This window comes from Allopusillimonas soli (assembly GCF_004153445.1).
In the GTDB taxonomy this organism is placed as follows: Bacteria; Pseudomonadota; Gammaproteobacteria; order Burkholderiales; family Burkholderiaceae_B; genus Allopusillimonas; species Allopusillimonas soli.
In genome coordinates this window covers 1-57,286 of record NZ_SDQC01000001.1, presented here as the reverse complement: position 1 = coordinate 57,286, position 57,286 = coordinate 1, and the positions used below count along the sequence as shown (strand labels likewise).

Here is a 57,286-nt window from a genome sequence, read left to right as displayed (position 1 = left end):
CGCCACCGTGGAGCAACTGCAGGCAGTGCGCGGCATCGGTCCGCGCATGGCGCAAATCATCGTGCAGGAGCGGCGCCGCGCGGGGCCTTATCTGTCTATGGAGGACCTCTCCGATCGTGTCCGGGGCATAGGGCCCCGCAAGGCCAAGGCGCTGGCCCAGTCGGGTTTGCGCGTCGGCGCGGCACGAGGCGGCCAATCTGCGCATCCCGCACCGGCATGGGCACGGCGCGACTAGGAAATTTCCTTCCAGGCCGGCGCGGCGCCATCCGGAAATTCAGATGGGTGTATGATTTTCCCCATGAAAAAATATCCCACTATCGAAGACACCATCGGCGCCACGCCCTTGGTCCGCTTGCAACGCATCCCAGGAGAGTTCGGCGAACCGCGCGGCAATGTCATTCTCGCCAAGCTCGAAGGTAACAATCCTGCCGGTTCCGTCAAGGACAGGGCCGCCAGTTCCATGATACGCTGCGCCGAGGAACGCGGCGAGATCAAGCCCGGCGATACGCTCATCGAAGCCACCAGCGGCAACACGGGCATTGCACTGGCCATGACCGCAGCCATACGTGGCTACAAGATGGTGCTCATCATGCCCGACAACCTTTCAGTCGAGCGCCGCGCTTCCATGACGGCCTACGGCGCGGAACTCATTCTTACGCCCGCCAAGCAAGGCGGCATGGAGTACGCGCGCGACCTGGCCATGAAGATGCAGTCCGAAGGCAAGGGCAGGGTGCTCGATCAATTCGCCAACGCCGACAACCCGCGCGCCCATGTCGAAACCACCGGCCCAGAGCTTTGGGCGCAAACGGATGGCGCCATCACGCATTTCGTCAGCGCCATGGGCACGACCGGCACCATCATGGGCGTGGGCACCTATCTGCGCGGACGCAACAAGAATATTCGTGTGGTGGGCGCTCAGCCGGCCGAAGGCTCCCAGATTCCGGGCATACGCAAATGGCCCGAAGCCTATCAGCCAAGCATCTATCATCCCGACCAGGTCGATGAGTTCGAACTGATCGAGCAATCGCAGGCCGAGGACATGGCACGCCGCCTGGCGGCCGAAGAGGGCATATTCGGCGGCATCTCGTCGGCGGGTGCGCTGGTTGCCGCCACCCGCGTGGCGCAGCGTGTCGAAAACGCCACGATCGCCTTCATTGTGTGCGATCGCGGCGACCGCTATCTGTCCACAGGCGTGTTCAACTGACAGGCGCCTGGTCCATGGGGGCCGGCGCGCCCGTGATGCAGCCCGGCCCCGCCTTCGGACGAAAACCCTTGATCACCGCAGCGCTGGTGCGCGGTCAGGGCCATCCATAGCCCATGTTGTCGGCAAGAATGCGTGCCAGATCTGCAACCGAAGTGGCATAGAAATAGCTGTGGTTGTACTGCGTGATGGCAAAGAAATTCGGCGTGCCCAGGCGATATTCCGCCTGGTTGCGTGATTCGTCCACCAAGTCCACCACACCCAGCTTGTAGGCAGTCCAGGCCGTATTGCCGGCATGGGGCGAGATGACCGCACCGTGCGACTGTAGCGTTGCCCAGCTCAGGGTGGGCTGCAGCCCACCGTCCACCAAGCCGGCGGGGTCGCGCGGCAACGTGGCCGGTGCAAATACCGGCAGGCCGGGTACCCATCCATGCACGCGCAGGAAGCGGGCCACGGAAGCGATCGCATCGCGCGTGCTGTTGAGCACATCGATGTGGCCGTCTCCATCGCCATCGGCGGCGAAACGCATCAGACTCCCCGGCATGAATTGGGGCAGGCCCATGGCGCCGGCATAAGAACCTGTTGCCTGCATGGCATCCACCTTGCCTTCGTAATCGAGCTGGATCAGGTCCGCCAGTTGATCGCGGAACATCTGGCTGCGTTCCGGGCGGGATGCGTCGGGATAGCGAAAACCCAGGGTGGCCAGCGCATCGAGCACGCGGAAGTTGCCCGTGATGCGTCCATAGATGGTTTCCACGCCGATGATGGCGACGATGATGGAGGGTGGCACGCCATACTGCTGCGACGTGGCATCCAGAAATGCCTTGTTTTCCGACCAGAAGCGCTGCCCGGCCTCGATGCGCACGGGTTCGATGAAACGCTTGCGATAGACCGTCCAACTGCGCCGGATGCGGCGCTTGCTGGGTTTCATGAGGCGCACCGCCGTTGCGTTGTAGCTAACGGACTGCAGCAGTTTTTCGACATGCGCCAGGGGCACGCCGCGCGTCCGGGCTACGCCGCGCGCAAAGGCCTCGAGCTCGGGAGACAGCGTTCCGCCCGGCTGCAACAGCGGCCCGCCATTGGCAAACGACTGACCGGCCTGGACGGACGGCGGCTCGGGTGGCGCCGTCAGCGACAGCGCGCCGCTTGTCTGAGGCTGGGCAGGCTGTGCGGGCGCCGTGTCCGACAGCGTGGTGTGGGGTTGGGAGGCGCAGCCCGCCAGCACGAGAAAAACAGAGGCCGCTTGCGCAATACGAACGGGTGTGAACATAATCATCCTTTATGGAGACACTCTATATTACCCACCCGGCATGCAAGCTGCATGAAATGGGCGATTGGCACCCGGAATGCCCGGCGCGCCTCGATGCCATCCACGACCAGTTGGTGGCCAGCGGCTTGCTCGATTTCCTGGACGAGGCCGAAGCGCCCGTGGCCGCCGAGGCCGATCTGTTGCGTGTACACACTGCAGCGCATCTGGATTATCTACGCTCACACGCGCCCAAACAGGGATATTTTCCCATCGATGCGGACACCATCATGAATCCGCATACGCTGGAAGCGGCCGCTGTGGCGGCGGGCGCCGGCATTGCCGCGGTGGACGCGGTCCTGGGAGGCTCACACCAGACCGCCTTCTGCGCCGTTCGTCCGCCCGGGCATCATGCGCGTCCGGCGCAAGCCATGGGTTTCTGCTTCTACAACAATCTGGCGGTCGCTGCGGCGTACGCCCTGGACAGTCACGGGCTGTCGCGCGTTGCCATCGTCGATTTCGACGTGCATCACGGCAACGGCACGGAAGATATGTTCGCGGGAGACGACCGGGTGCTCATGTGCAGTTTTTTTCAGAATTCCATCTTTCCGGGCACCTGGCGCCGACCCTGCCCGGAAAATATGGTAAACATACCCGTCGACGCCTATACACGGGGCGATGAGCTGCGGCAGGTGGTCAGCGATCTCTGGATGCCGCGTCTTCGGGCATTCAGCCCTGAACTTGTGCTTATCTCCGCGGGTTTCGATGGTCATCGTGAAGACGACATGGGCCAGCTTGGCTTGGTGGAAGCCGATTTTTCCTGGATTACGCAGCAGGTTGTGGCCCTGGCCGGACAAACCGCCGGCGGGCGCGTCGTCAGCTTTCTGGAAGGTGGCTATGCGCTGTCCGCCCTGGGCCGCAGCGCGGTCGCCCATATCAGGGCGCTCGCCTCGTTGTAGAATCAAGGGTTTGTGATTTAGCCATTTCTTAAAATCTCCGCGGAGGAAGCTCGATGAAGGTGCTGGTACCCGTCAAGCGCGTGGTTGACTACAACGTCAAGGTGCGCGTGAAATCAGATCAAAGTGGCGTGGACATCGCCAATGTGAAAATGTCCATGAATCCCTTTGACGAAATTGCCGTCGAGGAAGCCACCCGTCTCAAGGAAAAGGGTGCCGTCACCGAGGTCGTCGCTGTCTCCTGCGGCGTGACCCAATGCCAGGAAACCTTGCGCACAGCCATGGCCATCGGCGCCGATCGCGCCATCCTGGTCCAGACAGACGCCGAGCTGCAGCCGCTGGCCGTGGCCAAGCTGCTCAAGGCAGTGGTGGACAAAGAACAGCCTGAGCTGGTCATTCTGGGCAAGCAGGCCATCGATGACGACGCCAACCAGACCGGCCAGATGCTGGCTGCGCTGCTGGGTTGGGGCCAGGCCACCTTCGCCAGCAAGCTCGACGTTGCCGACGGCAAGGCCACTGTCACCCGCGAGGTCGACGGCGGCCTGGAAACGGTTGCGCTCAAGCTGCCGGCCATCGTCACGACCGACCTGCGCCTGAACGAGCCGCGCTATGTCACCTTGCCCAACATCATGAAGGCCAAGAAAAAGCAATTGGACACCTTTACGCCCGACGACCTGGGCGTGGATGTCGCACCGCGCCTGAAGACGCTCAAGGTTGCGGAGCCGCCCGCGCGCTCGGCGGGCATCATCGTTCCCGATGTTGCCACGCTGGTCGACAAACTCAAGAATGAAGCGAAGGTGATCTAAATGACGATATTGGTAATTGCTGAACACGACAATGCCGAGCTGAAGGGCGCCACGTTCAACACCATCGCGGCTGCTCAGAAGATCGGCGGCGATATCCATGTGCTGGTGGCGGGCAGTGGCGCAGACACCGTGGCGGAGCAGGCCGCCAAGGCCGCCGGCGTGGCCAAGGTGCTGCTGGCCGATGGCGCGCAACTGGGCGACAGCCTGGCGGAAAATATTGCCGCCCAGGTGCTGGCTGTGGCCAAGGATTACTCCCATATCCTTTTCCCGGCCACTGCCTCGGGCAAGAATGTTGCGCCGCGCGTGGCAGCCACGCTTGATGTCGCCCAGATTTCCGACATCATCGGCGTCGAGTCGGCCGACACCTTCGAGCGGCCCATCTATGCGGGCAATGCCATCGCGACGGTCCAGTCATCGGACGCGATCAAGGTCATCACAGTGCGCACGACAGCGTTTGATGCGGTGGCGGCCGAAGGCGGCAGTGCCGCAATCGACAAGGCCGAAGCCGTTGCCGACTCCGGCCTGTCGTCTTTTGTGGGCCGTGAAGTCGCCAAGAGCGACCGCCCCGAGCTGGCTGGTGCAGCGGTGGTTGTATCCGGCGGGCGTGGTATGGGCAGCGCCGAGAACTTCAAGCTGCTTGACCCCTTGGCGGACAAGCTGGGCGCGGCCCTGGGCGCTTCGCGCGCGGCTGTCGATGCGGGCTATGCGCCCAACGACTGGCAGGTAGGCCAGACGGGCAAGATTGTTGCGCCCCAGCTATACGTGGCGATCGGTATTTCGGGCGCCATCCAGCATCTGGCCGGCATGAAAGACTCCAAGGTCATTGTCGCCATCAACAAGGACGCCGAGGCGCCCATCTTCGGCGTGGCCGACTACGGCCTGGTGGCTGATCTGTTCCAGGCTGTGCCGGAACTCGTCCAGGCGCTGTAGCACGCGCTGGCGGTGCCTGCGGGCGCCGCGCCATCCCGGCCCGCCGGCTTGATGCCCGCGGGCCTTTTCGTTGGCGAAAGCGGGTTAAAGGCTGTCGCCGGTCATGGCACTTGCGCAGCACGAGGCGTCACAGACCGCGAGGTGCGAGGGCGTGACAGGCGCGGAGCGATGCGTCCGCCGTCATGCCTGCCGCGGCCTTCGCCGCCCATGCAGCCTGCGCCGTTTTCGTGTGGCAAAATGCATGGACGGCATGCCGTGGCGGCCCGGCCGCAACGGCAGGCGTGGGCGCCCGCGCACCACAAAACGACAATTACATGGAGCAATCGTGAACTATCGCGTACCCCTGCAGGATATCCGCTTTGTCATGAACGAACTGGCCGGCCTGGAAGCACTTTTGCAGTTGCCGGGCTTCGAAGAGCTGTCTCCCGACCTGGTTGAGGCCGTGCTGGAGGAGAATGCCCGTTTCGTGGAGCAGGCCATTGCCCCGCTCAACCGTGTGGGCGATACACAGCCGGCCCAATGGGCCGATGGCGCAGTCAAGACCTCGCCGGGCTTCAAGGCGGCCTTTGGCGAGTTTGCCAATGGCGGCTGGCAAGGCTTGCTGCACGAACAGTCCATAGGCGGGCAAGGGTTGCCCAAGCTTGTGGGCGCCAGTGCCGGCGAAAACCTCAATGCTGCCAACCTCGCCTTCGCGCTGTGCCCCCTGCTCACGGATGGCGTCATCGAGGCGCTTACTGCCGTGGGTACCGAGGCCCAGCAGCAACGCTATATTCCGCCCATGCTCCAGGGGCGCTGGACGGGCACCATGAATCTGACCGAGCCGCAGGCCGGTTCTGATCTGGCCCAGGTGGCTACGCGCGCGGTACGCCAAGACGACGGCAGCTATCGCCTGTCCGGCCAGAAAATATTCATTACCTACGGCGAACACGACATGGCGGAGAACATCGTTCATCTGGTGTTGGCGCGCACGCCTGACGCACCTAAGGGCGTCAAGGGTATCTCCCTTTTCATTGTGCCCAAGTTTCTTGTAAACGACGATGGCAGCACGGGTGCGCGCAACGACGTGTGGTGCGCCTCGCTGGAGCACAAGCTGGGCATCCACGGCAGCCCCACTGCCGTGCTGCTCTATGGCTCCGGCAAGGGAGAAGTGGGCGAGGGCGCTGTCGGCTATCTCGTCGGCGAGGAAAACCGCGGGCTGGAGTACATGTTCATCATGATGAACGCCGCCCGTTTCGCCGTGGGGATACAGGGGGTGGCGGTGTCCGAGCGTGCCCTGCAGCACGCGCTTGAGTATGCCCGTGAACGTCTGCAGGGGCAGGCGCTGGAAGGGTCCGACGGTCCCGTCGCCATCGTCAACCATCCGGATGTGCAGCGCATGCTCATGACCATGAAGGCCTTGACGGAAGGCGCACGGTCTCTGGCGTACGTTGCCGCTGCCGCCAACGATGTGTCCCGGCATCATCCAGATCAACAGGAACGTAGCCGCAACAAGGCCATGTACGAGTACCTGGTGCCGGTGGTGAAGGGATTTTCCACAGAACTGTCGGTGGAGGTGGCCACGCTGGGCCTGCAGGTGCATGGCGGCATGGGTTTTATTGAGGAAACCGGGGCTGCCCAGTACTACCGCGATGCGCGCATCCTGCCTATTTACGAAGGCACCACCGCCATTCAGGCCAACGATTTCGTCGGCCGCAAGGTATTGCGCGACGGCGGCAAGGTCGCCAGCCAGCTTGCTGCCGATATGCGGGCCACTGCCCGGCAGGTTGATGAGGCGGCCGCGGGCGCCGGCCAGAACGCCGATGGCCTGGCGCTCATCGCGCGGCAGTTGGACGCGGCCACGGATGCTTATGAAAAAGCCACGCGTTATATTCTTGAGCACGCCCGCGATGGCTTGCGTGGGGTTTTCACGGGCAGCGTGCCGTATCTGAAGCTTGCGGGCGTGGCGCATGCGGGCTGGCAGATGGCGCGGGCGTCGCTGGCCTGCCAGGCGCACACCCAAAAAGGCGACGCCACTGGCTTTCACGAACAGAAGTTTGCCACCTGCGTGTTCTATGCCGCGTATATCCTGCCGCGCGCCGGTGCCCTGTGTGCAAGCATCGTCGAAGGAGAACTGGCGAACCGCTATGCAGCCAGCGCCCTGGCGACATAAGGTTATATGTAAATCATATTTCCAATGCCCTGTTTATGCTGACACAATATATGGCAAATCGCTTTTTGTTCATCATTTCTTAGAAGAGAGCAGCCATGACGACATTGCGCTTGGGCGACACCGCCCCTGATTTCGAGCAGGATTCCTCCATCGGGAAAATCCGCTTCTACGATTTCCTTGGAGACAGCTGGGGCGTATTGTTCTCGCACCCCGCCGATTTCACCCCCGTCTGCACCACTGAACTGGGCTACACCGCCATTTCCGCCGGCGAATTCGCCAAACGCAATGCCAAGGTCATTGCCGTGTCGGTGGATGATGCCGAGTCGCACCGCAACTGGATCAACGATATCAACGACACGCAAAACTGCAAGGTCGAGTATCCCATCCTGGCCGATGCGGACCACAAGGTCGCTGACCTGTACGACATGATCCATCCGAACGCCAGCAGCACTGCCACGGTGCGTTCGGTGTTCATTATCGACCCGAAGAAGAAGGTGCGCCTGATCATTACCTACCCCGCCAGCACCGGCCGTAACTTTGACGAGATTCTGCGCGTGCTGGATTCCTTGCAGCTTACCGACAACTACAGCGTGGCCACGCCCGTGAACTGGAAGGCTGGCGAAGACGTCATCATCGTTCCTTCCATCACCGACGAAGCCGAGCTTAAAACCAAGTTCCCCAAGGGCTACAAGGAGGTGCGTCCCTACCTGCGCATCACGCCTCAGCCCAATAACTAACGTGTTTCCCCCCAGGGCGGAGCGCGCTGGCGCGCCTGCCTTCCGGGCTTGCCGCGCCCCGCGAGGGCGCTGGCGACACACCTGGACGGACGAAAATCAAGTCCAGGTCCCCAGGGCTGGAATGCGCTGCACCCCAGAAGTTGGACATCAATCTCCAACCTTCTGGGGTGTTTTCATTCATGGCCGTCATCCTGCCTGCGATCCACACAGCTAAAAAAAGCCTTGCAAACGAAGCTGTTGTTATATACAGTACTGTTTATACAAACACTGTTTATCGCGAGGCTCATCATGAAAACTTCCGCCGTATCCAGCAACACCCCCGCCAAATGGCCTTTCCCGGCACGCAAGGGGCAGGGTGGGCGCCCGCGTGGCAATCCCGGGCTTTCTCGTGGCGCCATGGTGGTCGATGTCTGCCTGGTGCTGGCCTGGGGGGCTACCATTCCGGGGCTTATGTGGCTTGGGGTCGCCAGTGGCTTTTGATGCCCATGCGCAGTGTGTGCGCAAGCTGGCCAAGCCAGGGTGCCATGCTTGCAGCCGCAAGATGCAGCTTTTCACAAAGTGGTGTTCGCTGTATAATTTAAGGCTTTGCTAACTCATCCTCTGGCGGGTTGGCGCAGGGCTTGTCGTCACTGCGCAAAATTCAAGGCAATTTGCCGCGTTATAAAACCCGAATACGATGAACCTGGAGTCCACTGTGAATCTCATCGAAACCCTCGAAAAAGAGGAAATTGCCCGTCTTACCGAAGGCAAATCCACCCCTGAATTCAACCCCGGCGATACCGTTATCGTCAATGTCAATGTGGTTGAAGGCAGCCGCAAGCGTGTGCAGGCCTATGAAGGTGTCGTCATTGCCAAGCGCAATCGCGGCCTGAACTCCTCATTCATTGTTCGCAAGATTTCCTCTGGTGAAGCCGTCGAGCGTACATTCCAGCTTTACTCGCCCCAGATCGCCAGCATCGAAGTCAAGCGCCGTGGCGATGTGCGCCGTGCTAAACTGTACTATCTGCGTAGCCGCTCGGGTAAGGCTGCCCGCATCAAGGAAAAACTGGTTCGCAAGTCGGCCAAAACCGCTGCCTGATCAGCGGTTTCCCTGCTCGGCAGGCAATAAGGCACCCGGTCGGGTGCCTTTGTCTTTGTGGGACACATGCCGGACAGTCTATCTCCTCCTCGACGCACGCTTTTGGCGTCATCGGGTTTCGATCCGCAGCAGCAGCCTGTCGTTCCGGCTGAAACCCTTCCTCCATTGCTTTCCCAGAGTTTGCAGCTGGATTTCATCCGAGCTGCCTTTGGCTGCACCATAGACTGGAATGTAGAGCCGCTATTTTCTCGCTCCTTCCAGGCTGATGCCATGCGTGGCAAAGACCTGCGCCAGGCAGCCGTATTTTTCCCCTTGCTGCAGCGGCAGGATGGCCTGCATGTCCTGTTTACCGAGCGCGCCTCTCATCTCAGCAATCATGCCGGACAGGTCAGCTTTCCGGGTGGCCGCATCGAGCCCACCGATAAAGACGTCATTGCCGCCGCATTGCGTGAAACCCACGAGGAAATTGGCGTGGGTGCGGAATTCATTCAGCTTATAGGCACCCAACCCGCCTTTCTGACCTCCACGCGATTCACCATGAAGCCCGTCATCGGCGTTATTTTGCCAGGCTATACCCTGGCGCCGGATCCGTCAGAGGTGGCCGAGGTTTTCGAGGTGCCGCTCTCGGTCTTGATGGACACCCGACGCCATCGCCTGCATCGCGCGTCGCTGCCTGGGGGAGGGCACCGGTTTTATTTTTCCATTACCTGGCAGTCTCATTTCATATGGGGGGCCACGGCCGCCCTCATTCGCAATTTCTATCATTATCTGGCTGCCGCTGAGCTGACGCTGGGCGAGACGGATCGAAAACCGGCCGCGAGGCCGCGGTAAGCGCGCCGGCGGCTACCGGTCAATAGCGTCGCTGCCCTTCGTTCTCAGACAGAATTCGCATATAGAGCGCATGGCGCTCCGGCGAAATCTCTCCGCGCTCGACCGCAGCCAGTACGCCGCAGCCCGGCTCATGGCGGTGGCTGCAATTGTAGAAGCGGCACTCCCTCACCGCTTGTTCGAACTCTGGAAACCCGCGCACGATGTCCTCGCGCTCAAGATGAAGCAGGCCGAACGCCTGGAAGCCGGGCGAATCGATGAGGTCGCCCTGGCCATCAGGCAGATGGTACAGGCGGGTGCTGGTGGTGGTGTGCCGTCCGGCGCCCAGTGCCTGCGAATGCGCTTGCGTGGCCGCGCGGGCATCAGGAACCAGGGCATTGAGCAAGGTGGACTTGCCCATGGCGCTTTGACCCAGCAGCAGGCTGCATTGATGTGCTATCAGGGGCATGAGCGTGTCACGGGTGTTTTGAGGCGACAGCGCGCTAACGCTCACCACGGGCGTGTCGGCCGTTTCCAGGGCCTGCAGGCGGGCGCGGGCCTGCTCAAACACGTCGCCCAGATCGGCCTTGTTGAGCACGATCGTGGCTTTCAGGTCTATGGCCCGTGCGGCTACCAGCGCACGGCCCAGCAGATCGTCGGAAAACGGAGGCTCGGGCGCGATGACGATAAGCAATTGATCGACATTGGCGGCAAACTGCTTGACACGCATGTCGTCGGAACGGTACAGCAGGTTCCGGCGCGCCAGAATGCGGTGGATCACGCCTTCGTCGTTGCCGTGTACCGCAACTTCCACCTTGTCGCCCACAGCGGCTTCCGACTTCTTGCCGCGCGGGAAGCACTTGAGCAACGCGCCGTCTGGCATCTCCACCGTATAGTGGCGGCCATGGGCGGCGACAATGCGCCCCTGGAGGGGCATGCGTTTATCCATGCTTCAGGTTTTGTATGCGCAACACGGCGGGAGGATGGCTGTCGTAGAAAGCAGAGTGTACTGGATCGGGCGTCAATGTGGCGGCGTTGTCATCGTACAGCTTCACCAGCGCGGACACCAATTTCTCGGGCGGACACTGGCTGGCTGCATAACGGTCGGCCTGGAACTCATCGCGGCGCGACAGCCAGCTCGCCAGAGGCGTGATCCAGAAGGTGAACACGGGCATGGCCAGGAACATGAGCACCAGCGCCAGTGCATCGTTGGGGCGGCCCAGCTGGGGGATGACGCCCAGACCAGTGTAGAACCAGACCTGCTGCGACAGCCAGCCCAGCGCCAGGAAGAAAACCAGGGCGGCCGCGAAACTGACCACCATGCGGCGAACGATGTGCTTGTGATGGAAATGGCCCAGCTCATGCGCCAGCACTGCTTCGATTTCATCGACGTCCAGGCGTGACAGCAGCGTATCGAAGAACACAATACGCCGGGTCTTGCCAAAGCCCGTGAAGTAGGCGTTGCCGTGAGCCGAACGGCGCGAGCCATCCATGACAAAAAGCCCGCCCAGGGCGAAGCCGCAGCGCTTGGCCAGCGCGTGGATGCGCGCCGAGATCTCCGGATTGGCCAGCGGCGTGAAGCGGTTGAACATGGGCGCGATGACCGAGGGGAACAGCCATATCACCAGGAAATTGAACACCACCCAGGCCGCCCAGGCCCACCATACCCACGACGGCCCGGCGCTGCCCATGATCCAGAGCACACAGGCGGCCAAGGGTGTGCCCAGGATCAGCGCCAATGCGAGACCCTTGAGCGTGTCCTGCATAAACAGAGCAGGTGTCACCCGATTAAAGCCATAGCGCGCCTCCAGCTTGAACTTGCGCCAGATTGAAAACGGCAGGCCTGTCAGGCCCATGATAGCCAGTACGGCGCCGAGCAGGGCCAACTGGCGCAGCATTTCGTTGTCGATGAGGCGGCCCAGCTGAAAATCGAGCACCTGAAGCCCGCCCATGAAGGTCAGCATCACGAGCACGGCGGCGTCGACAATGCGTTCGATCATGGAGAACTGCATTTTGTCCACGGTGTAATTGGCGGCGCGTTGATGGCTGTACAGCCGGATGCGGTCGGCGAATGCACCGGGTACCTGGTCGCGGTGCAGGCGCACGTGCCGTATCTGGCGCGCGGCCAGCCAGAGGCGCAGCAGAATGTCGGCCAGGAGGAAGAGGGAAAACAGTACAGTGAACATGGAATGGCGCGGTATGCGAAAATGACTCTTTTAAGGAAGAATTATATGGCGGTGAATGACCAGCGTCTGGTCTGGCTGGATATGGAAATGACCGGTCTGGACCCAGAAAAAGAACGCATTATCGAAGTGGCGGTGGTTGTCACCGAGGCAGATCTCTCGTTTGTGGCCGAAGGTCCGGTACTTGTTATTCATCAGCGTGATGCGCTGCTCGACGCCATGGACAAATGGAACACATCCACCCACAGCAAGAGCGGCCTCATCGACAAGGTGCGTGCATCCACCCTGACCGAGGCCGAGGCCGAAGCCCGATTGCTGGATTTTCTTTCCGCCTATGTGCCGGCGGGAAAATCGCCCTTGTGCGGCAACACCATAAGCCAGGATCGGCGGTTCATGGTCAAGTACATGCCCCGGCTCGAGGCGTTTTTCCACTACCGCAATCTGGATGTCAGCACCCTCAAGGAGCTTTCGCTGCGCTGGAAGCCCGAGGTATACCGCAGCTTCGTCAAGCAGAGCAAGCATGAGGCGCTTGCGGATATCTATGAGTCCATAGACGAGCTCAAACATTACCGCGAACACTTTATACGGCTATAACGCCAGGAGGCCGGCGGTGCGGTGAGTGGGTTTCCGCCGCCGGGCTGCCGAAGGCTTGTCCAGTCTGCCGCCACGCCCATGGATTGCGACCTATGCCACGTGGCAGGTGCGAGCTACGACCATGGTCACGCATGCGCGGGCCTATGCCGGCCGCCCGCCGAAACGTCGGCTTGCATAGGGCGCGGGCAGCGCCTGGAAGTGCACGCTGTCTGCACCCAGCGTATTCAGCAGGTGGGTTTCGGCCTGGTCGAACACGGCCCAGTACAGCTCGCCGCACAACGCCCGGGCAGTTCGGCCTGGCCAGTCCGCCGGCAGCATTTCGCCCGGCAATTGAGGATCCTGCAGCACAATGCGGCGCCATTCATGCAGCGTCAGGGCGCGTACCGCGAAAGCCTGTTCGGGCGTGGGCGCGAGCACGTCCATCGCCTGAAGCATGGGCTTGAACGTGGCGGAGAACATCTGGTACTGCCGCGCCAACCCTTCCAGATCCCAGCACTGTGAAATCAGCGACCGGATAAGCAGGCGGTTTGCGCCATGGCCTTCGTTCAGATCGCCGGCGCCGAGCACCAGTGCATGCTGAGCAAGCCCCAGCTCGTCCAGTATCTCCCGCGCTGCGCCAGCGTGGTTGCGGGGCAGGGCAAAAACGCCGGGGGCAATGACCCCGAAGCCCGCCCACACCAGCTGTCGTCTAAGCTCGCCGCGCCTGTCCAGGCTGCTGTTGCCAAATCGCGGCACCACCACGAGCGTCCAGTCGCCGTTCCATCCTGCCGCATCGCCGTCGTAGATGCGGGTGGACGCCTGTAGCGTCAGTGCTGCACCGCGCGGACTCAACTGATACAGGCTGCGTCGGCCATGCCGCTCGGACTGCAGCCAGTCCTGAGCCACCAGCCGGAACACACTGGTGCGCAGCAGGCGCTCGTTGATGCCCAGTGGCGTGACAAGGCTGATGAGGTCGCTAAGCCATACCTTGCCCCCATGCGGCTGGATGACATCGCCCAGCAGCGTGACGCACAGCGACTTGGCGCGCGGCGGGTCTCGCTCGAGCAGGGCCTGGATCAGGGCGGGCAGGGACGGTTTTTCCTGAATCATGGTTGCCTATTTGATACTAAAATTTGATTGACATCAATATTTTTGTATTAAATAATGAAGCCATAAGATGGAAGATTGCCGCACAGGCCTCGCCAAGGGGCTTTGCCAAGCCTCCTGGCGGCATCGATACAGGAGACCGACATGTATGCTCAGCTTGTAGACACCGGCGTCAAGCGCGTACGCTCCGCCGAGGAACTCAGCGGGCCGGAGCAGGCATTCCAGCAGCGCGTCGACGACGGGGTTCGCATCGAACCCAAAGACTGGATGCCGCAGGCCTATCGCAAGACGCTGGTCCGGCAGATTTCCCAGCATGCGCATTCAGAGATTGTTGGCATGCTGCCCGAGGGCAACTGGCTTACGCGTGCGCCCACACTCAAGCGCAAGGCCATACTGCAGGCCAAAATACAGGACGAAGCCGGGCACGGACTCTATCTGTACAGCGCCGCCGAAACCTTGGGCGTTTCGCGCGAGGAAATGGTTGACGACCTGCTGAGCGGAAAGGCCAAGTATTCCACCATCTTCAACTATCCGACGCTTACCTGGGCCGATATCGGCATGATAGGCTGGCTGGTGGACGGCTCGGCCATCATCAACCAGATCCCGCTGTGCCGCTGTTCCTATGGCCCCTACGCGCGCGCCATGGTGCGGGTTTGCAAGGAAGAGTCTTTTCACCAGCGCCAGGGCTATGACCTGCTTATTCAAATGTGCCGCCACGGCACACCCGAGCAGAAAGCCATGTGCCAGGATGCACTGAACCGCTGGTGGTGGCCGTCGCTCATGATGTTCGGGCCGCCCGACGCCGCTTCCACCAACAGTGCGCAGTCGATGCAGTGGCGCATCAAGCTCTTCTCCAACGATGAACTGCGCCAGAAGATGGTGGACCAGTCCGTGCCGCAGGCCGAATATCTGGGCCTGACCGTTCCCGATCCAGATCTCAAATGGAATGAGGCGCGTGGGCATTACGACTTCGGCGAAATCGACTGGGACGAATTCCATGCCGTGATCAAGGGCAACGGCCCCTGCAACCGGGAGCGGCTGCAGGCGCGCCGCGACGCGCATGAGGCGGGTGCCTGGGTGCGAGAGGCCTTCTCGGCCCATGCGGCCAAGCAGGCGGCGCGGCGCAAGGTGGCCTAGCGTCCGGCAATCACTCCAGGAAACCATATCATGAACGAGAAAGCATGGCCCCTGTGGGAGGTCTTTATTCGCAGCCAGCATGGCTTGGCGCACAAGCACGTTGGCAGCCTGCATGCCTGTGATGCCGAGATGGCCATCAATAATGCGCGCGACGTATATACCCGGCGCAACGAGGGTGTCAGCATATGGGTTGTGAGGTCAGCCGATGTCGTCGCCAGCAGCCCGGGTGACAAGGAGCCCCTGTTCGAGCCAGCGCGCAGCAAGATATACCGGCATCCCACCTTCTTTCCCATGCCGGACGAAATCAAGCACATGTAGGAGGCCGCATGGACGACGCTTTGTTTGAATATGCGCTGCGCATGGGCGACACAACATTGGTGCTTTCGCATCGGCTGTCCGAGTGGACAGGCCATGGCCCCGTGCTGGAAGAGGAGCTGGCCCTGAGCAACGTATCGCTGGACCTGCTCGGCCAGGCGCGCATGTGGCTCACCCTGGCCGGTGACATCGAAGGCCGCGGGCGGGACGAGGACAAGCTCGCCTATCTGCGCGATGCGCCGCAATACCGCAACTATCTGCTTGTGGAGCAGGACAATGGCCATTATGGCGATACCATGGCACGCCAGTTCCTTTTTGATACCTGGCATTACTTTCTGCTGGAGAAGCTGTCGGCGTCCACGGATGAGCGTGTCGCGGCGATTGCAGCCAAAGGCTTGAAGGAAGTCGCCTACCATGCGCGCCGTTCCGCGGATCTGATCGTGCGACTGGGCGACGGCACAGACGACAGCCATGCCCGCATGCAGGCGGCGCTTGAGGGCGCCTGGCGCTTCGCGGGCGAATTGTTCCATGACGACGCGGTGACACGGCAACTTGCCGGGCAAGGGATCGTGCCGCTGCACGCCGAACTGGCGCCGCATTGGGAAAACCACGTGCGCGGCGTGATCGAGGAGGCGACCTTGTCCCTGCCGCCAGTGCAGGAAAGCCGCCACCCCGCCTACGCCGGCGGCATTGCCGGCCGGCACACGGAAGCCCTGGGCTATCTGCTGGCGGAGATGCAATTCCTGCAGCGCGCCTATCCGGGAGCATCGTGGTGAGCGCCGTGGCCATTCAGCCGGGGGAAAGCCCTGCGCTCGCCGATCGCGTCATGGCATGGCTGGAGCGTGTGCCCGATCCAGAAATTCCCGTTGTCTCCATTGTGGATCTTGGCATCGTGCGTGCCGTGCATTGCGAGGACGGCGTATGTGAAGTGACCATCACCCCCACCTACTCGGGATGCCCAGCCATGCGAGCCATTGAAGACGACATCGTCAACGTGCTGAAGGCGCACGGCATGACACAGGTGCGCGTCGTCACCCGCCTTGCGCCGGCGTGGACAACCGACTGGATGAGCGAGCGCGGCCGCGAGGCACTGCGCAACTACGGCATTGCGCCGCCGCGCGAGCGCGCTGTGGACATCTCGGGTATTGTGCGCCGCGCCGATCCCGACGTTCCTTGCCCCCAGTGCGGTTCCATGCGCACGCGGCTGATCAGCGCCTTTGGCTCGACCGCATGCAAGGCCCTGTACCGCTGCAATGCCTGTGGCGAACCCTTTGATTATTTCAAGGCGCACTGACGTGGCTGCTTCTTTTTACCCTCTGAAAGTCGCATCCGTTGCGCGCAATACACGCGATGCGGTCGTCGTGACCTTCGATGTTCCCGATGCGCTACGCGAAGCCTTCGCCTTTCGGCCGGGCCAGTATCTCACCCTGCGCACCCGCCAAGATGGTGAAGAACTGCGACGTTCCTATTCGATCTGCGCCGCACCGGGGGACGGCTTGCTGCGCGTGGCGATCAAGCGCATGGATGACGGCGTGTTTTCATCGTGGGCGAACGAGGCCCTGGCTAGTGGCCAGACGCTCGATGTCATGCCGCCCGATGGGCACTTCACCTACGATTTCGAGCCCGGCGCCGCGCGCCGCTATGCGGCATTCGCGGTGGGCAGCGGCATTACCCCCATCATCTCGCTTATCAAGACGGCGCTCGACACCGAACCGGCAAGCCGCTTCACGTTGTTCTTTGGCAATCGCGCCTCGTCGGCGGTACTGTTCCGCGAGGAAATCGAAGACCTGAAGAACCGTTACATGGAACGGTTTTCCATTGTCTACATCATGAGCCGGGAGCACCAGGAGATTGAGCTCTTCAATGGACGCCTTGATGGCGACAAAGTCAGGCAACTGCTCGCAAGCTGGGTCGATCCGGTCGGGCTGGATGCGGCCTTTGTCTGCGGCCCGCAGGATATGACCGAATCCGTGACTCAGGCGCTCAAGGATGCAGGCATGACGCCGGATCGCATCAAGTTCGAACTGTTCGGCTCGCCGCGCGGCCCGCGCGCATTGCGCACCGGTCATGAGGCGCGTAAGGCGCCGGGCAGGCAGCAATGCGAACTGACTGTCGTGCAGGATGGCCTGACGCGCACGCTGACCATAGACAAGAATCGCGACAGCATTCTGGATGCAGCCCTTGCCCAAGGCGTAGAGCTGCCTTATTCGTGCAAAGGGGGCGTCTGTTCCACCTGCCGTTGCAAGGTCGTGGAAGGCGAAGTAGACATGGATGCCAATTTCGCGCTCGAGGATTATGAAGTGGCGCGCGGATTCGTGCTGTGCTGCCAGAGTTTTCCGGTAACCGACAGACTGGTTATCGATTTCGATCAGGAAACCTGAATTTACCCGGCCCGGCTGGAGCCGGCCATTGCCAGAGGAGCGGAACGCGTGCCTACCGATTTCTTTACCGCCAACCACGATATGCTGGACGGAGCGCTGGCTGCCATCGCGCATCGCGGCTACTGGACACCTTTCCCCGAATCGCCCAGTCCGCGTGTCTACGGGGAGTCGGCGCAGGAAGAAGGCCGAGCCGCCTTTGCGCGCCATCGCAACAGCGATTTCATGCCCGATCAGCAGAGTGCGCGGCGCGTGGGCGAGGAAGTGTCTCCCTATGGCGATGCGCTGGGCGTGCGTTATCCTCATATCGCGGCACCGGATCTGGTGGCACGCTCGGAGGCTGCGCTGGGCCAATGGCGCGATGCGGGGCCGCGTGTCTGGGTGGGTGTCGCCCTGGAGGCGCTCAAGCGCCTGAACCGGCGCAGCATGGAAATTGCCCATGCTGTTCAGCATACGACAGGGCAGGGCTTTATGATGGCCTTCCAGGCAGGCGGACCACATGCGCAGGATCGCGGCCTGGAGGCCGTTGCCTACGCATGGCAGGCCATGCAATGCGTCCCCGCCGAGGTGCAATGGGAAAAGCCGCAAGGCAAGCATGATCCCATCCGTATGGCCAAGCGTTTCACTATTGTTCCGCGCGGCGTCGCGCTGGTGATAGGCTGCGCAACCTTTCCGACATGGAACGGCTATCCGGGTCTGTTTGCCAGTCTGGCAACAGGCAATACTGTGATCGTCAAGCCGCACCCTGGGGCCACGTTGCCGCTGGCCATTACGGTGCAGATCCTGCGCGACGTGCTGGCCGAGGCCGGCCAGGACCCTGATACCGTCCTGCTGGCCGCGCACGAAGCACGCGACGACATGCCCGCGCGACTGGCGCTGGACCCGGCGGTGCGTCTCATCGACTTTACGGGCAGTAGCGAGCACGGCAACTGGCTTGAAACGCACGCGCGCCAGGCGCAGGTCTATACCGAGAAAGCGGGGGTGAACCAGGTCATCATTGATTCAGTCCACGATATCAAGTCCGTGGCGCGCAATCTTGCTTTTTCCTTTGCCCTGTATTCCGGGCAGATGTGCACGGCACCCCAGAACATCTATGTGCCTCGCGGCGGCATTGCGTCCGATGACGGCCATCTTGCTTTCGACGAGGTGGCCGCGGCACTGGCCCAGGCCGTGGAAAAACTGATCGCCGATCCGGCGCGGGCGGTGGAAATCACCGGCGCCATCCAGAGCGGATCGGTGCTGCAGCGCATAGACCAGGCCCGGGCCCTGGGCCTGCCGGTGCTGTGCGACAGCCGCCCCCTGGCGCATCCGGCATTTCCCCAAGCGCGCACCCGCACGCCGCTACTGCTCAAGGCCGATGCGAAAACTGATCGCGATGTCATATTGCGCGAGTGGTTTGGCCCCATTGTCTTCGTGGTCGCCACGGATTCCACCGACGACAGCATCGCCCTTGCGGCGCAGACCGTGCGCGAGCGTGGCGCACTGACCCTGGCCTGCTACACCACCGATGACGCCGTGGCCCGCCAGGCGCGGCGCGCCGCGGAGCGCTCGGGCGTGGCGCTATCGCTTAACCTGTGTGGGCCGGTGTTCGTGAACCAGACCGCTGCCTACAGCGACTATCACGGCACCGGCGCCAACCCGGCCGCCAATGCGGCGCTGTCGGACGCCGCTTATGTCTCGAACCGATTCCGGGTGGTGCAGACGCGCTGGCATGTCTAGATGAGCAGTCCGTCCCATGTACGGACGGGGCATGCGCGGGCGCGACGTGGCATGACGGGAAAACAAGGCCGGGCAGCGAACAACCGCTCTTCGGCGGCCAGGAGAAAGACCGATGACGTATGAGACGATTCTTTTCGAGCAGCAGGACGGCGTGGCACGTATCGTGTTGAACCGCCCCGACAAGCTCAACAGCTTCACGACGGACATGCATCGCGAGCTTGCCGGCGCGCTTGGCGAGATCGAGCAGTCCGGCGCCCGCGTACTGTTGCTGACAGGCAGCGGCCGGGCCTTTTGCGCTGGCCAGGATCTCTCCGAAGGCAAGATGAATGGCAGCGAGGGGCCGGTGGACTTGGGCGAGGTCGTGTCCTCGTTGTATACGCCATTGGTGAAGCGGCTCAGGGCGCTGCCGCTGCCTGTGGTCGTGGGTGTCAACGGTGTTGCCGCCGGCGCGGGCGCCAATCTGGCTTTTGCGGGCGATATCGTGGTGGCCCGGCGATCCGCGCGTTTCATTCAGCCTTTTTGCCGCCTCGGGCTAATCCCCGACACGGGCGGCACCTATTTCCTTCCGCGGCTGGTGGGCCTGGCGCGCGCACGCGGCCTGGCCATGCTGGGCGACGCCATCAGCGCCGAGCAGGCCGCGCAATGGGGCATGATCTGGGAATGCGTGGCCGACGACGAATACGAGGCCAGGCTGGAAGCGCTGGTTCAGCATTTCGCATCCGCACCCACGCTCGGACTGGCGCGCACCAAACAGGCGCTGGAAAGCAGTCTCGATAACACGCTGGCGGCGCAGTTGGCCCTGGAGGGCGAGCTTATGCGCGAGCTGGGGCAAAGCGCGGACTATGCCGAGGGCGTCGCCGCGTTTCTCGCCAAGCGCACGCCGGAATTCAAGGGGAAGTAATGCGGTCCACGAAACAAGCGGAAACACAGGGTTCCATGCAGGCCAGGGCGGAAGCATCCTTGCGTGCCGATGCCGAAAATCAGGCAGGCCTGGCGGCGGAAGAAGGTCTGCCGGCGCAATCAGGCCAGGGCGCGCTGCCCGAAGATCCTCAGGCCTTGGCCGAACTCACGGCGCGCGTCATGTATGCGCGTGATCCGGCCAGCCAGGCTCAGGGCATGCGTATCGAGCAGGTTGCACCGGGCCGCTCGGCGATGTCAATGACCGTGCGCGACTACATGCTCAATGGCCATCAGACCTGTCACGGCGGGTTTATCTTCACGCTGGCCGACAGCGCCTTTGCGTTTGCCTGCAACTCGCGCAACGCGGTCACGGTGGCCTCGGGGGCCACCATTGACTTTGTGGCGCCTGCCTTCGAAGGCGACGTCCTGACCGCCTATGCGGAAGAAACCTCGCTGGCTGGCCGCACCGGCGTCTACGACATCCGGGTGGAAAACCAGGACGCCAAGCTGATCGCCATGTTCCGTGGCCGTTCCTACCGCATCAAGGGCCAGGTCGCCACGCAGGCCGACGCGGCCGATTGATGCGGTAATGCGGCGCGCCCAATAAGAATTCAAGCAGGAGACTCGATCATGTCATCTCAAACCACAAGCCAAGCCGGGCGCGAGCCCATAGAACACGCCAGCCGAGACGAACTGCAGGCATTGCAGTTGGAGCGCCTGAAGTGGACACTGAAACACGCCTACGAGAATGTGCCACATTACCGCAAGGCCTTCGATGCGGCCGGGGTGCATCCCAGCGACCTGAAGGCGCTGCGGGATATCGCGCGGTTCCCCTTGACCTCCAAGCAGGATTTGCGCGACAACTATCCTTTTGGCATGTTTGCCGTGCCGCGGGAACAGGTGTTGCGCATACACGCATCAAGCGGCACCACCGGCAAGCCCACGGTGGTTGGCTATACCGCCAAGGACATCGACATCTGGGCCGATCTGGTGGCCCGTTCTATGTGGGCGGCTGGATCGCGCCCAGGCGATATCGTGCATGTTGCCTACGGCTACGGACTGTTTACCGGCGGGTTGGGCGCCCATTATGGCGCGGAGCGGCTGGGCTGTTCCGTGGTTCCCATGTCGGGTGGCCAGACCGAGAAGCAGGTTCAGCTGATTCGCGATTTCGAACCCAAAGTCATCATGGTGACGCCATCCTATTTCTGCAATATTCTGGAAGAAATGGAGCGGCAGGGCATGGATCCGAAGCAGAGTTCATTGCGCATCGGCATTTTCGGTGCAGAACCCTGGACGGGCCGCATGCGCGAGGATATCGAGGCGCGCGCAGGCATGGATGCGGTCGATATCTATGGCCTGTCCGAAGTCATGGGCCCCGGCGTAGCCATGGAGTGCGTGGAGTCCAAGGATGGTCCGGTGGTGTGGGAAGACCATTTCTATCCGGAAATCATCGATCCGGTTACTGGCGAGCCGGTCGAGGACGGCGAAGAGGGCGAACTGGTGTTCACATCGTTGACGCGCGAAGCCATGCCTGTGGTGCGCTATCGCACCCGGGATCTCACGCGCCTGCTGCCTCCCACTTCGCGCAGCATGCGACGCATCGGCAAGATTACCGGGCGCAGCGATGACATGCTGATCGTTCGTGGCGTGAACCTCTTTCCCACCCAGGTTGAAGAACTCATCCTCGCCATTCCCGAACTGGCGGCCCAGTACCAGCTTGTACTGACCCGGGAGGGAAATCTGGATGCGCTGGAAATCGTGACCGAGCTGCGGCCCGACTACGACCATCTCAGCGAGGCGGCGCGCGAAGCGGTGCAGGCCAAGCTGCGCCAGGCCGTCAAGAGCCATATTGGCGTCTCCACCACCGTAACGGTGCGCCGCAGCGGCCAGGTCGAGCGCACGCTCACCGGCAAGGCCAAGCGCGTGTTCGACCAGCGTCCGCGATAGCCCGCCCATGGCTTGAACACCCCGGTGGCCATCCCATGTGGAAGGCGGTCGGGCAGGGTATCATTCCATCATGAACACCGATGGAACGACCTGGCTCACCGGCACCCCGGCCCGTATCGCGGGCATCGGGGTCGATATCCTCAAGCTTGCGCGCTTGGAGCGCGTATATGGCAAGTATGGCGAGAAATTCGTGGCCCGCGTCCTGGGTGAACAGGAAATCGCCAAGTTCCATGCTCGTTCACGGCGCGACCCGGCTCGAGGCCTGCGTTTTCTGGCAACGCGGTTTGCCGCCAAGGAAGCCTTTTCCAAGGCCGTGGGGCTGGGCATGCGCAGCCCCATGGCCTGGTCCCGCATGCAGACGCTGAACGCGCCTGGCGGCCGACCCGTTGTCGTGCTTTCCGAACCTCTTTCTTCTTGGTATGCGGCGCGTTTTGGCGCAGCGCATGTTTCCATTACCGACGAAACCGACATGGTGGTGGCGTTTGTCGTCGTTGAGACCATGGCATCCGCAGACCAGCCAAAACCGGATCACACTGAATGAACCACAAACAAACAGGTCTTTCCTTGCCGCCCGGCCCCGTCATGGTCGACGTGGAAGGCACCTCGCTTACGGCGCATGAACGCGAGCGGCTGCACCACCCCATGGTGGGGGGCGTCATTCTGTTTGCGCGCAACTTCGAGGACCGTGGCCAGCTCGCGCAGCTGTGCCGCGCAATCCATGCCGAGCGCGCGGAACCCTTGCTGATCGCGGTCGATCATGAGGGAGGCCGCGTGCAGCGCTTTCGCAGCGACGGCTTTACCTCGATTCCCGCAATGCGCGTATTTGGCGAGCTATGGTCGGAAGATTCACTTGCCGCCATGCGGCTGGCTACGGAAACAGGCTACGTCCTGGGGGCGGAGCTGCGTTCCTGCGGCGTGGATCTCAGTTTCACACCTGTGCTGGATCTGGATCACGGCGTCAGCCAGGTTATCGGCAACCGCGCCTTTCACCGTGACGCGCGTGTTGTGGCATTGCTTGCTCGCGCGCTCATCCAGGGCCTGGCGCTTTCGGGCATGGCGGCCTGCGGCAAGCACTTTCCAGGCCATGGCGCCGTCGAGGCGGACTCCCACCATGCCATTCCGGTGGACGAGCGCAGCTTCGAAGACATCATGCAAGAGGATGCCGCACCCTATGGCTGGCTGGGCGACATGGTGCTGCCTTCCGTCATGCCCGCCCATGTCATTTACAACAAAGTCGACAGCCAGCCCGCCGGCTTTTCACGCCACTGGATACAGCAGGTGCTGCGCCAGGACCTGGCTTACGACGGCGTTGTGTTCTCCGACGATCTCACCATGGAGGGCGCCACCGTGGCCGGCGATATCCTGGCGCGTGCGCAGGCGGCTTTGGGCGCAGGCTGCGACATGGTGCTGGTGTGCAACCGCCCCGACCTGGCCGACGACTTGCTCGCCCGTCTCGACTTCCCGCACAGCGAAGCGTCCGTGCAGCGCATCCGCCGGCTCATGCCGCGCACAGTCGCGCCCGACTGGGACGCTCTCCAGGCTGACGAACGCTATCAGTATGCCCGACGACTTCAATCTCAAATCATTCCTGGCTGATCTGCCGCACCTGCCGGGGGTATACCGCCATATCGACGCACAGGACGAGATTCTGTACGTCGGGAAGGCGCGTGATCTGAAGAAAAGGGTGACATCCTATTTTCAGAAGAACCTTCCCAGCCCACGCATCAGCCACATGGTTGCGCGCGTTGCGCGCGTGGATGTTACCGTCACGCGATCCGAAGCTGAGGCGTTGCTGCTTGAAAACAACCTGATCAAGCGCCTGAAGCCTCGCTACAACATTCTCTTTCGCGACGACAAATCGTATCCCTACCTGATGTTCAGCGGCCATGAAGTGCCGCGCATCGCCTACTACCGCGGCAGCACGAGCGGCAAGGGTCGGTATTTCGGGCCTTATCCCAATGCCTGGGCCGTCAGGGAAACCATACAGATACTCCAGCGGGTTTTTCGCCTGCGCACCTGCGAGGACAGCGTCTACGCGCATCGCTCCCGTCCCTGTCTGCTGCATCAGATCGGGCGCTGCTCCGCCCCCTGTGTCGGGCTTATTGACACCGCGGCGTATCAGGCCGACGTCGACCGGGCCATCCGTTTCCTGGATGGCGAGGCGGAAAGCGTGCTGCGCGATATCGAGGCGCGCATGCGCCAGGCTTCCAAGGCGCTGGACTTCGAGCTTGCCGCTGTGCTGCGCGACCAGATGGGCGCCTTGGCCAAAGTGCTGCAGCAACAGTCCATGGAAAAAGTCGGCGACGACGATGTGGACATTATCGCTGTTGCCAATGCGGGCGGCCGGGTATGCGTGAATCTGGCCATGGTGCGAGGGGGCAGGCACCTGGGCGACAAGCCTTTTTTTCCCACGCATATCCATGAGGATGACAGCGCAGGCGATGTCCTGGCTGCATTCGTGGCCCAGCATTACACCGATGGCGGCATGCCGCCCGTGCTCGTGTGCTCGCATCCGCTTCCCGATGCGGGGTTGATGCGTCTGCTCGGTGAGCAGACAGGCACCCGGGCGCGCGTGCTCGTGCGCCCGCAAGGTCTGCGTCGCACCTGGCTCGAGCAGGCGGTGCGCAATGCCGAACTGGCCCTGACGCGCATGCTTTCGGAGTCCACAGCACGGGTGGAGCGTACGCTGGCGCTTGCCACCGCGCTGGACCTGGACACCGATGAGGCCGCGCTCGACGCATTGCATATCGAATGCTTTGACATCAGCCATACCGCGGGCGAGGCCACCCAGGCCTCCTGTGTGGTGTACGAGCATCACGACATGCAGCCGTCGTTGTACCGCCGCTACAACATTGCGGGCATCACGCCGGGAGACGACTATGCCGCCATGCGCCAGGTGCTCACGCGCCGCTTCAGCCGCGTGGCCGATGGTCATGCGGAACTGCCGGGCGTGGTGCTGATCGATGGCGGCAAAGGCCAGGTCGAGATCGCGCGGCAGGTTTTTGTCGAACTGGGGCTGGATACGCATACCATTGTGGGTGTGGCGAAGGGGGAAGGGCGCAAGGTGGGGCTGGAAACGCTTGTATTTGCCGATGAGCGGCCGTCCGTTGCGCTGGGCATAGAGTCGGCGGCCCTCATGCTGGTGGCACAGATCCGGGATGAGGCGCACCGCTTTGCCATCACCGGCATGCGTGCCAAGCGCGCCAAGGCCAGGACTGTGTCGCGGCTCGAGGAAATAGAGGGCGTGGGCGCCAGGCGGCGTCAGCGGCTGCTGGCGCGTTTCGGCGGCTTTTCCGGCGTGGTTGATGCCAGCATCGACGACTTGCGTTCGGTGGAAGGCATATCCGACGAGTTGGCCGAGCGCATCTACCATGCGCTTCGATAGCCGATAGGGTAGTATTCACCTATGCCTATCAATCTGCCCATTGCCCTGACCTGGTTGCGCATAGCCATGATTCCACTGGTCGTGGGGCTTTTCTACGTGCCGCACGGATGGCTGGCGCTTCCGGTTCGCGATGCCGTGGCGGCGCTGGCCTTTATTGTGGCCGCGCTCACTGATTGGTTCGATGGCTTCCTGGCTCGGCGTTGGAATCAGACATCCTCATTCGGCGCCTTTCTCGATCCCGTGGCCGACAAGCTCATGGTTTGCGCCGCGTTGCTCATCTTGCTGGACCTGGGCCGCGTCGACTCCTTTATTGCACTCATCATCATAGGGCGTGAAATCACCATTTCCGCATTGCGCGAATGGATGGCCAAGATCGGCGCCAGCGGCAGCGTGGCGGTGCATCGTCTGGGCAAATTCAAGACAGCGGCGCAAATGGTGGCCATACCTTGCCTGCTTTTCTGGCAACCGCTGTATGGCATACCCGTCCAATGGGTGGGGCAGGTGCTCATCGTTATCGCTGCTATTCTTACTGTGTGGTCCATGTGCTATTACCTGCGGCGCGCATGGCCGGAAATTCGCAACAAATCGGACAGGTCGCCCTAAAGCGGCCCGCAAGCCAGCCATGTCTACGAACAGTCTTGCCCTGGGGCAGGAAGCGCGCGCGGTTCGTCACCGCGACTGGAAGCTCATCAGCCTGATCAGCTCGGCCCACGCCTGCTCCCACTTCTTTCAGTTGGTTTTCCCAACACTGTACCTGTCGCTTGCGCATGAATATGGCTACGATTTCGCTCAGCTGGGCCTGCTGGCGTCCACCTTCTACCTGGTGTCCTGTCTGGGACAGGCTTCCTCGGGTTTCGTAGTCGACCGCATCGGCCCCGCGCCGGTCTTGCGCTTCGGCCTGGCGGCTTTTGTGGTGGCAGGCATACTCATCGGCGCATCCAACGGATACTGGATGCTCATGCTGGCCGCAGTCATAGGCGGTGCAGGCAACTCCATTTTTCATCCCGTCGACTACTCGCTCATCAATCACCGTGTAAGCCCGGAAAGGCTGGGGCATGCCTTCAGCGCGCATGGGCTTACCGGCAACCTTGGGTGGGCGCTTACGCCCATCTTCATGGCGAGTATCATCCATATTGCCAACTGGCGCATTGCCACCTTTTCCGCTGCGGCCCTGGTCGGCGTGGTGCTGCTGCTGACCGTGGCGGGGCGCCGGCTGCTGGCGGGCCGCGACGATGCCTTCGAGGCCGCGGACAAGCCGCAGGAGGCCGCAGCCCGAAGCGACACGGCCGCCTCCACCAGTCTGGCTCATAAATCGGTCCGGCAAACCTTGGCCATTCTGTTGGTGCAGCCCGCGCTATGGGGGGCATTCCTGTTCTTTGCCTGCACCACCATGGCCACATCCGCCGTGCAGAACTACACCATCCCCATGCTCGGCGATATCTATCATATCGACAAGGTCATCGCCGGCACCACCCTGTCGGCCTATATGGTTTCTGCGGCGCTGGGCATGGTTGCCGGCGGCTTTCTGGTCGGCGCCACGCCAAACACCGAACGCACCGTCGCCATTTCCCTGATTCTGGCGGGTGCGTTGCTGGTGGTGCTGGCGCTGGGGGCGGTGCCTCCCGCCTTTGCCATCGCACTCGTGGCATTGGCGGGATTTTGCTCGGGCGTTTCCGCGCCCTCGCGCGACATGCTGATCAGGCGGGTGACACCCAAGGGCGCCACCGGCACCGTATACGGCCTGGTCTATTCCGGCATGGATGTCGGCTCTTCGCTGGCGCCGGTGGGCTTCGGCCTGCTTATCGACGTGGGTTACTCGCAGGGCCCATGGTATGGCGCCGCAGCCGGCTTTGTGCTTGCTTCCTTGCTGGCGCTGCAGGTGGCGCGCGCCGCCAGCCGCGGAAGCAGATCCGCGAGCCAGGGCGTGGCTGCCTGATCCGCCTCCTCCACCCTGTTTGCGCGATCTGCGGGGAGGGCTCGCGGATGGTCAGAAGATTATTCGCGGGGGTTTTGTCGCACCGGGGCGTCTCGGCTGGCGGATAGCCCTGATTATTGGCGGATTGTCCTGATCGCTGGCGGCCCCTCCAGGTCGCTGCCGCGCCACGGATTGATGTCCAGCCCGCCTCGCCGCGTATAGCATGCATGCACCATCAATTGCGCGGGCCTGCATGCGTGCCAGATGTCGCAGTACATTTTTTCCACGCAGTGCTCATGAAACTCTGTGTGCCGCCGCAGCGACACCACGTAGCCCAGCAGCGCGGCCCGGTCGATTGCGGGCCCGGTGTAGCGTATCAGCACACTGCCCCAATCGGGTTGGCCGGTAACGGGGCAATTGGACTTGAGCAGATTGGATACCAGCGTTTCACTCACTATTGCGGCGTCGGGCAGACAGCGCAACAGTTCGGGTGCGGGATCGTAGCGATGAATCTCGATATCGAGATCGTCGATGCAGATGCCCGGCATGGGTTGGAAGGCCAGGCTGTTCTTTTCGCCCAGAGGCGTGAGCGTCACGTCTACGGGTGCGCCGGTAGCCTCAGACAGATCGCGAGCCATGAGCGTCTGCACCGCTTGCGCATTGTCGTGCCGTGTTTCGCTGAAGCTGTTCAGATACAGCTTGAACGACTTGGACTCCACCAGCCGTGGGCTGGAGCATGGAACGACAAAGCGTCCCACTGCCACCACGGGCTTGCCGCGCGCATTCAGCCATGACAGCTCATAGGCATTCCAGATATCCGCGCCATGCCATGCGTCGGGAATAGCCAGGACGCTGCGGTTCGCTGCCCGGTCTATGCGGAAAAGCAGCGCCGGGTCATAGCGTTGCGGATAGGCGACTTCGCGCCCCAGAGGAGAGCCGATGATATGCATGGCAATATTGTAGCGCGCTGGCACTGCTATCCCATATCGTGAAATGCGTATTTTGCCATATGGAAAATCCATGCTGCGCCGCTTTCTCTATGATTTCATAGCAGGAAAATATATTTCATAATGCAAAACAAATATCATAATATATTGAAAAATAATAGAAATATAATTTGTCTTATATAAGACATAGTGCGTTCGTGCATCGCAGCATACAGGTAGACTTTTCTCCAACGGCTAACGGTTTTTTTCTACTTATTGGAGATATACATGACGACGCGCGAAACTGAAATCCGCAATCTGCAGCGTACCTGGGCGGAGGATCCGCGCTGGCAGGGCATCAAGCGAGGCTATGGCGCCGACGAAGTCATCCGGCTGCGCGGTTCGATCGCCGTGGAACATACGCTGGCGCGCCACGGCGCTGAAAAGCTCTGGAAACTGCTGCACGAGGAAGACTTCATCAACTGTCTGGGTGCGCTCACGGGCAACCAGGCCATGCAACAGGTGAAGGCGGGCCTGAAGGCCATCTATCTGTCCGGCTGGCAAGTGGCAGGCGACGCCAATATCGCTGGTGAAATGTATCCCGACCAATCGCTGTATCCCGCCAATTCCGTACCCACGGTGGTTCGTCGCATCAACAACGCCCTTACACGTTGCGACCAGATCCAGTGGATGGAAGGGCGCAATCCTGGCGACGATGGATATGTCGATTATTTCGCGCCCATCGTGGCCGATGCCGAGGCAGGCTTCGGGGGCGTACTCAATGCCTTCGAACTCATGAAAAGCATGATAGAGGCTGGTGCAGCGGGCGTGCACTTCGAGGACCAATTGGCGTCGGTGAAGAAATGCGGCCATATGGGCGGCAAGGTGCTGGTGCCTACCCGTGAAGCCGTGGCCAAGCTGGTATCGGCGCGGCTGGCAGCCGATGTCATGGGGGTGCCCACCATCCTGCTGGCGCGCACCGATGCCGATGCGGCAGACCTCGTGACCAGCGACATCGATCCCAACGACCATCCCTTCATCACCGGCGATCGTACTGTCGAAGGCTTTTTCCGTACCCGTGCCGGCATCGATCAGGCCATTGCGCGAGGGCTGGCTTATGCGCCGTATGCCGACCTCATCTGGTGCGAAACCTCCACGCCCAATTTGGAGTACGCGCGCAAGTTCGCCGAGGCCATACACCGCCAGTTCCCCGGAAAGCTGCTGGCCTATAACTGCTCCCCATCCTTCAACTGGAAGAAGAATCTGGACGACGATACCGTGGCCAGGTTCCAGCGCGAGTTGGGCGCCATGGGCTACAAGTACCAGTTCATCACCCTGGCCGGATTCCATGCGCTCAATTACGGTATGTTTGAGCTGGCCCACGGCTATGCACGCCGCCAGATGAGCGCCTTTGTGGAGCTGCAGCAGAAGGAGTTTGCCGCGGCCGACCTGGGCTTCACCGCCGTCAAGCACCAGCGCGAAGTGGGTACGGGCTATTTCGACGCCGTCACTCAAACCATAGAGGGCGGGCGCTCATCGACCACAGCGTTGACCGGCTCCACCGAGGAGGCGCAGTTCGACGAGGAGGCCAAGGCCAAGCTGCACGCCGCTTGAGCAGAAGAGGCCAACGGCTGGTCTCTTGCAGGCACCGCGCGCGCCATCCGGGCTCCAGGATGGCGCGCGGCCCATGCGGCCACCGTGCATGGCCTGCGGCGCCGGCCGCCGCGACCACAAACCATCTCCTTTGATTTAAATCAATACTCGGGTAAACCCGGACATCTATAGTCCGGGCATGCGCCCGTATTCTCTATTTTCCACACCACAAATCCTATCCGTAGCGGACAGGATGGCCCGGCGTCGCCTGCTTGCGCGCCTGGGGCTGGCTTGGCTCGGCATGATGCAGGTCATGATGTTTGCGTTCCCGGGTTATCTGCGCTCCGCAGGTATGGGTACGGATAATCCCGCACTGCTCGATCAGGCCATTTACATGATGAACTGGGTCAGCCTCGCGTTGACCCTACCGGTTGCGCTTTACTGCGCCTCGCCCGTATGGCGCGGGGCATTTGCCCAATTGAAGCGTGGCCGCGTCGGCATGGATGTGCCTGTGGCCCTGGGCATTGCCGCCGCCTTCATCCCCAGCGCGCACGCCACACTGGCGGGGCGGGGGGAGGTGTATTTCGATTCGGTCACCATGTTCGTGGCCTTTCTGCTTACCGCGCGCTATCTGGCTCTGTGCGCGCGCCAATCGATTTTCGTTGGTACAGACGTTCAGGCCATTGAGCGCTTTCGCGATGTGATGTCCGCTCACGCCAATCGACTGGCCTTGTGGTTTGTCGCGATCCAGTTGCTCCTGGCGCTGGCGGCCGGCGGCGTCTGGATGCTGTATGCGCCCGAACGCGCGATCGCCGTCGTGGTGGCGCTGCTGGTCATGAGTTGCCCCTGTGCCATGGCCATGGCCGTGCCCACGGTGACGGCGGCCGTTCATGCAACCTTGTCTGTGCAGGGCGATGCAGCGCCCGCGCACGTGCACCCGCTCACCGCTGCGGCGAGCGTCGTTGCCCGGCAAAACCTTTACGGATCAATAGCCTGGCATTTGCTCATGACACCGCTGGCAGCGGCCGGATTGGTGGCCCCCTGGGTCGCCGCGCTCACCATGCTGATTTCCTCGCTGGCCGTCGCGGGCAACGCTTGGCGTTTTTTCAGGCGCGAGACACGTATCTGCGCCGTCCATTGGCCGGTGGCGCCCGCCAGGAGCTGAAGCATGACCGCCTCCCTGCTTTTGCTTCTGCCGATTTCCGTTCTGATGGCTGCACTGATAGGCATCGCTTTCTGGTGGGCCATCTTCGCTGGGCAATTCGACGAGGCGGGCGGCGATGGTGGAGGCATTCTCCTGGACGACGACAGCACGCACAGGCAGCCGGCAGGTACCGCACCGCCTTGCACGTGCGTGCATGAGGCGGCCCATTGCAACCCAGACCAACAGCAAGCCTGACAGATTCTTATGAATGCATTCAATCCTGAGGGGAAACACATGAACGCGTCCGATACTGCCGCGGGGCAGGTCGAAATCTTCAACTACGGCGTTGTGCGGCAATTCACTATTGCAACCGTATTCTGGGGAGTTGTCGGCATGGCGGTTGGCGTACTGATCGCCGCGCAGCTCATCTGGCCCGAGCTGAACTTCAACACGCCCTGGCTCAGCTACGGGAGGCTGCGTCCGCTGCACACCAATGGCGTCATCTTCGCTTTCGGCGGCAGCGCATTGTTTGCCACATCCTATTATGTCGTGCAGCGTACCTGTCAGGCACGGCTTTTTTCCGACAAGCTGGCCGCATTTACATTCTGGGGCTGGCAGGCCGTACTGGTGGGTGCGGTCATCACGCTGCCCCTGGGCTATACCAGCACAAAGGAATACGCAGAGCTCGAATGGCCGCTGGACATTCTCATAGCGCTGGTATGGGTGGCTTACGCCGTCGTATTCTTCGGCACCATTGCCCGGCGGCGCGTGCGTCACATCTATGTTGCCAACTGGTTTTTTGGCTCGTACATCCTGACTATCGCCGTACTGCACATCTTCAATAATCTGGAGCTGCCGGTGTCGCTATGGAAATCATATTCCATCTACGCAGGCGTGCAGGATGCCATGGTGCAGTGGTGGTACGGCCATAACGCCGTCGGCTTTTTCCTGACCACAAGCTTCCTGGGCATGATGTACTACTTCGTGCCCAAGCAGGCCGAGCGGCCCATTTATTCATACCGCCTGTCCATCGTTCATTTCTGGGCGCTGGCCTTCACCTATATGTGGGCGGGGCCGCACCACCTGCTGTACACCTCCTTGCCCGACTGGACGCAGTCTCTGGGCATGGCGTTGTCGCTGATACTGCTGGCGCCATCCTGGGGCGGCATGATCAATGGCATCATGACGCTCTCGGGCGCCTGGCACAAGCTGCGAACCGACCCCATTTTGAAGTTTCTGGTGGTGGCGCTGTCTTTCTATGGCATGTCCACATTCGAGGGGTCGATGATGTCGATCCGGACCGTCAACGCGCTGTCGCACTATACCGACTGGACCGTGGGCCACGTGCATTCCGGCGCGCTGGGGTGGGTGGCGATGATCACCTTCGGGTCGCTGTACTACATGATTCCCCGGCTATATGGCCGCAAATCCATGGCAAACATGCAGCTGGTCGAGTTGCACTTCTGGGTCGCCACGCTGGGCGTGGTGTTCTACATCGCCTCGATGTGGATTGCTGGCGTCATGCAAGGCCTGATGTGGCGTGCTACGGAACCGGACGGCACACTCACCTACAGCTTTGTCGAGGCGGTGAAGGCAACGTATCCGTTCTATGCCATACGGCTGGCCGGCGGCCTGCTTTTCCTGTCCGGCATGTGTCTCATGGCTTTCAATACCTGGCTCACTGTGCGGGGCCAGTCCAAAGTGAATCCCGCTGTCCCGCTATACAGCCCCGATGCGCGCGATCCGGACTACGCCGTCCCGGCGCCTGCCGCTGCTTGAGGAGAACAAGATGGCCAATCGCAAGACCACCGGCTTTTCCCACAAGCTGATAGAAACCAATGTGGCCCTGCTCATCATCCTGAGCATACTCGTCATATCCTTCGCAGGGCTGGTGCAGATCGTGCCGCTGTTCTTTCAGCATTCGACCACCGCCCCGGTGCAAGGCGTGCAGCCCTACGAGCCCTTGCGCCTTGTCGGGCGGGACGTCTACATCCGAGAAGGATGTGTCAGCTGCCATTCGCAGCAAATACGCATGCTCAGTTCGGAAGTGCAGCGTTACGGTCCGTATTCATTGGCAGGCGAGTCGCGTTACGACCATCCCTTTCTATGGGGCTCCAAGCGCACCGGACCCGATCTGGCGCGAGTGGGCGGACGCTACTCGGATGACTGGCATCGCGTGCATCTGCGCAATCCGCGTGACGTCGTCAAGGAGTCGAACATGCCGGCCTATCCCTGGCTGCAGGACCGCTCTGTCGAGAAGACGGACGTGCGCGAGCGCATGCGCGCGCTGCGCAAGCTGGGCGTGCCTTATATCGACGAGCAAATCGAGAAGGCGCCCGAGGCCCTGAAGGGGCAGACCGAAGAAGACGCGCTGGTGGCCTTCCTGCAAGGCCTGGGCGTGGCGGGCCGTGATGAGGCGGCTCGGGCTGTGGTTAAGGGGGCGTTGTGATGATGGCAATCGTAAACGGCGTTGCCACTTTGCTGGCCCTTGCCACTTTTCTGGGCATAGTCTGGTGGGCCTGGTCCGCAGGGCGAGCCAGGGCCAATCACGAAGCATCCATGCTGCCTTTCGCACTGCCGGACGAGCCTGTGTCCGATACCCAGCGCAAGAAGAATGAAGGAAACCCGTCATGAGCCATTTTGTCAGCGGCTTCTGGAGCTATTTCATCGCCATCATCACGCTCGGCGGTATTGCGTTCTGTCTCTGGCTTTTGTTTACCCAGCGCGCCTGGCTGGGCCGCACCGTGCCCCAGGCTCAGGACACCGGCCACGTATGGGATGGCGACCTGACTGAACTGAACACGCCGGTGCCGCGCTGGTGGACCGTCTTTTACATCGGCCTGTGCGTGATTGCTCTGGGCATTCTTTTTCTCTACCCCGGCCTGGGTGATTACCGGGGGACGCTGGGCTATACCAGCGCACAGCAGGTCAAGGATCAGCAAGAGGCCTTGCGGCGGCAGATCGAGCCGCTCTATGCGCGCTACCGCGAAATGCCCATTGAGGCCATCGCCGGGGATGAGAGCGCACGCCAGATCGGGCAGCGGCTGTTTCTCAATAATTGCGCGCAATGCCATGGTTCCGATGCGCGCGGCGCGGCCAGTTTTCCCAACCTCACGGATAACGACTGGCTGCATGGCGGCGAGCCTGCGCAAATCATGCAGACCATTGCCAAGGGCCGCCACGGCATGATGCCCGCCTGGTCCGCAGCCATCAAGCCCGATGAGGCGGGCAACATCGCGCAGTATGTGCGCTCGCTCTCGGGGCTGGCCAGCGATCCCTTGCGCGTCGTGCTTGGCAAGGAAGGATTTCAGAATTTCTGCGTTGCCTGCCATGGCGTGGACGGCAAGGGCAACCAAGCCGTCGGCGCGCCGAATCTGACCGACCGCGTCTGGCTCTACGGCAGCTCGGAGGCGGCCATCGTGGAGACCATCCTGAAAGGGCGGGAGAACATCATGCCGGCGCAGGAGGGCGTCCTTACCGAGGATCAGATCCGCATGTTGACCGCCTGGGTCTGGGGCCTTGGCCGCCGCGATGGCGAAGGCGGACGATAATTCACGACGGGCGGCGCACGACATGAAAAGCGAATCGATCACCCGGCCAGCGCGCGGGGAGGACAAGGCGCCCACTCCCGTATGGCAGCCACCCCGGCTGGGCAAGGGCGGCCCCTCTCCTCAGGTAGAGCAGGCGCTTTCCGATGTGCGCAGCAAGATCTACCCGCGTTCGGTCTCCGGCATCTATGCGCACTGGCGCATCATCATGGTGTTTGTCACCCAGGCCGTCTTCTATGGCCTGCCTTGGCTGCAATGGAACGGCCGCCAGGCCGTGTTGTTCGATCTGGCCGCGCGCAAGTTCTACATCTTCGGCATGGTGCTCTGGCCGCAGGATGTCATCTATCTTGCGGTCCTGCTGGTGCTTTCGGCCTTGTCACTGTTTCTGTTTACCGCCATGGCTGGCCGCCTGTTTTGCGGCTATGCCTGTCCGCAGACGGTGTACACCGAGATTTTCATGTGGGTTGAACGCAAGATCGAAGGAGACCGGATCAAGCGCATCCGTTTGGACGAAGCACCCTGGAGCTGGCGCAAGTTGCGCATCAAAGCCACCAAGCACATCGTCTGGATATTCATCGCGTGGTGGACCGGCTCGACCTTCATAGGCTATTTCGCCCCGATTCGCGAGCTGGGCATGGGGCTGATCACTTTCACGCTGGGGCCGTGGCAATGGTTCTGGATGGTGTTCTACTCCTTCGCAACCTGGGGCAATGCCGGATTCATGCGCGAAGCGGTGTGCAAGTACATGTGCCCGTACGCGCGCTTCCAGAGCGTCATGGTCGACGACGACACCTTTGTGGTCACCTATGATCATGTACGCGGTGAGCCGCGCGGCGGCCGGTCGCGCAAGATAGACCACAAGGAAGCCGGCATGGGGGACTGCGTGGACTGCAGCCTGTGTGTCCAGGTCTGCCCCACCGGCATCGATATCCGGGATGGACTGCAATACATGTGCATCGGTTGCGGCGCGTGTGTGGATGCCTGCGACCAGGTCATGGACAAGATGGGTTACGACCAGGGGCTCATACGCTACACCTCCGGGCGTGCCATCACACAAAGACTGACGCAACAACAGGCGCGACGGCGGCTTCTGAGACCGCGCGTCCTGATCTACTGGGCCATCTTGCTGGCCATCGCCGTTGCCTTCGTCGTGTCATTGAGCACGCGCAGCACCCTGCGCATGGACATCATCCGGGATCGCGGCACGCTGGGCCGCGAGGTGCCAGGGGGGATCATAGAAAACGTCTACCGCCTGCAGTTCATCAATACCGCCGAGTCGGATCTTGTGCTTGAACTGTCCGCAGTGGGCATGCCCGGTCTTTCTGTCGAGGATACCGGCACCGGGTCGTCGATCGTGAGGCTGGAGGCGGCCTCCAACACACTGATTCCGGTGGTAGTGAAGGCGCCCGCCGCCCAGGCGCCGCCGGGGCTGCACAATATCGCGCTCTCTGGCGCCGGCCACTACCCGCAAGGCGGCGAGATCCATGTCCTGGAGAAAACCAGTTTCTTTGTGCCCCGCTAGGGGCGTGCGAGGTGCTCATGTCTGAAAACGCGCGCTGTTCCGATACGCCGAGGGTGGTGCGCCCATGGTGGCGTGAACCCTGGCCCTGGATACTCATGGCCGGCCCTGCTTTGGCTGTGATAGGCTGTATTATCACAATTGTGATAGCCATAACGCATTTTTCCGACCAAGCCATTCACGACGGCGGCGTTAAGCGCGGCCTGATCGTATCCATGGAGCAGGTTGCGCCCATCGCCGTCCCGCAAGCGCCTGGCACGTCGCAGGGGCAGGGCGGTTGACGTCAGCCATGGATCTTTTTTTCTGAAATGGGAGACCGCATGCGCAACCATGCATGGATGTGGATACTCTGGCCGCCCTTTCTTGTGGCGGCGGCGGCCAGCGCCACCGTATTTGCCCTGGTCGATCCCCTGGACATCGCGTTTTTCGGGCACGTGACAGCCGGCCGCCAGCTCGTGTACGCAGGCGGATTCTTTTTCTTTTGGCTGATGGCGGCGCTGTCCAGCGCACTGACCCTGCACATGGCGCCGCGTGTGCGGATCCGCGACGAACTCAGCGGCCAGGAAGAGGATTGACGCAGTCGGCGGGCTGCGTTTCGCCGCGACGGCTGCAGCGACTGCGGGCGCTCAGTCGCAATCGCCGCCCGACAGGGCAAGTAAGGCCGGCAAGTCCAGCAGGTGCACCTCGCGCTGCTGGATGCGAATCAGGCCTTCCCTGGCAAAACGGGAAAAGAGCCGGCTGACCGTCTCCAGCGTCAGTCCCAGATAATTGCCAATTTCCTCGCGGCTCATGCGCAGCAGGAACTCCGTGGACGAATATCCGAGCGCTGTCAGCCTTTGGGACATATTCATCAGAAAGGCCGCCAGGCGCTGCTCCGAACGCAGTGAACCCAGGGACATCACAAGCTGGTGGGAACGGTTGATTTCCTTGCTCATGAAGCGCCGGAACTGCTGCTGCAGCGAAGGCAGGAGACGCGACAGATGGTCGATGTCCTGGATGCGGATGACGCACACTTCACTGTCTTCCAGTGCGACCGCATTGGAGACATGCCGGTTTTCCAGCAGGCCGTCCATGCCGAGGATTTCTCCCGGAAGAAGAAACCCAGTAATCTGCATGTGCCCCGAGGCGTCTTCGAGTTGCGTCTTCAGGGACCCGAACCGTATCCCATATACCGCATCGGCCGGATCGTCCAGGCTGAACAGCGTGGCGCCCTTGCTTACGCGGATGCGCTCCTTCACAAGCTCATCCAGCTTTTCCACCTCATCCGGCGCCATGCCTACAGGCAGGCAGATATCACTGAGCATGCAGGTGGAGCAGCGTGTGGATTCAGATGTGATGGCTATTGTTCTTTGCATAGTATCGCCCCGCAGGCGCATGATGGCATAGCGGCCGGGAGGCCCTGCAAACGCGAGCAGCTTGCCCCTTCGGAAGGCGCCGACAGCAGCTGGAAGGCTAATCTCCGAGAGGGCTTGGCCTGTACGGAGAATAGTATCAAATATGGCATCTTCGCGCCGGGCGGCGTCGGCCCCGGCAAGGCCTTCGATTCCCGCCTTGTTCAAGCCCAGGGGCTTGAAATCCGCGGATATTGCCCGCACATAACACATATCCGAGCCTAGCTCCCCCTGATCCACTGTGAAAAAGAAATTATGCGATTCGATAAACTCACCACCAAGTTCCAGCAGGCGATCGCAGATGCGCAAAGCCTGGCTGTAGCGAATGACAATCAGTACATAGAACCCGCCCACGTGCTGGCCGCCTTGCTGTCCGACCGCGACAGCGGTGCGTCCAGCCTGCTTGCGCGCGCCGGCGTGTCGGTAAATCGCCTTACGAGTGCCGTCAATGCGCAGATCAGCGGTTTTCCGCAAGTACAGGGCTCCGAGGGCAACCTCCAGGTCAGCCGCGACCTCCAGGCCGTGTTGGCGCGCACTGACAAAGAGGCCACCCAGCGTGGCGACACCTATATCGCCAGCGAGCTTTTTCTGCTCGCCCTGTCCGACGATAAAGGCGAAACGGGCCGCATCCTGCGCGAGGCGGGCCTCCAGCGCAAGGCGCTCGAGGCAGCCATAGAGGCCGTACGCGGCGGCGCCAGTGTTGGCGATGCCGAGGGAGAGTCCAACCGCGAGGCGCTTGCCAAGTACACCACCGATGTTACAGAGCGCGCCGCGCAGGGCAAGCTTGACCCCGTTATAGGCCGCGACGACGAAATCCGTCGCACCATACAGATTTTGCAGCGCCGCACCAAGAACAACCCCGTTCTTATCGGCGAGCCTGGCGTGGGCAAGACGGCCATCGTCGAAGGCCTGGCCCAGCGCATCGTCAACAACGAGGTGCCCGAAACACTCAAGGGCAAGCGCGTGCTGTCGCTTGACCTTGCTTCGTTGCTGGCGGGCGCCAAGTTCCGGGGCGAGTTCGAGGAACGCCTCAAGGCCGTGCTCAAGGAGCTCTCCCAGGACGAAGGCCGCACCATAGTCTTCATCGACGAATTGCACACCATGGTGGGCGCCGGCAAGGCCGAGGGCGCCATGGATGCCGGCAATATGCTCAAGCCCGCCCTGTCGCGCGGCGAACTGCACTGCATCGGCGCCACCACGCTTGACGAGTACCGCAAATACATCGAAAAGGACGCCGCGCTGGAACGCCGCTTCCAGAAAGTGCTGGTCAACGAGCCCAACGTCGAGTCCACCATCGCCATTTTGCGCGGCCTGCAGGAGCGCTACGAGCTGCACCACGGGGTAGCCATCACCGACCCCGCCATCGTGGCCGCAGCCGAGCTTTCCAACCGCTACATCACCGACCGCTTCCTGCCGGACAAGGCCATCGACCTCATCGACGAGGCCGCTGCCCGTATACGGATGGAAATCGACTCCAAGCCCGAAGTCATGGACAGGCTGGACCGCCGCATTATCCAGCTCAAAATTGAGCGCGAAGCGGTCAACAAAGACACCGACGAAGCCTCGCAGCGCCGGCTGAAAGCCATAGAAGACGAGCTGGTGTCCCTGCAGCGCGAGTACAACGACTATGAAGAGGTCTGGAAGGCCGAGAAAGCCGCAGTACAAGGCTCGCAAAGCATCAAGGAAGAAATCGACCGTGTGCGCGCCGAAATGGGCGAGCTGCAGCGCAAGGGCCAATACGACAAACTCGCCGAGCTTCAGTACGGCAAGCTGCCGGAGCTTGAGGCGCGCCTGAAGGATGCCGAAGTGGGCAAGCAGGAAGTCGACCAGCCTGATCGGCCTCGTTTGCTGCGTACCCAGGTTGGCGCCGAGGAAATCGCCGAAGTGGTTTCCCGGGCCACGGGTATCCCCGTGTCCAAGATGATGCAGGGTGAGCGCGACAAGCTGCTGCAAATGGAAGAATATCTGCACAAGCGCGTCGTGGGGCAGGATGAGGCCGTCATGCTGGTGGCCGATGCCATCCGGCGTTCGCGTGCGGGTCTGGCCGACCCGAGCCGGCCTTATGGCTCCTTCCTGTTTCTGGGGCCGACAGGCGTCGGCAAGACCGAGCTCACCAAGGCGCTGGCCAGCTTTCTGTTCGATTCAGAAGACCATCTTATCCGCATCGACATGAGCGAGTTCATGGAAAAGCATTCGGTTGCCCGCCTGATAGGCGCGCCGCCCGGATATGTGGGCTACGAAGAGGGCGGTTACCTTACCGAAGCCGTGCGGCGCAAGCCTTACAGCGTGATTCTGCTCGACGAGGTTGAAAAGGCGCACCCCGATGTCTTCAACGTGCTGCTGCAGGTGCTGGACGATGGCCGCCTTACCGATGGCCAGGGGCGTACCGTCGATTTCCGCAATACGGTCATCATCATGACATCCAACCTCGGTTCGCAGCACATCCAGAACATGGCGGGGCAGCCTTACGACGTGGTCAAGGAAGTTATCTGGGGCGAACTGAAACAATCGTTCCGTCCGGAGTTCCTCAACCGCATCGACGAGGTCGTGGTGTTTCATGGCCTGGAAGCCAAGCACATCGAGTCCATCGCCCGCATTCAGTTGCAGCGCCTGGCCGAGCGGCTTGCTCAGAAGGACATGCGCCTCGAGGTCAGCGATGCCGCGCTTGCACAGCTTGCGCGCGCAGGGTTCGATCCGGTGTTCGGCGCAAGGCCGCTCAAGCGGGCCATACAGCAGAATATCGAGAATCCCATTGCCCGGCTTATTCTCGAGGGCAAATTCGGGCCCAACGATGTCGTGCCTGTCGACTGGGACAACGACGAGTACGTGTTCTCGCGCACTCTGCAGTAAACCGACGGCATATAGGCCATTGCACGATGGCCAGCCCTCGTTCAAACCCCGCGGTGACGGCCTCGCTGCGGGGTTTTCTTATTATGCGGCCCAGTTATGGCGTATGGCCGGGCTTGCCTCTTGCTGCAAGCGCCTGGCCTTGAGGCATCTGGCGTTTGCTGTGGAGAATGGGAATCAGGACTGCGGCGGCGGATTGAACTCGAGCTCATCCTTGCCATAGAACTTGATGCCGATCTTGATGCGCTCACGCCCCTGGGCACGACGATGGCGGTTTGTATCACGCAGTGAATAGACACATCCGCAGTATTCCTGCTGATAAAAATTCTCGCGCTTGCTGATCTCGATCATGCGTGCGGAACCTCCGCCCTTGCGCCAGTTGTAGGTCCAGTAGATCAATTCGGGGTAGCGAGCGGCGGCACGTTCACCACAATCATTGATCTGCGCCATATTCTTCCAGCGCGATATACCCAGGGAACTGGTGATGGTGTCGTAACCATGCTCGTGCGCATACAGCGCGGTGCGCTCAAAGCGCATGTCGAAGCACACGGTGCAGCGCTGGCCGCGTTCCGGCTCGTTTTCCAGGCCCTTTACACGCTCGAACCAGTTGTCGCGATCATAGTCGGCATCGATGAAGGGAATGCCGTGCTGTTCCGCAAAACGGATATTCTCGTTCTTGCGGATTTCATATTCGCGATCAGGGTGGATATTGGGGTTGTAGAAATAGATGGCGTAATCGATGCCCGAAGCCGTCATGGCTTCCATGACTTCGCCGGAGCAGGGCGCGCAACAGGAGTGCAGCAGCACCTTCTTGCGGTTGTCGGGGAGTACGAGCGTAGGGCGTTGAATATCTGTCATGGCAATGGACGCGCCTGCCGGCGCGCCGGTGAAAATCAGCGAATGACGTCTATTTTAGTCCCCTATCACCTTATCCCAAAGTTGCATTACCGCGTTGCGTTCTTCCACCAGTTGATCATCGGGAATACGCGCCTTTTGCGCGCCCTGCAGCCGTAGGGCGTGCTGGCGCTTGCGGAACACCCGGTAGGCGTTTGCGGCCTTCTCGGCCAGGTCGGCTGGAATCAGCCCCGTCTTGGCTGCGATGCCCAGCAGGGTGATGTTGCCCAGGTTTTCAAGCAGGGCGGCATGCTCATGCGCGTGCAGCAGCACAAGGTACTGCGTAACAAACTCCACATCCACCATGCCACCTCTATCATGCTTCAGGTCGAAGTCCGTGCTGCGATTAGGGTGCCCGGCACTGATGCGTTCGCGCATTGCGCGCACTTCTTCCTTGAGTTTGCCAGCCTCTCGCGGCGCCAGCAGCACCTGCCGGCGTATTTGCTCGAAACGCTGGCCAATCTGCGCGTCGCCGGCCACAAATCGTGCACGCGTAATTGCCTGGTGCTCCCATACCCAGGCATGATTCAGTTGGTACTGCTCGAATGCTTCCAGCGATACCGCAAGCAGGCCCGCGTCGCCGTCGGGCCTTAGGCGCAGGTCGATTTCATACAGGCGTCCGGACGAGGTCATAGTCGATAGCCATGACACCATGCGTCGGCCAAGCTTGGCATAGCGCTCGCTTGCTTCGGTATTCGGATCTTCGTACAGAAACACCAGATCGAGGTCGGACGCATAGCCGATTTCCTTCCCGCCCAGCTTGCCGTAGGCGATGATTGCGAAACGGGGCGGCGCCACGTTGTCCCGCTGCCCGCGTGGCTGGACCAGCGGCCAAACCCGCGAAATGGTTTCTGCAAGCAGCATATCGGCCAGCGCCGACAACCGGTCGGCCAGTTGCTCCACCGTCAGTTCGCCTTCCAGATCCTGTGCCAGCAGCTGAAAGCTGACCTGATGCTGCGTATCGCGCATCAGGTTCATCTGCTGCTCCATGTCAGCCTGCCCGTCGGCCAGCACACAGGCGTCCAGCTCGCTGCGCAGTTGCGCGCCTATCTGTTCAAAATCCGGGGGCGCCATCAGAGTGCGCCACTCGATCAGGCTGTCCAGCAGTATGGGATGTCGGCGCAGGTATTGTGAGGCCCAGGGGCTGGCGCTTACCAATCGCGCTACCCGAGCCAGCGTTTCCGGATACTCGGCCAGCAGGGCCAGATAGGCACTGCGCTGGGCAACCTGTTCTACCAGTTCCAGCAGGCGCGACGCGGTGATGGCAGGCTGCTCGGTGGATGCCGATGCGCTCATGATGGCGGGCAGCAGCGCATCAAGACGCTTGCGGCTGGATGCCGACAAGCTGCGGATCCGGTGGCTTTCCAGCAGCGAATCCACGCGCCGGCACAGATCGCTGGCCTGCGGCGTGTCCTCGCCCAGCACTTGGCGGATGTGATCGGCGAGATCCGCACAGGGTGCTTCAGGCAGGCGTTGCGGCGGATCGTTGTCCTCGCCGTCGCCCATGCCGGCAATGCGGAATGCATCACGAAAGGTGCGCGACACGAATGCGCGGTGATCGGCCAAGGTCTGGTCGAATTCTTCGCGCGACATGCCCATGACGGCCGCCAGCCCTTCGCATAGCGAAGGATCGCGCGGCAATAGATGCGTCTGCTCGTCCTCGCGATACTGCAACATATGCTCCACCCGCCGCAGAAAGATGTAGGCCGCGCCCAGGCTCTCCGCTACTTCGGGCGCAATCACGCCAGCCTTATTCTGTTTGTGCAGTGCAGTAAGCAGCGTTCGCTGTTGTAAAGAGGGCGCCCGGCCGCCGCGTATCAGCTGGCTCAACTGCACGACGAATTCAATCTCCCTGATACCGCCTTCGCCAAGCTTGATGTTGTGTATGCTGTCTATCCCATTGCGTGCCGATGCCCGCCGTTCCCAGTCTTGCCGTATGCGCTCGCGCAGCCCGCGCAGAGAGGCCAGTGCGTCGAAATCGAAATATTTGCGGTAAACAAACGGGCGGCGCAGCCGCTCAAGTTGCTCTCTTTGGGCCGCTGTTTCACTGTCGGCAAATGCCTTGCAGGGAATGACACGACCCTTGAGCCAGGCGTAGCGCTCCCATTCCCGCCCCTGCACGACCAGGTAGTTTTCGAGCGCGTCCAGACTCCAGGCCAGTGGGCCCGAATCGCCATCCGGACGCAGGCGCAGATCGCTGCGAAACACTTGTCCGTCCGCATCAGGCTCGGAGAGCACAGGCATCATTCTCTGCGTGACCTTGCCATAAAACTCGTGATGACTGATCTTGCGGCGCCCATCGGTCTCGCCTTCCTCACCATAGAGCATGATGAGATCAATATCCGACGATACATTCAACTCGCGTCCGCCCAGCTTGCCCATGCCCACAATCAGCATCTCCTGCGGCAGACCGGTATGCGGATCTCGCGGCACGCCATGCACCTCGACGAGGCTGGTGACCACACTTTTATAGGCTTCGGCCACGGCCAGATCGGCTAGCGCCGACATTGCACCCACGACCTCGTGCAGCGGGGCCTCGCCATTGATGTCGCGCACCATCAGCGTATAAAACACCCGAGCGCGCAGCAGCCGCAGCACATGCCGCAGGTTTGTTACTGGCAGTGTGCCGCCTCCGCCCAGCTCCGCGAACCAGTCCTGGATGACGCGTCGCGTCACGGGCTCTCCCCCCGCCTTGGACAGCCACAAGGCAAAGCTTTCATCGGCCATCAGCTTGCGTCGCAATGCGCCGGACCAGCTCAGGGACGACTCTAATATAATGGGTTGAGACATGGGTCTATCACTTTGTGTCAGCAAGGCCTGGATGTGGCGCGGATTCCACGTATCCGGCGCGGCATGGCTACCGGCGCCGGGCACATGACGAAATACTGTAAATCATAACTGCTCGGGCTGAACTCCTACGTGCGTCAATTCACCTGTCACATCCTCAAGCTCATAGGCGCCCTGGCGCTGCTGCTGTATGTCGTGGTCTGCCTGGGTGTGTTGGGGGTGCGTTACTGGATCCTGCCTCATATCGACGAGTGGCGCCCGCAGATAGAGCAATATGTATCACAGCGATTCAATACCGATGTCGGCGCGGACCATATCCAGGCGGAGTGGGCGGGCCTGGCCCCCCGCATTAGCCTGATCGGCGTTACCATCGCACCGGCGGGCGCGGCATCAGGCCCCGGCGCCGACAATGCGGCCCAAAATGACAGCCTGCGCGTATCGCGATTGGACATCCGGCTGGATTGGCGCAGCCTGCTGCATTTGCGGCCTGTGTTTCTTGACTTGCGGGCATCAGGTATCGTGCTCGATTTGCGCCGGGATGAGCAGGGCAAGCTGCATGTATTGGGCCAAACGATCGATTTCAGCGAGCAGGACACCCGCTCCGAACGCTTGTTGGATTTCCTGCGTTGGCTGGGTGGCCAGCGCCGTATTACGCTGGACAATGCCACTGTGCGCTGGACGGACGAGACCCGGGACCCACGACCGCTGACTCTCAACGAAGTTCGCGTCGTTGTTGAAAATCACGGGGGTCAGCATAATATTTCTGTTTCCGCCACACCCCCATCCGAGCTTGGCGCGCTGATCGATGCGCGCGCCACGCTGGCGTTGCCCGACGGCATAGGCAAGCATGTGAGTGAGTCCGCCTCTGGCAGCGCGCAGCCCTCCGAGGCTGGACAAGACGGGCTTGGGGCTTCGGCCCATCATGCCGAAATAGACTCTTCTGGCCGCCTGCCGCCACTTCCGGCCAAGGCGAACGGCCGCATTTATCTGCGATTGAAGGCCATACATCCCGCCGCCTGGGCACCGTGGATAACGCCGTCCGAAAGCTGGACTGCCCGGCAGATGGATGTGCGCGCAGTATTGACGCTGACAGGGACGGAAAACAACCGGCTGACCACGGATATCCAGATGGCGGCGCCGCGCTGGCATCCCACCGAGAACCTGACCATCGACGGCGATGCGCTGCATCTATACCTGGACGGTCCGGCCCGGGGCTATGCCCACCTGGCTCAAGGTCACAGAGTCGGAAAACTGGCTGGTCCGGTCAGCCAGGTCGTCGAGAAGCAGTCCGGCGGCTCCCGTGTCCTGAACTATCGCCTGATCGGCCAAGGCGTCCGGATCATTGATCCTCACACCTTCCCGCAACCGATTGCGCTCCAGCACATCATGGGCCAGGGCCAGGTGCAGCGGGAGGACAATGGCCAACTGCGCATCGCGGCCTCGCAAATGTTCGTGGCCAATACCGATGCGCAAGCTCGTCTGAAGGGCTGGTGGTCTCAAGGCGGCGGTAGCCTGGCCGGTCTTGCCGATATCACCGGCACGGTGGATTATGCCCGGGTCGCCGCCATTGGCGACTACCTGCCGGAGCATGTCAACAAGCTCGCACGAGAGTGGATGAGCCAGGCGCTGACTCAAGGCGTCATTAAAGACGCAGAGCTCACACTACGCGGCAACCTGCGGCACTTCCCATTTCAGGAACAGCCAGAGATGGGCGATTTTCGGATTGCGGGCGCCTTCAGCGATACCACCATCGATTATCTGCCACCCCATGGCAATGAAAAGGGATGGCCGGCCGTCGAGGACATGCAGGGCAGGGCGCTATTGCACAGGGCCGACCTGCGGCTGGATATAGACCATGCGATCATGCAGCCCGCGCCAGGACAGGCTGTTCAGGTCACGCGGCTTGCCGCGCGCATTCCCGATCTCGAGCATGATCCCATTCTCGATATTTCGGGCGAAACAGAGGGGGGCGCGACCGCATACCTGGGGCTGATGACGCACTCGCCGCTCGGGCAACTGCTTGGCAATGTGTTCGAGGACACGCGTGCAAGCGGCGACTGGCAAGTACCTCTTGCGCTGACTATACCGTTGACGCATGCCAGCGACACGCAAGTCGATGGCGCCATCCATTTTCAGGGCAATACCTTGCATCTCATGCCAGGTGTGCCTGCATTCGAACAGATGCAAGGCGTGCTGGCATTTACCCAGGACGGCGCCACAGCCCAGGGCATCAAGGGCACGGTGCTGGGCGGCGCCATGAAAATGGACGGCGCACTGGGTGGCCAGGGCAAGGGCCTGCGCATGCGGGGCACACTGACCGCCAAGGCGCTGTCCAGCTACGCCGCCATAAAAGCGGTGGATCGTCTCAAGGGCCAGGCCGCCTACACAGCTGTTCTTCAGAGAAAAACAGATGCCGCCGCCATACTGACTGTCCGCACAGATATGCGCGGCCTCTCGGCGGATATGCCGCCGCCGTTGGGTAAGGCCGCCGCGGAATCGCTCAAGGTGAAGGCTGTCTGGGCGCCGCAGCGCAAAGGCGCCGGCAGACTGCTTGCCATGCAGATAGGGCCGGATGTCGACATCCGTCTTCTTCATCGCGAAGGCGCGGCGGATCAGCCTTTTTTTCAGGCGGGTGCCTTGGGCATATATGCGCATCCCGATCTGCCTGCCAAAGGCCTCAACATCGAGGCACGCTTTACGGATGTGAATCTGGATGAATGGAATGCGTTGAGGCGGGAGCTCGGACAGTCGTCGGACGGCGCCTCCGGTGCAGCTGCCAAGCCGCCACCAGGCAATGCACATGCCAAGCCGGGCACTGGCCAGCCCTTCATGCCTGCCTTGGCCCGGCTGCGCCTGCAAAGTGATGCGGCACAATTTCACGGCATGGCGCTCGACCAGCTTACATTCACCATACTGCAGCCAGAACCCGGACAATGGCGGGCGGACGTCAGCGCAAGCACCACTGCGGGAACCATACGCTGGCAGGAACACCATGGCCAGCTCCAAGGACCCATCCGAGCCGACTTCAATCGCCTGGCCCTGGGCAATGCGCCCGAACAACTTGCCACGCATCCGGCAAAAACGGCCTCACATAGCGCCGATGCGCCGGAGCAGGAAAAGAAATCGATGCCTCTCGACCTGGATCAGGGCCTTGATCTTCCTCCCATTTCATTGCGCGTGCAGGATCTTGCTCTCTATGGCCGCCACGTGGGCGCACTGAGCCTGACTGCACGCGCAGAATCGCACGGCACGCGCTGGCGGCTGGATCATATTCTGTTGAGCACACCGGAGGCCCAACTGACCGGGCAGGGTGCCTGGCAACTCACAGGGCCCCAGCGCGGCCTGAGCCTGAAGGCCGCCGCCACCGTGCGGGACATGGGAGCCTACATGGACCGCATTCAGTACAAAGATATTCTTTCAGGAGGAAACGGCACGCTGGTCGGCGAATTCAAATGGAAGAACATCCCCTGGTCCTTCAAGCGCGAGGATCTCAGCGGCACGCTGGACATCGCGCTCGACAAAGGCCGCTTCAGCAATCTCAACTCATACTCGGCCCGGCTTCTTGAACTTCTTTCGCTGCAATCCGTCAAGCGCCTTGCCCGATTGAACTTCAGTCCCGGCAGTCTCCTGCGCGAGGGTTTTCCTTTTGATACCCTGCGCGGCACCCTTGTCGCCTCGGACGGTGTGCTATCCACGCACGACTACCGCGTCATTGGCCCCGCCGGCACCATCGTCCTCGAAGGCGATACCAATCTTGTCGACGAAACGCTCAATATGCAGGCCGTCGTTGTCCCCGATCTCGACGCCAGCGGCGCCGCGATCGCGGCCGGAATCGCCATCAACCCCATAGTCGGAATAGGCGCGTTCCTTGCCCAACTCTTCCTCCAGGCACCCTTGTCCGAAGCCATGACTGCCCAATACCACATCACCGGCACATGGGAAGAGCCCAAGGTCGAGGAAACCACACCGCCAGCTAAAGACAGGGTGCCTGATAAGGAGCCACCGCCTTGAGCGGCAACCAGATAGGCATTGATGCCTGTTATTGTTGTCAAAGCAGATGCCCCCATTCCTGATCATCCATGCGTTGAAAGGCTGATACTGCACCTGCAATATCAGCCACCTGATATCTTCGCTTTGGGCCTTCCCTAATGGCCCCATCCCCCCTATCCTGCTTATGCATGTCATGACAGCGACCAAAGCAGGGGGCTATTGGTGCTTCGATGCATGCATGGAATGGATTCGGGATGCTGACACAAAATCTGGGCGAGCTCGTTGCGTCAACCAAGGCGTATGGAATCGACTCATCTGCGCGTGATGCCGCGAAGCGAGGGGTCATTGATTCTATTGCAACGATGATGGCAGGGCGCGTCGAGCACGCTGTTGCACTACTGAGCAGAGCTTACAAGCCTTTTACTAAAGGTGATGCCATTGAGATTTTTGAGTGCGATCTAGTCGGCACGGATGCCGCTGCCTTGATAAATGCAACAGCGGCCCATGTTCTCGATTTTGACGACGTCTCGCTTAAAGGCCATCCTAGCGCGGTTATGGTGCCAGCGTTGCTAGCCCTTGCACAGGAGCGAAATGCAAAAGGCAGCGAATTGCTGGACGCATACGTTGTGGGATATCAAGTATGGGGTGAGCTGGCTCAGCGGGAATCGGACATGCATCACATGAAGGGCTGGCATCCCACGGGCATATTTGGCTCTGTAGGGGCCGCCGCCGCTTGCGCACGCTTGCTTCGGCTGGATGCTGGCGCAGCTGCGCACGCAATAGGTCTTGGTGCAACTCAGAGCGCAGGGCTCATGGCTAACTTTGGATCAATGGCCAAGTCTTTTCAGGCAGGTCGCGCAGCACAGGCGGGAATCATGGCGGCGAAGCTTGCTCAGCAAGGGTTCACGGCTGGCGCCGATGTGTTGAATCATTCGCAAGGATTCTTGCAGGCGTTTTCTCCATTTGGGCGTGTAACTAGAAGCGCAGAAATTGCAGAAGTAGGGAAAGAGTGGACCATTCAGAGCCAACCAATGAGCATTAAGAAGTATCCGACCTGCTACTACACGCATCGCACGATAGATTCGATATTAGCGCTGGTAAAGGACGTTGATGTCTCCGAGGAAATGATCAACTGCGTAAAGGTTCATATAAGTTCGGAACACGCCACTGTGCTTTGCAATCATCAGCCGCGGACTGGCCTGGAAGCCAAATTCAGTATTGAATTTGCCGCTGCTTGTGCACTGCTACACAGTAGAGTGTCGCTGGCTGATCTCACCGACACCGTTGTTCTTAATCCCAGGATGCAAGCCCTGATGAGCCGTGTTGAAACTGTCCACGCAACCGAATACTCGGAGCAGTGGCAAGGTGCGGCCAAAGCAGACTGGGTAGAAATATTGCTTGCCGATGGACGGACGCTGGAAACAGAACCCGTCGTGTACGCTGCGGGACATGCTTCCCGACCATTGGCACGTGAGGATCTTAATGAAAAATTCACATCATGCGCACGGGCGGGTTCCATGGAAATAGATTCAGTTGAGATATTGGACAGGCTTTGGAATCTGGAGCAGGAAAACATTGACTCTCTATGGAGTGGACTATGCGGTTGATCAGTTATACCAATGTGCATAGTGAATCTGCATTCTGCGCCGTGTGCGGAGATGACGGCATAGTAGATCTGTCAGGCCGCATGAACATTCATGAGCTGGGGCACGCCCTGCGTACCGTGGGCGCCAGTGACATACTGGAGCAAGCATCCGGGAAACAAGCAGATCTTCCAATGTCTGCGATCGTCTCCTACCTGCCCGTGATACCAGATCCCGCGCGAATTTTCTGTATCGGGCTCAACTATGAAGCGCATCGTATTGAGGCTGTTCGTGAACGGACTCCTCATCCCACAATTTTCCTGCGCCTCCCCCAGTCGCAGGTGGGACACGGGCAACCCTTAATCTGCCCAGCTGAATCAGACAGCTTCGATTTCGAGGGAGAGATCGCGCTGGTCATCGGAAGACGAGGGCGGCGTATCAAGCCTGAACATGCGTGGTCCCACATATTCGGCATATCGGCCTACAACGACGCATCTGTACGTGATTGGCAGGCGCATGCCACGCAGTGGGGGCCTGGAAAGAATTTTCCTGCAACAGGTGCATTTGGACCGTCGCTGGTTGGCATCGGCCTGTTCGATGAGAATGAAATCATTGAGCTTAAAACAACGCTCAATGATGTTGTGGTGCAGCAGGCGGATACCAGCATGCTGATATTTCCCATCCCCGAATTGATTGCGTATATATCGACTTTCACGGAACTGCTTCCTGGCGATGTGATTGTGACCGGAACGCCGGGCGGGGTGGGATTTAAACGGAACCCGCCCCTCTTCATGAAGCAAGGAGATCGGGTATCGGTGGAAGTGTCCCGGGTGGGACGACTGACGAACCGGATTATCAAAGAAATTCTGTCATAGCGAGAAGCACTGACCTTCCGTATCCGCTATTTCGTTCTTATCCTTGCCAATGGAAGCAAGCGATCAAGCTCCTATTAAGTAAACAAATTTCAGGTTAATAAATATGGCGTCAAAAGAAACATTCAACACAAACGATGCAGTACTCATGGACATCGGTGAAGACTACAAAGACATCCGTGAATCGGTTCAGCGCGTTTGTGCGGATTTTCCAAATGAGTACTGGTCCAGTAAGGACGAAGTGGAGGCCTATCCTACGGAGTTCATCGATGCTATGACCCAGGCGGGCTTTCTCGCAGCGCTTATTCCGGAAGAGTATGGGGGATCCGGCTTGCCATTAAGGGCAGCTGCCGTGATCATGGAAGAGGTATGTGCTGCAGGCTGCCATGCAGCGGCCGGACATGCTCAAATGTATATCATGGGTACCGTACTTCGGCATGGTAACGACGAACAGAAACGTAAATATTTGCCTGACATTGCATCCGGCAAGCTAAGGTTGCAAGCCTTTGGCGTGACCGAGCCAACAACGGGATCGGATACGACGCAGCTCAGGACACGCGCAACCCGCACTGATGCTGGATACGTAATTAATGGGCAGAAAGTGTGGACGTCGCGCGCGCAGCATTCGGATTTGATGCTGGTTCTGGCAAGAACGACACCAGCATCAGACGTTCCAAAGCGTGTCGATGGGATTTCCACTTTCCTTATCGATATCAAGGCTTGCTTGGGGAAGGGGCTGGAAATCAGGCCTATTAAGGCCATGGTGAACCATCATGCAACAGAGGTTTTCTTTGATAATCTTGAGGTGCCATCCGATGCACTGGTTGGCGAGGAAGGGCGGGGCTTTCGATACATTCTCGACGGAATGAATGCAGAGCGCATGATCACGGCAGCCGAAGCCCTTGGCTCGACAAGATGGTTTCTGAATGCGGCTACACAATATGCGAATGAGCGGGTGGTGTTCGGTCGGCCGATCGGATCCAACCAGGGAATACAGTTCCCATTGGCGCAGGCCCGCATCCAGGCCGATGCGGTAGACATGATGATTCGCCGGGCGACCGCATTATTTGAGCAAAATCTTCCTTGTGGTGCTCAGGCAAATATGGCGCGCTACCTAGCCGCAGAGTGCCTGTGGAACGCAGCAGAGGCATGCATGCAAACTCATGGCGGCTTTGGTTTTGCACGGGAATATCACATTGAGCGCAAATGGCGTGAAGCGCGTTTGGCACGCATCGCTCCCGTCTCAACTAATTTGATCCTGGCAAATATAGCCCAGCATACACTGGGCTTGCCACGCTCATACTAGCTTTCTTCATGACATCTATTTCTAAAAACTTGTAGTGCTGAGACCGCACATTACTGTAGTAGAGGCCAATTCACATGCAGGATAATATTTACGACTGGATAGGCAGGCAGCAAATTACCGAGGATGAAATAGGGCTTACTCTAGTGCGTCGCGCAGCAGCAATGGTTGACATGGATCCAGGCTCTTTCAGTCGAGGCGATGCGCTGCCGCCACATTGGTATTCAATGTTCTTTACACCCAATGCCCGGGCATCCGAAATTGGACATGACGGGCATCCGCGTAAGGGGGATTTTTTTCCTCCCATTCCGCTACCGCGACGCATGTTCGTGGGACGTGATGTTGAATTTTTCCATCCCTTGGTAGTGGGTGAGCAGGCGCACAAGATATCGGAAATTGCGTCTATTACGCCTAAAGAAGGGCGTTCGGGCAAGCTGGTATTTCTGCAGATAAAGCACACAGTGAAAAAGGAGGACGGGCGCACTGCTTTGGTTGAGTTGCAGAATGTAGTTTATAAATCGGCCAGCACTGCTTCGGCTTCGGAGAAATCGTCTGTCGTCGCAGCAGGGGGTACGCCCGGCCTTGATGCCGCTTGGTCGGAAGAGCATATTATCGATCCTGTGCTGCTCTATCGCTACAGCGCATTGACATGGAACGGGCATCGCATACATTACGATTGCGATTATGCCCGTGATAAGGAAGGCTATCCCACCTGTGTCGTTAATGGGGCCCTGACTTTGCACCTACTCATTGGGGCGGCGTTAAACCAGTGTCAGGACATGTTTCTGACGAGAATAAAGGCACGCCTTTCCAGTCCAATGTTCATGGGCGAAAAAATCCAGTTGGGTGGTACTGCACTACAGCCCGTTGAAGACGGTATGGCAATAAAAGCCCTGGCTCGCAGTGGGTCGGGCGCGACAGCGGCGACGGCAGAACTTTTCTTTGAGAAGCGGAGCATTGGAAATGGATGAGCGCATACTTCCCCTGTGGCGATCACTAATGTTCTGTCCCGCCAATTCCGTGCGCTTTCTTGAGAAAGCACATGAGCGCGGTGCTGACGCAGTCATCCTTGACCTTGAGGACTCAGTAGCACTATCCGAGAAGCAGCGCGCTCGCACGCTTTGGCAGCCGGCGGCCGTTCGCATCAAATCCTCGGGCGCAGACGTATTGGTTCGAATCAATCGCGAGTTGGAGCTTGCGGTGCAGGACATATGGTGTGCGGTTTCTCCCGATGTATCGGCTCTTGTTGTACCCAAGACGAAAGGTCCTGAGCACATTCAACTCATTTCCGAAGTGATTGCCTCTCGCGAAATGGATTTGGGTATGCGGGTTGGGCATACACGGCTATTGGCACTTGTCGAAACCGCTGACGGGATGACACGCATTAACGCAATCGCAAGTGCGGACGATCGCCTCGTAGGCCTGGCGGTCGGCGGGGAGGACCTCGCGACGGAATTGGACGCGGAGCCTACAGCAGATGCCTTGTATGTGCCAAAGATGTTAGGGGTCCTGGCGGCCCGCGCTGCAGGCATTTTACCCATTGGTGTGCTTGCTAGTGTTGCAGGCATTGGCAATGACGACTCGGCATATATCCGTATGGTTTCCCGTTCACGAAGCTTAGGATTTTCGGGAGCGACTTGCGTACACCCCAAGCAGGTGCCGCTATTGAATCAGGCATTTAGTCCCGGTGCTGCTCAGGTTGATCAGGCCCGGCGTATCGTCGAGGCATACGAGAGTGCCGAGCAAAAGGGAGATGGTGCGACAGCGCTTGACGGGCGAATGATTGATCGTCCAGTTGTTTTGCGGGCGCGGCGCCTTCTCGCTCAATTGGATGCCCAAAAGAACGTGTCTTGATAAATGAATGGAAAAAGGATTGCTTCCGATGTCTTCTACTCAGCCTTTAGCCGGCTATGTTGTTGTTGAAATCGGCCACAGCGTTGCCGCACCATATGCTGGATTAATTCTGGCAGAGCTGGGGGCTGAGGTCATCAAGGTGGAAAACCCTGCGGGCGGCGATTCCGCACGTGCATGGGGGCCGCCTTTTGCCGGTGACATGGGTCCCCATTTCAGTGCGTTCAATCGCAACAAGGCCAGCGTGGCCGTAAATCTGGCGAACGAGCGAGAGAGGGACGCTCTTAAGGCCCTCATAATCGAGCGTGCTGATGTTGTTATATGCAATTTACGGTCGGGAGCGGCCGGCAAGCTCGGTCTGGGTGCAGATACACTTACGGCAGAAAAACCGGCATTGATCTATTGTGAGCTGGGCGCATTTGGCCTTGGCGGGCACATGTCGCGTAAGCCAGGATACGATCCCCTAATGCAGGCATATTGTGGAGTCATGAGCGTAACCGGGGAGTCTTCCGAACGACCCCCCGTGCGTGTTGGCGTTTCCATGGTGGATATGGGGGCCGGTATGTGGTCGGCGATAGGAATCCTTGCATCGTTACTTTCACGTAAGGAATCCGGGCAGGGTTGCCGTGTTGACACCTCCCTGTTTGAAACGGCTGTAGCCTGGATGGCCACGCCAATATCTCGTTATCTCATGGGAGGCGGATCGCAGTCGCCTCATGGCTCCGGTGCGGCTGGCATCGTTCCTTATCAGGCGTTTTGCACCAAAACGGGTTGGCTGGTTATCGCCGCAGGAAACGACAGGCTGTTTAAGTCGCTTTGCGATGTTATAGGCCGGCCTGAATTGGCTGGTGATCCGCGGTTTTCTTCCAATGGTCAGCGGGTACTGAATCAACACCTGCTGCTACCTGTTATCGAGGAGTTCACCGCCTCACACGAGAGGGAAGCCTTGGCCAGAATTCTTGATGAGGCTTCTATCCCGAACGCGCCAGTGCAAAATGTAGAGCAGTTGGTGAATGATGAGCATGCGCGACAGCTCGGTATAATTCAAGAGAGCCAGGGGCGGCAGCACGTTGGTTTGCCTATACGTTTTGACAAGGAGCGGCCATCTTACCGTTCACCGGCGCCTTCCCTTGGCGTCGACACAGAGCGCGTTCTAGAAGCATACTTAAAGTGTTAAGGCTCACTGCTGTTCGTTGAAAATTTCCGGCAACGATTCCATAACGGCGCATACGAGGCTTCGAAATGTGCTCATCTGATGATTTTGCGTTAACTTCCTACATTCCGAATGAACCATATGGAAAGTCGGTGGGTGTTGTCCACCGGGGATTGGAGATTCTAGAGCTTTTCGCTGTTGAGCAGTGCCCACTTACTGTTAATGAGATATCGCTCAAACTCGGGTACCCTCAGTCCAGTACATCAGTGTTGTTGCATGGCCTTCATAATCTTGGCTACTTGATCCATGATCGGCACAACCGGACTTTCTACCCAACGGTTCGCGTTACGTTTCTCGGCATGTGGATGCATAATCGCTTGTTTCATGAGGGTAGTTTCCTCCAGCTAATGGAAAGCCTGGCCAAAATTACAGGACATGTAGTGTTGCTTGCGATACGTAATGGGCTTTATGCCCAGTATATGCACATTGTTTCAGCTCGATCTTCTCGTGTTGGATTGAAGCCGGGCTTGATGCGCCCGATTTGTCGCGCGGCGGTCGGGAAGGTGCTCTTAAGTGCTATGAATGATCAAGAGATCTCCAGGATTGCGCGAAATGCAAATGCCATGGATGTCTCTCTGGCTCCTCCTGTTGATATAGAGAAGCTACTTGAGGAAATCGCTATTTGTCGCAGTACCGGTTTTGCTTATAGCGAGGAAAATGTGACGCCGGGTTCTTCTGTCATTGCAACGCGTGTCCCAGTCGATGTGGCCGGTGTTCCGCTGGCAATCGGAGTAGGGGTTCATGCGCGGGAGTTCTCGCAGGTTAAAGAACATATACAGAAAATCTTGCTTTCCGAACTCGCGGAGCATTTCAATCCCGAGCGCATCGCAAACGACATTAGCCGTTCGTGGATGCCGCCAGTGGGGCAGCCCTACTCGGTGGGGAAACTTTAACCTCCCGTCCAGTAGGGCTTTGTCACGAGATCACTGGAGCTTAATCTGTGCTTCCTTGACAACGCGTTCCCAACGCTCATTATCATCATGGATGATTTTCGCGAACGCTTCGGGCGTTCTTGGCTTGGGTTCCAGGCCTTGACCAGCAAAATGCTCTACAAGCAACGGAGTTGTCAAAGCATAGTTAGCTGCTTTATTGACTCTTTTAATAACGGCAGAACTTGTTCCCTTTGGCGCAAGGATTCCATTCCAGCCTACAGTCACGCAATGAGGCACTGTTTCGCTCACTGTCGGGACATCAGGCAGAGACTTTAGGCGTTCACCATCAAAAATTCCAAGCGCCCTTAGCTCGCCAGCTTTCATCAAGGGTAATGCCGCAGTGAGGCTGACTATCGCAATGTCGACATGCTTCCCGAGCAAATCGTTTACGGCGGGTGCACTTCCTTTATAAGGGACGTGTAGGAGTTTAACGCCGCTCAGGGTTTCAAACAGTGCTCCTCCAAGGTGAGCCGCACTTCCCGCACCATATGACCCAAAAGAAATAGCACCTGGTTTGGCTTTAGCTGCTGCTAGCAGATCACTTACCGATTTAAGTGGCGAGTCCTTATACGTGATCATGACCAGCGGAATTTCGGACAGAATCGCTACGGGCTCAAAGGATGTCTCTGGATTGTATTGCGTCTTATATACGTGGGGATTGATCGTGAATGAGCTGGAGGCATATAGAAGCGTATAGCCGTCATTCTTCTGGCCAGCCACATAATCCGTTGCAAGCATCGTGTTTGCCCCGGGCTTGTTTTCTACAACGATTGCTTGGCCTAGATCCTCTGCCATTTTGTCGGCAACCAAACGGCCCAATGTATCGGCACCTCCCCCCGGCGTATAAGGCACTATCATGCGTATACTTTGGCTGGGATAATCATCTGCAGCATACGATGCAGGTACATATGCGACATAAGCAAGAGTTGATAAAAGTACTGCATGTTTAAGAAAGCGCATTTGCCTACCTCCATTTGTGATGGAGGGTAGTATCCTAGCCGCGTCTTACAGGGTCAAGGATATGGCTCGTAATATCAAGAGGGTGATATTGGCGTTGGATATATGCCTTAGTTCAGAGCATGCAGTGGCATATATGATTGATGTTGCCCCTGAATTTTGTAGCTCTTAGTTCGGGGGCTATGCGGCCCATGGCCATAGCGTCTTTCACCAAGCTGATCTGCATACGGAGCCTCATGCTCCATCCCACTATTGTCGGCTAAGCAGATCTATGAACGCCGTCAAATACAGCCAACCTCCTCCTGTGGAAATATAGGTGGTATATCGCCGTTTCAGAGCTGATTAGTGACCTGTCCTGGCTTTTTCGATCCAAGGTAACTTGAGACAATGGCCTCTTCGATAGCGAGAGGCACATGAAGAAGACGCGATACAACGATGAGCAGATCGTCCGGATCCTGCGCGAGACC

At 60.2% G+C, this 57,286-nt stretch carries 53 protein-coding genes and 1 pseudogene (1 of these 54 cut by a window edge); 44 read left to right on the top strand and 10 right to left on the bottom strand.

Features of this window, described 5'->3' with window-relative positions:
• Positions 1-235 carry the 3' portion of a ComEA family DNA-binding protein gene (locus ERD78_RS00265; protein WP_129967180.1) on the top strand. It extends 188 nt beyond the left edge of the window, so the window shows 235 of its 423 coding nt (coding positions 189-423); its start codon lies beyond the left edge, outside the window; the stop codon is at positions 233-235.
• 63 nt (positions 236-298) lie between these two features.
• Positions 299-1,204, top strand: a complete 906-nt coding sequence (cysM, locus tag ERD78_RS00260) for a cysteine synthase CysM (RefSeq protein ID WP_129967179.1) — start codon at positions 299-301, stop codon at positions 1,202-1,204.
• 94 nt (positions 1,205-1,298) lie between these two features.
• On the opposite strand, the gene mltB is transcribed toward cysM, so the two are convergent.
• A complete protein-coding gene (gene mltB / locus ERD78_RS00255) occupies positions 1,299-2,471 on the bottom strand; it encodes a lytic murein transglycosylase B (protein ID WP_129967178.1) in 1,173 nt (390 codons plus the stop codon).
• Between the two features lie 11 nt (positions 2,472-2,482).
• On the opposite strand from mltB, the gene ERD78_RS00250 reads away from it, so the two are divergent.
• From ERD78_RS00250 to ERD78_RS00215, 8 genes are all read left to right on the top strand, one after another.
• On the top strand, positions 2,483-3,406 hold the full coding sequence (locus ERD78_RS00250) for a histone deacetylase family protein (RefSeq protein ID WP_129967177.1): 924 nt from the start codon (positions 2,483-2,485) through the stop codon (positions 3,404-3,406).
• Between the two features lie 53 nt (positions 3,407-3,459).
• Positions 3,460-4,209 (top strand): electron transfer flavoprotein subunit beta/FixA family protein, encoded by a 750-nt coding sequence (locus ERD78_RS00245; RefSeq protein ID WP_129967176.1) that lies wholly within the window; start codon positions 3,460-3,462, stop codon positions 4,207-4,209.
• A complete protein-coding gene (locus ERD78_RS00240) occupies positions 4,210-5,139 on the top strand; it encodes an electron transfer flavoprotein subunit alpha/FixB family protein (protein ID WP_129967175.1) in 930 nt (309 codons plus the stop codon).
• Positions 5,140-5,464: 325 nt separating this feature from the next.
• The gene (locus ERD78_RS00235; protein WP_129967174.1) at positions 5,465-7,288 is read left to right on the top strand and encodes an acyl-CoA dehydrogenase; all 1,824 of its coding nucleotides are present in this window, start codon (positions 5,465-5,467) and stop codon (positions 7,286-7,288) included.
• 95 nt (positions 7,289-7,383) lie between these two features.
• Positions 7,384-8,025: a peroxiredoxin gene (locus ERD78_RS00230; protein WP_129967173.1), complete on the top strand. Its 642-nt coding sequence runs from the start codon at positions 7,384-7,386 to the stop codon at positions 8,023-8,025.
• Between the two features lie 288 nt (positions 8,026-8,313).
• A complete protein-coding gene (locus ERD78_RS00225) occupies positions 8,314-8,505 on the top strand; it encodes a hypothetical protein (protein ID WP_129967172.1) in 192 nt (63 codons plus the stop codon).
• 214 nt (positions 8,506-8,719) lie between these two features.
• On the top strand, positions 8,720-9,103 hold the full coding sequence (rplS, locus tag ERD78_RS00220) for a 50S ribosomal protein L19 (RefSeq protein ID WP_129967171.1): 384 nt from the start codon (positions 8,720-8,722) through the stop codon (positions 9,101-9,103).
• A gap of 66 nt (positions 9,104-9,169) precedes the next feature.
• Entirely contained in the window at positions 9,170-9,934 is a 765-nt protein-coding gene (locus ERD78_RS00215) for a CoA pyrophosphatase (protein ID WP_129967170.1), read from the top strand.
• A gap of 19 nt (positions 9,935-9,953) precedes the next feature.
• Here the strand turns inward: ERD78_RS00215 and rsgA are convergent, their stop codons facing one another.
• Together rsgA and ERD78_RS00205 are read right to left on the bottom strand one after the other, a co-directional pair.
• Positions 9,954-10,847 (bottom strand): ribosome small subunit-dependent GTPase A, encoded by an 894-nt coding sequence (gene rsgA, locus ERD78_RS00210; RefSeq protein WP_245152281.1) that lies wholly within the window; start codon positions 10,845-10,847, stop codon positions 9,954-9,956.
• Between the two features lie 4 nt (positions 10,848-10,851).
• Positions 10,852-12,096, bottom strand: a complete 1,245-nt coding sequence (locus ERD78_RS00205; protein WP_129967168.1) for a M48 family metallopeptidase — start codon at positions 12,094-12,096, stop codon at positions 10,852-10,854.
• A 45-nt stretch (positions 12,097-12,141) separates the two neighbouring features.
• Here ERD78_RS00205 and orn point away from each other — a divergent pair, with 45 nt between their 5' ends.
• Positions 12,142-12,687: an oligoribonuclease gene (gene orn / locus ERD78_RS00200; protein ID WP_129967167.1), complete on the top strand. Its 546-nt coding sequence runs from the start codon at positions 12,142-12,144 to the stop codon at positions 12,685-12,687.
• Between the two features lie 141 nt (positions 12,688-12,828).
• Here orn and paaX read toward each other — a convergent pair whose 3' ends face one another.
• Positions 12,829-13,776, bottom strand: coding sequence for a phenylacetic acid degradation operon negative regulatory protein PaaX (gene paaX, locus ERD78_RS00195; RefSeq protein ID WP_129967166.1), 948 nt, complete (start codon positions 13,774-13,776; stop codon positions 12,829-12,831).
• Positions 13,777-13,917: 141 nt separating this feature from the next.
• Between paaX and paaA the strand changes: the two genes are divergently transcribed.
• The 14 genes from paaA to ERD78_RS00125 all read left to right on the top strand — a co-directional run bounded on the left by paaA (position 13,918) and on the right by ERD78_RS00125 (position 27,490).
• Entirely contained in the window at positions 13,918-14,910 is a 993-nt protein-coding gene (paaA, locus tag ERD78_RS00190; protein ID WP_129967165.1) for a 1,2-phenylacetyl-CoA epoxidase subunit PaaA, read from the top strand.
• Between the two features lie 30 nt (positions 14,911-14,940).
• Positions 14,941-15,228: a 1,2-phenylacetyl-CoA epoxidase subunit PaaB gene (gene paaB / locus ERD78_RS00185; RefSeq protein ID WP_129967164.1), complete on the top strand. Its 288-nt coding sequence runs from the start codon at positions 14,941-14,943 to the stop codon at positions 15,226-15,228.
• Positions 15,229-15,236: 8 nt separating this feature from the next.
• The gene (gene paaC / locus ERD78_RS00180) at positions 15,237-16,001 is read left to right on the top strand and encodes a 1,2-phenylacetyl-CoA epoxidase subunit PaaC (protein ID WP_129967163.1); all 765 of its coding nucleotides are present in this window, start codon (positions 15,237-15,239) and stop codon (positions 15,999-16,001) included.
• Between the two features lie 50 nt (positions 16,002-16,051).
• On the top strand, positions 16,052-16,519 hold the full coding sequence (paaD, locus tag ERD78_RS00175; protein ID WP_129968263.1) for a 1,2-phenylacetyl-CoA epoxidase subunit PaaD: 468 nt from the start codon (positions 16,052-16,054) through the stop codon (positions 16,517-16,519).
• A gap of 1 nt (position 16,520) precedes the next feature.
• A complete protein-coding gene (gene paaE, locus ERD78_RS00170) occupies positions 16,521-17,606 on the top strand; it encodes a 1,2-phenylacetyl-CoA epoxidase subunit PaaE (RefSeq protein ID WP_245152280.1) in 1,086 nt (361 codons plus the stop codon).
• Between the two features lie 48 nt (positions 17,607-17,654).
• A complete protein-coding gene (paaN, locus tag ERD78_RS00165) occupies positions 17,655-19,322 on the top strand; it encodes a phenylacetic acid degradation protein PaaN (RefSeq protein WP_129967161.1) in 1,668 nt (555 codons plus the stop codon).
• Between the two features lie 112 nt (positions 19,323-19,434).
• Complete coding sequence (gene paaG / locus ERD78_RS00160) at positions 19,435-20,223, top strand: 2-(1,2-epoxy-1,2-dihydrophenyl)acetyl-CoA isomerase PaaG (RefSeq protein WP_129967160.1); 789 nt, start codon at positions 19,435-19,437, stop codon at positions 20,221-20,223.
• Positions 20,224-20,330: 107 nt separating this feature from the next.
• The gene (paaI, locus tag ERD78_RS00155) at positions 20,331-20,804 is read left to right on the top strand and encodes a hydroxyphenylacetyl-CoA thioesterase PaaI (protein WP_371734557.1); all 474 of its coding nucleotides are present in this window, start codon (positions 20,331-20,333) and stop codon (positions 20,802-20,804) included.
• 48 nt (positions 20,805-20,852) lie between these two features.
• Positions 20,853-22,169 carry a phenylacetate--CoA ligase PaaK gene (gene paaK, locus ERD78_RS00150; RefSeq protein ID WP_129967159.1) on the top strand — a complete coding sequence of 439 codons (1,317 nt, stop codon included), beginning with the start codon at positions 20,853-20,855 and terminating at the stop codon, positions 22,167-22,169.
• A gap of 70 nt (positions 22,170-22,239) precedes the next feature.
• Complete coding sequence (acpS, locus tag ERD78_RS00145; RefSeq protein ID WP_129967158.1) at positions 22,240-22,710, top strand: holo-ACP synthase; 471 nt, start codon at positions 22,240-22,242, stop codon at positions 22,708-22,710.
• The gene (gene nagZ, locus ERD78_RS00140; RefSeq protein ID WP_129967157.1) at positions 22,707-23,765 is read left to right on the top strand and encodes a beta-N-acetylhexosaminidase; all 1,059 of its coding nucleotides are present in this window, start codon (positions 22,707-22,709) and stop codon (positions 23,763-23,765) included. The genes acpS and nagZ overlap by 4 nt, the downstream gene beginning before the upstream one ends.
• Complete coding sequence (gene uvrC, locus ERD78_RS00135; RefSeq protein ID WP_129967156.1) at positions 23,728-25,554, top strand: excinuclease ABC subunit UvrC; 1,827 nt, start codon at positions 23,728-23,730, stop codon at positions 25,552-25,554. Before nagZ ends, uvrC begins: the two co-directional genes overlap by 38 nt.
• Positions 25,555-25,575: 21 nt before the next feature.
• Positions 25,576-26,157, top strand: coding sequence for a CDP-diacylglycerol--glycerol-3-phosphate 3-phosphatidyltransferase (gene pgsA / locus ERD78_RS00130; RefSeq protein ID WP_129967155.1), 582 nt, complete (start codon positions 25,576-25,578; stop codon positions 26,155-26,157).
• Positions 26,158-26,176: 19 nt separating this feature from the next.
• The gene (locus ERD78_RS00125) at positions 26,177-27,490 is read left to right on the top strand and encodes an MFS transporter (RefSeq protein ID WP_129967154.1); all 1,314 of its coding nucleotides are present in this window, start codon (positions 26,177-26,179) and stop codon (positions 27,488-27,490) included.
• Between the two features lie 113 nt (positions 27,491-27,603).
• On the opposite strand, the gene queF is transcribed toward ERD78_RS00125, so the two are convergent.
• Positions 27,604-28,419, bottom strand: coding sequence for an NADPH-dependent 7-cyano-7-deazaguanine reductase QueF (gene queF, locus ERD78_RS00120; protein WP_129968261.1), 816 nt, complete (start codon positions 28,417-28,419; stop codon positions 27,604-27,606).
• Between the two features lie 264 nt (positions 28,420-28,683).
• Between queF and aceA the strand changes: the two genes are divergently transcribed.
• The 10 genes from aceA (at position 28,684) to ERD78_RS00070 (ending at position 36,774) form a co-directional block, all read left to right on the top strand.
• Positions 28,684-30,009: an isocitrate lyase gene (gene aceA, locus ERD78_RS00115; RefSeq protein WP_129967153.1), complete on the top strand. Its 1,326-nt coding sequence runs from the start codon at positions 28,684-28,686 to the stop codon at positions 30,007-30,009.
• 178 nt (positions 30,010-30,187) lie between these two features.
• Positions 30,188-31,153, top strand: coding sequence for a P-type ATPase actuator domain-containing protein (locus ERD78_RS00110; RefSeq protein WP_129967152.1), 966 nt, complete (start codon positions 30,188-30,190; stop codon positions 31,151-31,153).
• Between the two features lie 3 nt (positions 31,154-31,156).
• Complete coding sequence (gene ccoS / locus ERD78_RS20135) at positions 31,157-31,387, top strand: cbb3-type cytochrome oxidase assembly protein CcoS (RefSeq protein ID WP_129967151.1); 231 nt, start codon at positions 31,157-31,159, stop codon at positions 31,385-31,387.
• A 39-nt stretch (positions 31,388-31,426) separates the two neighbouring features.
• The gene (gene ccoN, locus ERD78_RS00100) at positions 31,427-32,911 is read left to right on the top strand and encodes a cytochrome-c oxidase, cbb3-type subunit I (protein ID WP_129967150.1); all 1,485 of its coding nucleotides are present in this window, start codon (positions 31,427-31,429) and stop codon (positions 32,909-32,911) included.
• Positions 32,912-32,921: 10 nt separating this feature from the next.
• The gene (gene ccoO, locus ERD78_RS00095) at positions 32,922-33,581 is read left to right on the top strand and encodes a cytochrome-c oxidase, cbb3-type subunit II (protein ID WP_129967149.1); all 660 of its coding nucleotides are present in this window, start codon (positions 32,922-32,924) and stop codon (positions 33,579-33,581) included.
• Positions 33,582-33,583: 2 nt separating this feature from the next.
• Complete coding sequence (locus ERD78_RS00090; protein WP_129968260.1) at positions 33,584-33,766, top strand: cbb3-type cytochrome oxidase subunit 3; 183 nt, start codon at positions 33,584-33,586, stop codon at positions 33,764-33,766.
• Complete coding sequence (gene ccoP, locus ERD78_RS00085) at positions 33,763-34,683, top strand: cytochrome-c oxidase, cbb3-type subunit III (protein ID WP_129967148.1); 921 nt, start codon at positions 33,763-33,765, stop codon at positions 34,681-34,683. The genes ERD78_RS00090 and ccoP overlap by 4 nt, the downstream gene beginning before the upstream one ends.
• 22 nt (positions 34,684-34,705) lie before the next feature.
• A complete protein-coding gene (gene ccoG, locus ERD78_RS00080; protein ID WP_129967147.1) occupies positions 34,706-36,202 on the top strand; it encodes a cytochrome c oxidase accessory protein CcoG in 1,497 nt (498 codons plus the stop codon).
• A 17-nt stretch (positions 36,203-36,219) separates the two neighbouring features.
• Positions 36,220-36,480, top strand: a complete 261-nt coding sequence (locus tag ERD78_RS00075; RefSeq protein ID WP_129967146.1) for a FixH family protein — start codon at positions 36,220-36,222, stop codon at positions 36,478-36,480.
• Between the two features lie 39 nt (positions 36,481-36,519).
• Positions 36,520-36,774 (top strand): hypothetical protein, encoded by a 255-nt coding sequence (locus tag ERD78_RS00070; protein WP_129967145.1) that lies wholly within the window; start codon positions 36,520-36,522, stop codon positions 36,772-36,774.
• A 51-nt stretch (positions 36,775-36,825) separates the two neighbouring features.
• Here the strand turns inward: ERD78_RS00070 and ERD78_RS00065 are convergent, their stop codons facing one another.
• The gene (locus ERD78_RS00065) at positions 36,826-37,794 is read right to left on the bottom strand and encodes a helix-turn-helix domain-containing protein (RefSeq protein ID WP_167668796.1); all 969 of its coding nucleotides are present in this window, start codon (positions 37,792-37,794) and stop codon (positions 36,826-36,828) included.
• Between the two features lie 51 nt (positions 37,795-37,845).
• On the opposite strand from ERD78_RS00065, the gene clpB reads away from it, so the two are divergent.
• On the top strand, positions 37,846-40,440 hold the full coding sequence (clpB, locus tag ERD78_RS00060) for an ATP-dependent chaperone ClpB (protein WP_129967143.1): 2,595 nt from the start codon (positions 37,846-37,848) through the stop codon (positions 40,438-40,440).
• A gap of 174 nt (positions 40,441-40,614) precedes the next feature.
• Here clpB and ERD78_RS00055 read toward each other — a convergent pair whose 3' ends face one another.
• Complete coding sequence (locus tag ERD78_RS00055; protein ID WP_129967142.1) at positions 40,615-41,295, bottom strand: epoxyqueuosine reductase QueH; 681 nt, start codon at positions 41,293-41,295, stop codon at positions 40,615-40,617.
• A gap of 54 nt (positions 41,296-41,349) precedes the next feature.
• The gene (gene glnE / locus ERD78_RS00050; RefSeq protein WP_129967141.1) at positions 41,350-44,121 is read right to left on the bottom strand and encodes a bifunctional [glutamate--ammonia ligase]-adenylyl-L-tyrosine phosphorylase/[glutamate--ammonia-ligase] adenylyltransferase; all 2,772 of its coding nucleotides are present in this window, start codon (positions 44,119-44,121) and stop codon (positions 41,350-41,352) included.
• 129 nt (positions 44,122-44,250) lie between these two features.
• Between glnE and ERD78_RS00045 the strand changes: the two genes are divergently transcribed.
• The 8 genes from ERD78_RS00045 to ERD78_RS00010 all read left to right on the top strand — a co-directional run bounded on the left by ERD78_RS00045 (position 44,251) and on the right by ERD78_RS00010 (position 55,823).
• Positions 44,251-48,129, top strand: coding sequence for a YhdP family protein (locus ERD78_RS00045; RefSeq protein ID WP_129967140.1), 3,879 nt, complete (start codon positions 44,251-44,253; stop codon positions 48,127-48,129).
• Between the two features lie 233 nt (positions 48,130-48,362).
• Positions 48,363-49,715 (top strand): MmgE/PrpD family protein, encoded by a 1,353-nt coding sequence (locus ERD78_RS00040; protein ID WP_245152278.1) that lies wholly within the window; start codon positions 48,363-48,365, stop codon positions 49,713-49,715.
• Complete coding sequence (locus ERD78_RS00035) at positions 49,706-50,566, top strand: fumarylacetoacetate hydrolase family protein (RefSeq protein WP_129967139.1); 861 nt, start codon at positions 49,706-49,708, stop codon at positions 50,564-50,566. The genes ERD78_RS00040 and ERD78_RS00035 overlap by 10 nt, the downstream gene beginning before the upstream one ends.
• A 103-nt stretch (positions 50,567-50,669) precedes the next feature.
• Positions 50,670-51,869, top strand: a complete 1,200-nt coding sequence (locus ERD78_RS00030; RefSeq protein WP_129967138.1) for an acyl-CoA dehydrogenase family protein — start codon at positions 50,670-50,672, stop codon at positions 51,867-51,869.
• 74 nt (positions 51,870-51,943) lie between these two features.
• Positions 51,944-52,837 (top strand): HTD2 family dehydratase, encoded by an 894-nt coding sequence (locus tag ERD78_RS00025; protein WP_129967137.1) that lies wholly within the window; start codon positions 51,944-51,946, stop codon positions 52,835-52,837.
• Positions 52,830-53,720 (top strand): HpcH/HpaI aldolase/citrate lyase family protein, encoded by an 891-nt coding sequence (locus tag ERD78_RS00020; RefSeq protein WP_129967136.1) that lies wholly within the window; start codon positions 52,830-52,832, stop codon positions 53,718-53,720. The genes ERD78_RS00025 and ERD78_RS00020 overlap by 8 nt, the downstream gene beginning before the upstream one ends.
• 7 nt (positions 53,721-53,727) lie before the next feature.
• Positions 53,728-54,894 carry a CaiB/BaiF CoA transferase family protein gene (locus ERD78_RS00015; RefSeq protein ID WP_245152277.1) on the top strand — a complete coding sequence of 389 codons (1,167 nt, stop codon included), beginning with the start codon at positions 53,728-53,730 and terminating at the stop codon, positions 54,892-54,894.
• Positions 54,895-54,959: 65 nt separating this feature from the next.
• The gene (locus ERD78_RS00010; protein ID WP_129967135.1) at positions 54,960-55,823 is read left to right on the top strand and encodes an IclR family transcriptional regulator; all 864 of its coding nucleotides are present in this window, start codon (positions 54,960-54,962) and stop codon (positions 55,821-55,823) included.
• 30 nt (positions 55,824-55,853) lie between these two features.
• Here the strand turns inward: ERD78_RS00010 and ERD78_RS00005 are convergent, their stop codons facing one another.
• Positions 55,854-56,822, bottom strand: a complete 969-nt coding sequence (locus ERD78_RS00005) for a Bug family tripartite tricarboxylate transporter substrate binding protein (protein WP_129967134.1) — start codon at positions 56,820-56,822, stop codon at positions 55,854-55,856.
• A gap of 187 nt (positions 56,823-57,009) precedes the next feature.
• Positions 57,010-57,137: pseudogene (locus ERD78_RS19950) on the bottom strand (IS3 family transposase); the annotation flags it as partial.
• Positions 57,138-57,286: the final 149 nt, after the last annotated feature.

Excerpts from the sequence above, each read along its gene's own strand:
- cysM (WP_129967179.1), top strand. The coding sequence starts at position 299 with ATGAAAAAATATCCCACTATCGAAGACACCATCGGCGCCACGCCCTTG.
- mltB (WP_129967178.1), bottom strand. The coding sequence starts at position 2,471 with ATGTTCACACCCGTTCGTATTGCGCAAGCGGCCTCTGTTTTTCTCGTG.
- ERD78_RS00250 (WP_129967177.1), top strand. The coding sequence starts at position 2,483 with ATGGAGACACTCTATATTACCCACCCGGCATGCAAGCTGCATGAAATG.
- ERD78_RS00245 (WP_129967176.1), top strand. The coding sequence starts at position 3,460 with ATGAAGGTGCTGGTACCCGTCAAGCGCGTGGTTGACTACAACGTCAAG.
- ERD78_RS00240 (WP_129967175.1), top strand. The coding sequence starts at position 4,210 with ATGACGATATTGGTAATTGCTGAACACGACAATGCCGAGCTGAAGGGC.
- ERD78_RS00230 (WP_129967173.1), top strand. The coding sequence starts at position 7,384 with ATGACGACATTGCGCTTGGGCGACACCGCCCCTGATTTCGAGCAGGAT.
- ERD78_RS00225 (WP_129967172.1), top strand. The coding sequence starts at position 8,314 with ATGAAAACTTCCGCCGTATCCAGCAACACCCCCGCCAAATGGCCTTTC.
- ERD78_RS00215 (WP_129967170.1), top strand. The coding sequence starts at position 9,170 with ATGCCGGACAGTCTATCTCCTCCTCGACGCACGCTTTTGGCGTCATCG.
- rsgA (WP_245152281.1), bottom strand. The coding sequence starts at position 10,847 with ATGCCCCTCCAGGGGCGCATTGTCGCCGCCCATGGCCGCCACTATACG.
- ERD78_RS00205 (WP_129967168.1), bottom strand. The coding sequence starts at position 12,096 with ATGTTCACTGTACTGTTTTCCCTCTTCCTCCTGGCCGACATTCTGCTG.
- orn (WP_129967167.1), top strand. The coding sequence starts at position 12,142 with ATGGCGGTGAATGACCAGCGTCTGGTCTGGCTGGATATGGAAATGACC.
- paaX (WP_129967166.1), bottom strand. The coding sequence starts at position 13,776 with ATGATTCAGGAAAAACCGTCCCTGCCCGCCCTGATCCAGGCCCTGCTC.
- paaA (WP_129967165.1), top strand. The coding sequence starts at position 13,918 with ATGTATGCTCAGCTTGTAGACACCGGCGTCAAGCGCGTACGCTCCGCC.
- paaB (WP_129967164.1), top strand. The coding sequence starts at position 14,941 with ATGAACGAGAAAGCATGGCCCCTGTGGGAGGTCTTTATTCGCAGCCAG.
- paaC (WP_129967163.1), top strand. The coding sequence starts at position 15,237 with ATGGACGACGCTTTGTTTGAATATGCGCTGCGCATGGGCGACACAACA.
- paaD (WP_129968263.1), top strand. The coding sequence starts at position 16,052 with ATGGCATGGCTGGAGCGTGTGCCCGATCCAGAAATTCCCGTTGTCTCC.
- paaG (WP_129967160.1), top strand. The coding sequence starts at position 19,435 with ATGACGTATGAGACGATTCTTTTCGAGCAGCAGGACGGCGTGGCACGT.
- paaK (WP_129967159.1), top strand. The coding sequence starts at position 20,853 with ATGTCATCTCAAACCACAAGCCAAGCCGGGCGCGAGCCCATAGAACAC.
- acpS (WP_129967158.1), top strand. The coding sequence starts at position 22,240 with ATGAACACCGATGGAACGACCTGGCTCACCGGCACCCCGGCCCGTATC.
- nagZ (WP_129967157.1), top strand. The coding sequence starts at position 22,707 with ATGAACCACAAACAAACAGGTCTTTCCTTGCCGCCCGGCCCCGTCATG.
- uvrC (WP_129967156.1), top strand. The coding sequence starts at position 23,728 with ATGCCCGACGACTTCAATCTCAAATCATTCCTGGCTGATCTGCCGCAC.
- pgsA (WP_129967155.1), top strand. The coding sequence starts at position 25,576 with ATGCCTATCAATCTGCCCATTGCCCTGACCTGGTTGCGCATAGCCATG.
- ERD78_RS00125 (WP_129967154.1), top strand. The coding sequence starts at position 26,177 with ATGTCTACGAACAGTCTTGCCCTGGGGCAGGAAGCGCGCGCGGTTCGT.
- queF (WP_129968261.1), bottom strand. The coding sequence starts at position 28,419 with ATGCATATCATCGGCTCTCCTCTGGGGCGCGAAGTCGCCTATCCGCAA.
- aceA (WP_129967153.1), top strand. The coding sequence starts at position 28,684 with ATGACGACGCGCGAAACTGAAATCCGCAATCTGCAGCGTACCTGGGCG.
- ERD78_RS00110 (WP_129967152.1), top strand. The coding sequence starts at position 30,188 with ATGCGCCCGTATTCTCTATTTTCCACACCACAAATCCTATCCGTAGCG.
- ccoS (WP_129967151.1), top strand. The coding sequence starts at position 31,157 with ATGACCGCCTCCCTGCTTTTGCTTCTGCCGATTTCCGTTCTGATGGCT.
- ccoN (WP_129967150.1), top strand. The coding sequence starts at position 31,427 with ATGAACGCGTCCGATACTGCCGCGGGGCAGGTCGAAATCTTCAACTAC.
- ccoO (WP_129967149.1), top strand. The coding sequence starts at position 32,922 with ATGGCCAATCGCAAGACCACCGGCTTTTCCCACAAGCTGATAGAAACC.
- ERD78_RS00090 (WP_129968260.1), top strand. The coding sequence starts at position 33,584 with ATGGCAATCGTAAACGGCGTTGCCACTTTGCTGGCCCTTGCCACTTTT.
- ccoP (WP_129967148.1), top strand. The coding sequence starts at position 33,763 with ATGAGCCATTTTGTCAGCGGCTTCTGGAGCTATTTCATCGCCATCATC.
- ccoG (WP_129967147.1), top strand. The coding sequence starts at position 34,706 with ATGAAAAGCGAATCGATCACCCGGCCAGCGCGCGGGGAGGACAAGGCG.
- ERD78_RS00075 (WP_129967146.1), top strand. The coding sequence starts at position 36,220 with ATGTCTGAAAACGCGCGCTGTTCCGATACGCCGAGGGTGGTGCGCCCA.
- ERD78_RS00070 (WP_129967145.1), top strand. The coding sequence starts at position 36,520 with ATGCGCAACCATGCATGGATGTGGATACTCTGGCCGCCCTTTCTTGTG.
- clpB (WP_129967143.1), top strand. The coding sequence starts at position 37,846 with ATGCGATTCGATAAACTCACCACCAAGTTCCAGCAGGCGATCGCAGAT.
- ERD78_RS00055 (WP_129967142.1), bottom strand. The coding sequence starts at position 41,295 with ATGACAGATATTCAACGCCCTACGCTCGTACTCCCCGACAACCGCAAG.
- glnE (WP_129967141.1), bottom strand. The coding sequence starts at position 44,121 with ATGTCTCAACCCATTATATTAGAGTCGTCCCTGAGCTGGTCCGGCGCA.
- ERD78_RS00040 (WP_245152278.1), top strand. The coding sequence starts at position 48,363 with ATGCTGACACAAAATCTGGGCGAGCTCGTTGCGTCAACCAAGGCGTAT.
- ERD78_RS00035 (WP_129967139.1), top strand. The coding sequence starts at position 49,706 with ATGCGGTTGATCAGTTATACCAATGTGCATAGTGAATCTGCATTCTGC.
- ERD78_RS00030 (WP_129967138.1), top strand. The coding sequence starts at position 50,670 with ATGGCGTCAAAAGAAACATTCAACACAAACGATGCAGTACTCATGGAC.
- ERD78_RS00025 (WP_129967137.1), top strand. The coding sequence starts at position 51,944 with ATGCAGGATAATATTTACGACTGGATAGGCAGGCAGCAAATTACCGAG.
- ERD78_RS00020 (WP_129967136.1), top strand. The coding sequence starts at position 52,830 with ATGGATGAGCGCATACTTCCCCTGTGGCGATCACTAATGTTCTGTCCC.
- ERD78_RS00015 (WP_245152277.1), top strand. The coding sequence starts at position 53,728 with ATGGAAAAAGGATTGCTTCCGATGTCTTCTACTCAGCCTTTAGCCGGC.
- ERD78_RS00010 (WP_129967135.1), top strand. The coding sequence starts at position 54,960 with ATGTGCTCATCTGATGATTTTGCGTTAACTTCCTACATTCCGAATGAA.
- ERD78_RS00005 (WP_129967134.1), bottom strand. The coding sequence starts at position 56,822 with ATGCGCTTTCTTAAACATGCAGTACTTTTATCAACTCTTGCTTATGTC.